Origin of the sequence: Streptomyces sp. UW30, from assembly GCF_008042075.1 — a bacterium.
Classification (GTDB): Bacteria; Actinomycetota; Actinomycetes; order Streptomycetales; family Streptomycetaceae; genus Streptomyces.
The window spans coordinates 1133768-1189227 of the sequence record NZ_RDBN01000005.1 but is presented as its reverse complement, the minus strand read 5'-3'; the positions used below and the strand labels follow the sequence as shown (position 1 = coordinate 1189227).

The following is a 55460-nucleotide window of genomic DNA, read 5'->3' as shown; positions in this document are numbered from 1 at the left end:
GCACAGGCCCAGGAGCCGCAGCCGCAGCCGCAGGCGCAGCCGCAACCGCAGGCGCAGCCCACCGGCCAGGTCCCCCCGCCGCAGCAGGGCAACCAGGGACTCCCGCCACTGCCCCAGGGCTTCGTTCCCGCGCAGCCGCCTCATGCGGCACCGCAACAGGCAGGGCACCCGGACCCGCAGGCCGCCGCCGCTGCCGCTGCCGCCGGTCAGGCCCCCGGTTACGGCTACCCCCAGCAGGCGCAGCAGCCCGGTCAGCCGCAGCCCCAGCCCCACGCCCAGGCTCAACCCCCGGCCCAGCCGCACCCCGACCAGACCGGTCAGCCCGCTCACCAAGCCCCGGCCCAGGGCGGGTTCGGCCCGGCCCAGCCTCAGCCCGGCTATCCCGCGCAGCCCGGATACCCCGCCCAGGCCGGACAGCCCGCGCCGGTCGACCCGCGTCAGGCGGCACAGCAGCCCGGCCAGCCGCACCCCGGCCAGCCGCAGCCCCCGCACCCGCAGGCCGCCGGATACGGCTACCCCCAGCAGGCGCAGCAGCCCGGTCAGCCCCAGCCCGACGGCTACGGCTACCCGCAACAGCAGCCGCAGCCGCAGCCGCAGGCACAACCCCAGCCTCAGCCGCAGGCACAGCCCCAACCCCAGCCCGGCTACGGCTACCCGCCCCAGCAGGGCGGCTACGGCTACCCCCAGCCCGACCAGCAGCAGCAACCGGTACCGCAGCAACAGCCCCCGGCCCAGCAGCCGCCGCAGCCTCAGCCGCAGCAGCAGGCCCCGCAGCAGCCCCCCGCCCAGCAGAACCCCGCCGCCTACGGCAACCAGGGCTGGACCGCCCCGCCCGGCCCCCAGGCCGGTCCCGGCGCTCCGCAGCAGCAGCAAGCGGCGCCCGGTACCCCGCTCGGCTACAACGCCGCCGTGGAGCTGTCCTCCGACCGGCTGCTGCGCAACCAGCCCAAGGCCCGCAAGAACAACCAGGGCCCGTCGCGCTTCAAGCTCGGCGCCAAGAAGGAGCAGGCTGAGCGGGAGCGGAAGCTCGGTCTGATCCGTACGCCGGTGATGTCCTGCTACCGGATCGCGGTGATCAGCCTCAAGGGCGGCGTCGGCAAGACCACGACGACCATGTCGCTGGGCGCCACGCTCGCCACCGAGCGGCAGGACAAGATCCTGGCGATCGACGCCAACCCGGACGCCGGCACGCTCGGCCGACGGGTGCGGCGTGAGACGGGCGCGACGATCCGTGACCTGGTGCAGGCGATCCCGCAGCTCAACAGCTACATGGACATCCGCCGCTTCACCTCGCAGGCGCCCTCGGGTCTCGAGATCATCGCCAACGACGTGGACCCTGCGGTCTCCACCACGTTCAACGACCAGGACTACCGCAGCGCGCTCGACGTGCTGGGCCGCCAGTACCCGATCATCCTCACGGACTCCGGTACCGGTCTGCTCTACAGCGCGATGCGCGGCGTGCTGGACCTCGCCGACCAGCTCATCATCATCTCCACCCCGTCGGTGGACGGTGCGAGCAGCGCCTCGACGACGCTCGACTGGCTGTCGGCGAACGGCTTCGCCGATCTCGTCCAGCGGTCGGTCACCGTGATCTCCGGTGTCCGCGAGACGGGCAAGATGATCAAGGTCGAGGACATCGTCGCGCACTTCGAGACCCGTTGCCGCGGTGTCGTCGTGATCCCCTTCGACGAGCACCTCTCGGCGGGCGCCGAGGTGGACCTCGACATGATGCGTCCCAAGACCCGCGAGGCCTACTTCGACCTCGCGGCCCTCATCGCCGAGGACATCGCCCGTACGCAACAGGGCTTCGGCAACCCGAACATGCAGTACCAGCAGCAACAACAGCCGCAGCAGCAGGGGTACGCCGCTCCGCAGCAGCAGCCCCAGCAGCCCTACGCCCAGCCCGGCGGCGCCCCGCAGCCGGGTCAGGGCTGGGGTCAGGCGCCGCAGCAGCCCGCACCGGGCCAGGGCTGGCAGCAGCAACAGCCGCCGCAGGCCCCCGCGCAGGATCCGCAGCAGGGCCAGCAGCAGGGCTCCGTACCGCCCGGCTGGACTCAGCAGTAGCACGACAAGGCGAGAGGGCCGGCACCAGGAAGGTGCCGGCCCTCTCGCCTGTGTACGAAAGCGTCGCCCGGTTCAGGCGCTAGGCGATCCCGCCGCCCTCGACCCCGGGTGCCTCGGCGGCCTCGATCAGTTCCCGGCACCGCTGCACGTCCTGCGCCATCGCCTTCAGCAGTGCGTCCAGCGACTCGAACTTCTCCTGCCCGCGCACATAGGCGAGGAAGTCCACCGCCACATGCAGCCCGTACAGATCGAGCCCGACCCGGTCGATGGCGTACGCCTCGACCGTGCGCTCCGTGCCGTCGAACTGCGGGTTCGTGCCGACCGAGATCGCGGCCGGCATCACCTCGCCCTGGGCGTGCAGCCAGCCGGCGTAGACGCCGTCGGCGGGGATGGCGGTGTGCGGCAGCGTCTCGACGTTGGCGGTCGGGAAGCCGAGCTCGCGGCCCCGCTGCGCCCCGCGTACGACGACGCCCTCCACGCGGTGCGGGCGGCCCAGGATCTCGGCGGCGCCCTCGACGTCGCCCTCGGCGACCAGGCGCCTGGTCAGCGTGGAGGAGAACGGCTCCCCGCCGCCCGCCTCGCCGGTGACGTACAGATCGACGACCTCGACCTCGAAGTCGTATGTCTTGCCCTGCTCGGCGAGGAATTCCACATTCCCCGCGGCCTTGTGCCCGAAGCGGAAGTTCGGGCCCTCGACGACCGCCCTGGCGTGCAGCTTGTCGACGAGGACCTTGACGACGAAGTCGGCCGGCGACAGCTTCGAGAACTCGGTCGTGAAGGGCAGGATCAGCACCGCGTCCACGCCGAGCTCGGCCATGAGGTCGGCGCGGCGGTGGTGCGGGGCGAGCAGGGGCGGGTGGCTGCCGGGCCGGACGACCTCGCTGGGGTGCGGGTCGAAGGTGACGGCGACGGCGGGGACGCCCAGCTCACGGGCCCGGTCCACGGCATGCCGGAGGATCAGCTGGTGCCCGCGGTGGACTCCGTCGTAGGAGCCGATGGTGACGACGCTGCGCCCCCAGTCCTGGGGGATGTCCTCCAAGCCACGCCAGCGCTGCACTGTGCCTGCTCCTTGTCGCAAACTCGTCGAACCCGTGTCCGTCTTTGCTCATACGGTCTTACGCAGGTCTAAGGGTGCCATGCCGGGCGCTTCCCGCCCTCATCGGCATGGGCGCTGTGACCGGGTGCACGCGACGACGCGGTCGTCAGGCGGGGACCCGCACACCGGCCAGGTTCTCGATCATCCGCCGGGTGCTCGGGCCCACCACGGCCGACCAGTCCTGCGGGGTGTCGGTCAGCCAGCCGGCGACCCGCACGGCGAAGCCGGGCACGTGACGGCCCAGGTCGACCAGGCCGCGGTCGAACCGGGCCGCGCCGTCCGGGGTGCGCACCAGCAGCAGGCCGGTGTGGTGGACCAGGCCGCGCAGGTCGTCGTCGGCCCGGTCGCCGCCCTCCTGGACGGTGGCGTGCAGGAAGGCGTCCAGCACGCCGGGGGCGCGTTCGTGGGCGAGGAGGAACTCGCGCAGTTCGCGGCGCAGCGGGCGGGATCCGGGAGTGCCGGGAGTGGCGAGTACGGCGGCGAGGGCGGCCCGCACCTGTTCCGGGCCGCCGTCCAGCAGGCCGGTGACCAGCGGGAGGAGCACGGCTCGGGCGCTCGGGCCCTGGTCCAGGCGCCGGTCGACGTACACCGCCATGTCGGCCGCCGTCTCCGGCCGCAGCTCCACCACCTCCTGGACGAGGGCGGCGACCCGGCGGGCGAGGGCGGGCATGGTGACGTCGGCGAGGGTGCGCAGCGCGTCCTTGGCGCCCGGCCGGTGCAGCCGGACCCGGAAGGCTTCGAGGACCGGCTCGGTATGCGTGACCAGGGCGGCGACCAGGGATCTGGCCGGGAACTGCGGGTCGGCGGCCGTGAAGTGCGCCAGCGCCTGCGGGAGATGACGGTCACGGGTGCGGGGATCGCGGACGAGGAGGGCGAGCGCGGCGCCGTGCAGGGTGCAGTCGGAGGGGCGGGCGAGCAGGGCGAGGGCGGCGTAGCGCAGGAGTTCGCGGTCGGCCTCGGTACGGACGTGGGGCGCGGCGCGCAGTCCGTACGCCGCCGCGGCGACGCGCCGCCCGGGCCGTTCGTCGTGGGCCCACCGGTCGACGGCCCGGCAGACGGCGGACGTCTCCTCGTCGGACAGGACCGCGAGGAGTTCGTCGGCCTTGCGGTGCGCGCTGTCGACGAGCGTCTCGGTGAGCGCGTCCAGGGCGCGGTGGCGGTGCGTGTGCAGCAGGGCCTGGGCGGCTCGGGCGACGGTCGCGTGGGGGGTCGCGGGCAGCGGCCGGTCGTCGTCGAACCAGCGGGTGAGATGGCGTTGTACGACGGTGGGTTCGGCGGCGAGCAGCCGGGCGACGGCGTCCAGATACCGGGGGTGCCCCGAGTCGTCGGCGTCGTCGGTATCGGTCGGCGGGCCGTCGGCGAGGACGAGGCGGCGGAGCAGATCGAAGCGCTCGCTGTCCGGGAGCGGCAGCGCGGTCCAGAAGTGCGGGCCGAACTCGCGGGAGATGGAGCGCCGGTGCCGGCGCCAGGCCACGATCCGGTCGGTGAGCAGATGCAGCACGTCCAAGTACGGCGTCGCGTCGGGGACGCGCAGCAGGGTCTCGGTGAGCAGCCGGGCGGCCCACCAGGAGTGCCGGTCGGCGTCCAGGGCGTGCGTCAACTCCTCCAGTTGGATGGCGAGTTGACGGGGCCCGTGGTGCCGTGGCAGCAACAGGAGGGCCTGGACGACGGGGCCGACGCGATGATGGGGCACGGGGAGGGGGTGCGCGGCGTCGGGGTGGGTGCGGCGGCGGTGGACGAGGGCGTGCAGGGCCTCGTCGAGGTCGAGGTGCATGCCCTGGATCCAGTCGGCGAGCTCCTCGTGGGCGAAGCGGTAGCCGTTGCCGGCCGGGACGAGGAGCCCCTCGGTGAGGACGGCGGACGCCCAGCCGGTGCCGCCGCCGAGCGCCGCGGGAGCCGGCCCCCAGGGGAACACGGCCTCGAAGGACGCGCGGTCCAGCTCCCCCTGGCCCGGTCCGAGGCTGCGGCGGGCGGCCTCGTGGACCTGCCCGGAGACCTTCGCGGCGAGCCGGCGTACGGCGGTGCCGCGCAGGCCGTTCTCGGCGGCGAGGCGGACCGCGATGCGCAGGCACATGAGGTCGAGGTGGGCGGAGAGGACGTCGTGCCGGTCGACCCCGTGCGGGGTGGGCGTGTCGGGGAGGGCGGCGCGCACCTCGGAGAGCAGACGCAGGGTGAGCGGGTGACCGGCGTCGGGGCCGGCGAGGACGCCTTCCGGGATGCCGTAACGGACGCGGGCCAGGCGGGCCTCGTCCGGGGTGAGGTCGTCGAGCGGTACGCACGGGGGGAACCGCCGCGTTGTCCCGCCCCCATCGGCCTGAACGCCCCCGCCCTCGAACTCCCCCGGCGCGGGCACCCCCGGAGCACCGGCCGGTGCGACAGCCCCGCTCCCCTCGTACAGCATCTCCTCCGGAAACTCGGCCCCCGCCCCCTCCCAGTACTCCGCCCGGCACGCCACCACCAGCCGCGCCCCCGTCTCCCGCAGCCACTGCGCCGTGCCGTCCGTCCAGTCCGTGAGGCGGTGCGCCAGCACAGGCGGCATCTCCTCCGGGCCGTCCAGGAGGAGCAGGAGCGGGCGGCCGGCGCCGAGGGCGAGGTGGGCCAGGCGCTCCGGGGTCGTGTCGCCGAGGGCGGCGCGGTCGGACGGGGCGGCGACGATGCGGGCAGCCCGCGCCAGCGCCCGGCGCGCGGCGTCGGCCACCGAGGCGTCCTCGTCCTTCAGGTCGGCGCCGCGCAGCCACAGCGTGGGAGCCGACTGCGGGCCACGGCCCCGGCGGGCGGCGAGGGCCGCGAGCTCCGTCGTACGGCCGCTGCCCGGCGGCCCGACCAGGGCGAGCACCGAGGCCCGGCTCTCGGCGAAGGCGTCGAACTCCCTTGCCGTGGAGGCCCGTTCGACCGGGTTCAGGGCCTGCGCTCCCCCACCGTCCGCCCGGCCCACGTAGCCCGCCAGCGTTCCCGGCGGACCGTCCTGCCCGACCGAGGTGGCCGTCAGTTCCAGGACGCCCGCGAGGTTCAGGTCGGTGCCGTACGCGGGCACGGTCGCCGCGTTCTCCGCGATCAGGTCGGCCAGCGGCCCGTCCGGTGGCGGGCACAGCGGTACGGCGAATCCGGCGTCGCGCGGACCGGCTTGCAGGGCCGTACCGAGGACGCCCACGACCGCGCCGGTCGCGGCGTCGAGCACCGGCCCTCCGGCCGCGCCTCCGCCGAGCCGCAGCGCGTCCCGGCCGGCCGTGCCGATCGCGAGCTCCAGGGCGTCGTCGAGGAGATGGACCCGTTCCGTCGCCGTGTACGTCACGGACGTCGCACCCAGCACCCTGGCCTCGCGCCAGCCACCGGCCGCGATCCGCACATAGGAGCCGGTCCCGATCCGCTCCCGCACGGTCACCGGCAAGGGGTCCACGCCCAGCCCCTCGGTGCGCACAAGGGCGAGATCCAGTCCGGGCAGCGAGGTCACCGCGGTCGCCGGCACCACACAGCTGCGGTCGCCGCCGGCGGCGAGCAGGACCAGCCGGGGCAGGCCGTCGACGACCTCGTGGCTGGTGACGACGGTGCCGTGGTGGTCGGCCACGAAGCCGAGGCCCCGGGGCCGGCCGGCCAGGTCGTGGATGCGGACCAGGGCGTCGTCGCGGTGGTCGCAGCGGCGCGCGTCCTGCGTACCGGCGTCCTTCTCGTCCCCGCAGTCCTGCTGTCGCGTGCCTTCCGGCGTCCGGCGGGCACCGCCCGCCCGCGGGCCCCGTCCCGCCATCGTCGAACCTCCCCGCACCGCGCCCGTTCGCCCATTCGTCCGTGCCGCTTTTTTCCGACGGTAGGCGGGTTGTGATCAGCGGGACAGATCACGTGGCGAACGCGCCCCCTTCCGCTCCCTCGGTTCACTCCGAGCGCCTGCCCGGACGGGTGAACAGGCGGGGGTCGTTGGATACACCCTAGAGGTGGGGGAACCGAGGGGGGACCGTGGAGCGGCGGGCAGAGGACAACCCCGTGACCGCCGCTCCACGGGCAGGCACCCCGACAAGCTCCTCGGGCAGGCGGCCTCAGCCGAACACGGCCAGGCTCTTCGCCTTGCCCTTCTGCGGCTCCACGAGGGCCAGCAAGCGTCCCTCGGGGTCGAAGACGGCGACGGAGCCAGAGCCCTCGTACTCGTCGGGCATGTCGAGGCGGACACCGTTGGTGAGGAGCCGTGCGCGCCTGGCGTCGACGTCCCAGCGCGGGAAGGCTGCGGCGGCGGCCTCGGCGATCGGCATCACCGTCAGCTCCTGCTGAAGCTGGTCCAGCGTCTTCGCGGAGTCCAGCTTGTACGGCCCGACGCGGGTGCGGCGCAGCGCGGTGAGGTGGCCGCCGACGCCCAGGTCGGCACCGAGGTCACGAGCCAGGGCCCGGATGTAGGTGCCGGAGGAGCAGGTCACCGACACGACCAGGTCGAGGACGGCGGTGCCGTCGTCGGCGACGGCGTCCCGGACGTCGTACACCGAGAAGGACGAGACGGTGACCGGCCGCGCCGGGATCTCGAACTCCTCGCCCTCCCGTGCCCGCTTGTAGGAGCGCACACCGTCGATCTTGATGGCGCTGACCTTGGACGGCACCTGCATGATGTCGCCGGTCAGCTTGGCGATCCCGGCGTCGACGGCCTCGCGGGTGACCTTGGAGGCGTCGGCGGACGCCGTGATGTCGCCCTCGGCGTCATCGGTGAGCGTGTTCTGGCCCAGGCGGATGGTGCCCAGGTACTCCTTCTCGGTCAGGGCCAGGTGACCGAGGAGCTTCGTCGCCTTCTCGACGCCCAGGACGAGGACGCCCGTGGCCATGGGGTCGAGGGTGCCGGCGTGCCCGACGCGGCGGGTGCGCGCGATGCCGCGCATCTTGGCGACCACGTCGTGCGAAGTGAAGCCCGACGGCTTGTCGACGATGACAAGGCCGTCGGGCGTGGTGTGCTTCTGCGTCATTCCGCGGTGTCGCCGTCCGTCTCGTCCTCGTCGCCCGGCTTGCGGTACGGGTCCGCCTCGCCGGCGTACTTCGCGCCCGCGGACACCTCGCGCACCTTCTCGTCGGACTGCCGCGCCTTGTCGAGGAGGTCCTCGATGGTCCGGGCGGTGTCCGGGAGGGCGTCGGCGACGAAGGTGAGGGTCGGCGTGAACTTCACGCCCGCGGCCGCCCCGACGGCCGAGCGGAGGACGCCCTTGGCGCTCTCCAGTCCGGCGGCCGCGGCCGTCCGCTCCTCGTCGTCCCCGTACACCGTGTAGAAGACGGTCGCCTCCCGCAGGTCACCCGTGACGCGGGTGTCCGTGATGGTGACGTGCGAGCCGAGCCGCGGGTCCTTGATCCCGCGCTGCAGCTTCTGGGCCACCACCTCTCGGATGAGGTCCGCCAGCCTTTTCGCCCGCGCGTTGTCGGCCACTGGTCCGTCTCCCGTTCTTTCTTCTTCTACGTTCTTGGCTTGTGGTCGTCAGTCGTCGTGGTCACCGTGGAAACGCCGTCGTACCGACAGCAGTTCCACCTCCGGACGGCCGGCGACCAGCCGTTCGCACCGGTCCAGTACGTCGGTCAGGTGTCCGGCGTCGCCGGACACCATGGCGATGCCGATTCCGGCCCGCCGGTGGAGGTCCATGTGGTCCACCTCGGCCGCGCTCACCGCGTACTTGCGCTGAAGCTCGGCGACGATCGGGCGGACGACGGAGCGCTTCTCCTTCAGCGACCGTACGTCGCCGAGGAGGAGGTCGAAGGACAGCGTCCCCACGAACATGTGTGTAACCGGTTCACCCGCCGGTACGGGATCGATGGTCCTGCCCTCCGTGGGGCAGGGACATCACAAACCGTACAACGAAGGGACCGGGACGATCGACGGATATTACGCTCCGTAGACCGTCGCCGCCCGTCTTCGGTGCCGGGCGGCAAACGCCGTGCTGGCCGACGGGACCGAAGTCCCGCCGGCCAGCACGAACCGTTGGCTGTTACGCCCGCGGCTTCTCCCGCATCTCGTACGTCGCGATGACGTCGTCGACCTTGATGTCGTTGAAGTTGCCGAGGTTGATACCGCCCTCGAACCCTTCGCGGATCTCGGTGACGTCGTCCTTGAAGCGACGCAGACCCTCGATGTTGAGGCTCTCCGCGACCACCTTGCCGTCGCGGATGAGGCGCGCCTTGGTGTTGCGCTTGACCTCGCCCGAGCGGATGAGGACACCGGCGATGTTGCCCAGCTTGGACGACTTGAAGACCTCGCGGATCTCCGCCGTACCGAGCTCGACCTCCTCGAACTCCGGCTTGAGCATGCCCTTGAGGGCCGCCTCGATCTCCTCGATCGCCTGGTAGATGACCGAGTAGTACCGGACGTCCACACCCTCGCGCTCGGCCATCTGCTGCGCACGCCCGGCGGCGCGCACGTTGAAGCCGATCACGATGGCGTCGGAGCCCATGGCCAGGTCGATGTCGGACTCCGTGACCGCACCGACACCGCGGTGCAGGACGCGGATGTCGACCTCTTCGCCGACGTCCAGCTGGAGCAGCGAGGACTCGAGCGCCTCGACGGAACCAGAAGCGTCACCCTTGATGATCAGGTTCAGCTGCTGGACCTCGCCGGCCTTGAGCACCTTGTCCAGGTCCTCGAGCGACACGCGGCGCGTGCGCTTCGCGAAGGCCGCGTTGCGCTCGCGAGCGGCACGCTTCTCCGCGATCTGGCGGGCCGTACGGTCCTCGTCGACCACGAGGAAGTTGTCGCCCGCACCGGGGACGTTGGTGAGGCCCAGGACCTGCACCGGCGTCGACGGGCCGGCCTCGGCGACGTTGTTGCCGTTGTCGTCGAGCATGGCGCGCACTCGGCCGTAGGCGTCGCCCACGACCATCGTGTCGCCGACCCGCAGCGTGCCTCGCTGGACGAGGACCGTCGCCACGGCACCGCGGCCGCGGTCGAGACGGGACTCGATCGAGATGCCCTGCGCGTCCTGGTGCGGGTTGGCCCGCAGGTCGAGCGAGGCGTCGGCCGTGAGGACCACGGCCTCCAGCAGCGAGTCGATGTGCAGACCCTGCTTGGCGGAGATGTCGACGAACATCGTGTCGCCGCCGTACTCCTCGGCCACCAGCCCGTACTCGGTGAGCTGACCGCGCACCTTGGTCGGGTCGGCGCCCTCGACGTCGATCTTGTTGACCGCGACGACGATCGGGACGTCGGCCGCCTTGGCGTGGTTGAGCGCCTCGACCGTCTGCGGCATGACGCCGTCGTTGGCCGCGACGACCAGGATCGCGATGTCCGTCGACCGGGCACCACGGGCACGCATGGCGGTGAACGCCTCGTGACCCGGGGTGTCGATGAAGGTGATCGCGCGGTCCTCGTCGTTGACCTGCGTCGAGACCTGGTAGGCACCGATGTGCTGGGTGATGCCGCCGGCCTCGCCCGCGATGACGTTCGTCTTGCGGATGGCGTCGAGGAGTCGGGTCTTACCGTGGTCGACGTGACCCATGACGGTGACGACCGGAGGACGGACCACGAGGTCTTCCTCGCCGCCCTCGTCCTCGCCGAACTCGATGTCGAAGGACTCGAGCAGCTCGCGGTCCTCCTCCTCGGGGCTGACGATCTGAACCGTGTAGTTCATCTCGCCGGCGAGGAGCTCGAGCGTCTCGTCGGAGACGGACTGCGTGGCCGTGACCATCTCGCCGAGGTTCATCATGACCGCGACGAGCGACGCCGGGTTGGCGTTGATCTTCTCCGCGAAGTCGGTGAGGGAGGCACCGCGCGACAGGCGAATGGCTTCGCCGTTGCCGCGAGGCAGCATCACGCCGCCGACCGACGGGGCCTGCATGGCCTCGTACTCCTGGCGCCTCTGCCGCTTCGACTTGCGGCCACGACGCGCGGGACCGCCGGGACGACCGAAGGCACCCTGCGTGCCACCACGGCCACCGGGACCGCCGGGACGACCACCGAAGCCGGGACGGCCACCGCCGCCACCGCCACCGGGACCACCCGGACGACCGGCGAAACCGCCGCCACCGCCACCGGGACCACCGGGACGACCGGCGAAGCCGCCGCCACCGCCGCCGCCACCGGGACGACCGGCGAAACCGCCACCGCCACCCGGACGACCGCCGCCACCGCCACCGGGACGACCGCCGCCACCGGGACCACGGCCACCGCCGGGGCCACCACCGGGACGCGGGCCGGCAGCAGGACGCTGCGGCATCATGCCGGGGTTGGGACGGGGACCGCCGGGGCCACCGCCGGGACGCGGGCCGCCGCCCTGCGGACGCGGCATGCCGCCCGGGCTGGGACGCGAGCCGCCCGGAGCCTGCGGACGAGGACCGCCCGCCGCGCCCTGGGGACGGGGACCGCCCTGGCCCTGCGGACGCGGAGCGCCGCCGGGAGCGCCGGGGCCACCGGGGCCGCCCGGACGCGGGGCGCCGCCCGGACGGGGCGCCTGCGGGCGCGCCATGCCGGTGGAGCCACCAGAGGTGAACGGGTTGTTACCCGGACGGGGACCGGCCGGACGGGCACCGGGACGCTGAGCGCCGCCACCCGGACGACCGGCGCCGGGACGGTCACCGCGGTCACCGCGGTCACCACGGCCCTGGCCGCCCTGACCGGGACCACCCGGACGGGGGGCGCCGGGACGCGGAGCCTGGCCGGCCGGACGCGGAGCACCCGGACGCGGGCCGGAGCCCTGAGCCGGAGCTGCGGGAGCCGCCGGGGGTGCCGGGGGTGCCGTGAACTCGGGCGCGGTCGGAGCCGGGGACGCCGGGGCGGGCCGCGGCGCGGGCTTCGGGCCCGGAGTGGGACGGGTGCCGCCGGGAGCAGCCGGCGCGGCCGGGGCCGCGGGCTTCTCGGCTGCCGGCTTGGGGGCCGGCGGGCGCGGCGGAGCCGGACGGGCTGCCTGCGCCGGAGAGGGGGCTGCCGGCTTCGCCGGGGCAGCCTTGCGAGCGGAGGCGGGCTTGCCGCCTCCGTTGCCCTGCTGGAGGGCGTCCGTCAGCTTACGGACGACGGGCGCTTCGATGGTCGAAGACGCCGAACGGACGAATTCACCGAGTTCTTGGAGCTTGGCCATGACGACCTTGCTCTCAACCCCGAACTCCTTGGCGAGTTCGTATACCCGGACCTTAGCCACTTCGCTCCTTTTAGGTCCGGGTTGCGTCCGGACCGTCGCTACTTCATGGGCGTACTCATCGCGTGCTCATCGAGTGCTCATCGCAATCTCGACCTACTTCCAACTCGCGGGGTACCTGGGCCGCGCGGGGGTTCCGCACGACGCTTCTTACGGTGTTGCCTGGTCAGCAACTGTTCTCTGCTCGACGTACTGGCGCAACGCCTTTGTGTCGAGCGCTCCCGGGGCGCGCAACGCCCGCGTGAACGCCCGGCGGCGTACCGCCTGGTCGAGACAGACCAGTGCGGGGTGTACATACGCACCCCGGCCGGGCAGCGTACCGCGAGGATCAGGGACGCACTCGTCCTTGATCGCCACGATCCGCAGCAGATCAGCCTTGGCCGCTCGCTCCCGGCACCCCACACAGGTACGTTCAGGGCAGGCGCGGGTGCGTGTCCGGCCAGACACCTTTAAGTCTACCTCCCCGTAGCGACCTCACCCCTTTGGGGCAGGATTCGAACAGTTGCCGCTCGGTAACCCGACGTGATCCAAGCGTCCTGCGGCTTGATCTATTCCCCGGCCTGCTCGGTGTCCGGGCGGATGTCGATCCGCCAGCCGGTGAGCCGGGCCGCGAGCCGGGCGTTCTGCCCTTCCTTGCCGATCGCCAGGGACAGCTGGTAGTCGGGCACGGTCACGCGCGCGGAGCGAGCGGCCATGTCCACGACCTCCACCTTGGAGACCCGGGCCGGGGACAGCGCGTTCGCCACCATCTCGGCCGGGTCGTCCGACCAGTCGACGATGTCGATCTTCTCGCCGTTCAGCTCGCCCATGACATTGCGCACCCGGCCGCCCATGGGGCCGATGCAGGCTCCCTTGGCGTTCAGACCGCTGCGGGTGGACCGGACGGCGATCTTGGTGCGGTGGCCGGCCTCGCGGGCGATGGCGGCGATCTCCACCGAACCGTCGGCGATCTCCGGCACCTCCAGGGCGAAGAGCTTCTTCACCAGGTTGGGATGCGTGCGCGAGAGGGTGACGGACGGGCCGCGGACGCCCTTCGCCACTCGTACGACGTACGACCGGAGCCGCATCCCGTGCTGATACGCCTCGCCCGGGACCTGCTCCTGCACCGGCAGGATGGCCTCGAGCTTGCCGATGTCCACGAGCACGTTCTTCGGGTCGCGGCCCTGCTGGACCACGCCGGTGACGATGTCGCCCTCGCGGCCGGCGTACTCGCCGAGCGTCGCGTCGTCCTCGGCGTCGCGCAGCCGCTGCAGGATGACCTGCTTGGCGGTGGTGGCGGCGATACGGCCGAAGCCGGACGGGGTGTCGTCGAACTCGCGGGCCTCCTGGCCCTCCTCCAGGTCCTCGGGGTCCTCCTTCGCCCACACGGTCACATGGCCGGTCTCCCGGTTCAGCTCCACGCGCGCGTGGCGGCGGCTTCCCTCGGTGCGGTGGTAGGCGATGAGGAGGGCCGACTCGATCGCCTCGACCAGCAGGGGGAAGGAGATCTCCTTCTCCCGTACCAAGCCCCGCAGGGCACTCATGTCGATGTCCACGGCTACGCCTCCTCTTCCTTCTCGTTCTTGCTGTCCTTGCGGTTGAACTCGACCTGCACGCGCGCCTTGTCGATGTCCGGGAAGCCGAGTCTGCGGCTGGTGGCCTTGCGGCCCTTCACTCCGGGCACTTCGAGGTCGAGGCCTTCGTCGTCGGCCTTCAGGATGCGGGCCACCAGCTCGCCGCCCTCGGCCAGCTGGAACTTCACCAGCCGGTCGACGGCACGCACGTAGTGGCGGTGCTCGGTGAGGGCGCGTTCCGCGCCCGGGGTGCCGACTTCGAGGGTGTACTCGCCCGCGCCCATCGCGTCCGTCTCGTCGAGCTTCGCCGAGAGCTCGCGGCTCACATCGGCGATCGTGTCCAGGTCCGCCCCGGTGTCGGAGTCGACGACGACGCGCAGCACGCGCTTGCGTCCGACGGAGTCCACTGCGATCTCTTCGAGATCGAGGCCCTGAGAGTTGACGAGCGGTTCCAGAAGTTCTCGCAGCCTCTCGCTCTGGGTCGTGCTCATCCGGGTGACTCCTCGGCCGCGTGTGCTGTTGTGGGATGGGTCGCGTGTCTGGTCAAAGGGTATCGGGTCGCGAGGAGTGTTGCCGTCCACCTGCGGGCGAGCGGTGCCGGTGAGTGGTGCGGGGCGCATGCGCGGGTACGGTGATCACGGGCCTGCGGTCCGCCGATTCCGCAGCCGCCTTCGCAACTGCTTTCGTACGAGCTCCCCGAGGACGTCTGCCGTGCCGTTCCCCTCGCCACCGCGCTCCCCCTCGGGGCCGCGCAGAAGAACCCTGCTGGCCTCGGCCGCCGGGGCCGCCCTACTCGTGGGCTGCACCTCCCGGTCCGACGATTCGGACGGCGGCACGAGCGGCAGCCCGTCGCTCGCCGAGCGGGCACGCGCGCGTGCGGCCCGCGACAGCGAGGGTCTGGTCGGCCACTACGACGCCGTGCTCGCCGTCCATCCGGTGCTGACCGAGCTGCTGGGGCCGTTGCGGGCGCAGGCCCTGCGGCATGCGGGGGCGTTCGGCGGGGGTTCCTCCGGACCGTCCACCGGACCGGCCACCGGATCGCCCACGGCGTCCGGGGCGCCGAAGGCCGGGAAGGCGTCGCCGTCGGCCTCCCCTTCGGTGACCGCGCCCGTTCCCGCGCACGAGCGGGACGCCCTGGCCGAGCTCGCCGCCGCCGAACGAGCGCTCGCGGACCGGCGGGCCAAGGCGCTCCTCGACCTGCCCGGTGAACTGGCGCGGCTGCTGGCCTCAGTGGCGGCGGCCGGCGCGGCGCACGCCTATCTGCTGACGGAGGCGGCCAAGTGAGCGAGGCGAAGAAGGCAACGGTCACGGCCCTCCAGGCGGCGCTCGCCGCCGAGCACGCGGCCGTGTACGGATACGGCGTCGTCGGCGGCCGGATCGGCGAGGAGCGACGCACGGAAGCACGCGCGGCGTACGCGGCGCACCGGGCCCGGCGGGACACGCTGGCGCGCGAGGTGCGCGACCGGGGCGCCGAACCGGTCTCCGCGAGCGCCGCGTACGCGCTGCCGTTCCCGGTGCCGGACTCGGCGTCGGCCGTCCGGCTCGCCGCCGAGTTGGAGGACCGGGTGGCCGGGGTGTACTCCGACCTGGTGCGGGCAGCCGAGGGTGAGCTGCGGGGCACGGCCGCCGAGGCGCTGCGGGAAGCCGCGGTGCGGGCGGTGCGCTGGCGGGGCGAGAGCGTAGCCTTCCCTGGTCTCGCCGAGCGGGCGGGCACCACGTCGACGTCGGCGGCGCCCTCCGCGTGACGCGGGCCGCAGCACACGTAGGGGCAGCACGGGAAGGAACGACTCGCGCATGGCTTTCGAACCGCCGCAGCGTCTGGTGAGGGCGCTCGGTGAGACGGCACCACACGGTGACGACTGGTTGGAGAAGCTGCCGGAGGCGGCCGACCAGGCCGTCGCGCTACGCGAGTTGACCGTTGAGCGGGTGCAGATGCCGGGCGGCCGCAGCAGCCTGGTGATGCTGGTGCGGCAGCCGGACGGCACCCCGGCCGTGCTCAAGCTGGCGCCGCCCAGGGCCCGCCCGCAGAGCGAGCGGGCCGCTCTCGCGCACTGGGGCGGCGTGGGCGCCGTACAGCTTGTGGACTCGGCCGTGACCGAGGGGGTGCTCCTGCTGGAGCGGCTGAGTCCGGATCTTTCGGTGCGGTCGCTGCCGGAGGCGAAGGCGTTGCTGGAGGCGGCGGGGACGCTGCGGCGGCTGTGGGTGGAACCCCCGGCCGACCACCGCTTCGAGACGGTGGCCGAGCGTACGGGCCGGCAGGCCGAGGCGATGCGGGCGACCGCGTCGGCGGACGCGGAGGTGGCGACGCTGGTCGACGCCGCGCTCGCCGCCCGCGAGGAATTGCTGGCCGCGCCGCCCGAACGGCGGTTGCTGCACGGGACGTTCCGGCAGAGCAAGGTACTGGCCGGGGAGCGGATGCCGTGGCTGGCGGTGGGGCCGGACCCGGTCGTCGGTGAGTGCGCGTTCGATCTGGCGCGCTTGGTGCGGGATCGGGTGGAGGATCTGATCGCCTCGCCGTCGGGCGCGGGGACGACGCGGCGGCGGGTCAAGCGGCTCGCGGAGTCGCTGGACGTGGATCAGGAACGGCTGCGTGGGTGGACGCTGTTCCGGGCAGTGGAGTCGGGGGTGCGGGCTCGGCGGGTCGGGCGGGCGCAGGACGCGGAGTTGTTGCTGGAATTCGCGGGCTGGCTGTAGCGGCGGCCCGGGGCGGGGACATGACCGGACCACGCCCCCTGCTGTGATCGGGGCAGGGGGCGTGGTGGATCCGGCCGTCTTGCCTCCCGAGCCTGGCGGCCGGAGTCTCGTGTGGCCGCTGGGACAGCCGTCCGCGCGGCTTCAGCGGTCGCCGGGGCGCAGGGGCCGCACCGCCGCCCACGCCTGCGCCGGTGCGCCGAAGAGGGTCTCCTCCATCGCCAACAGCCGGGTGTGCCCGCGGATGTGCGCCGCCTGGTCCGGGGCCGCGCGACCGTCCTTGGTGACCGAGTACGCGTACGGGACGTGCGCGAACAGCGGCAGGTCGGCCGGTGGCAGCGGCCACGACAGTTGCTGTCCGCCGACCTCGATGCGCAGCAGATGGGTGTCGTCAGGTCCGGAAGCGACGTCGGCGACGAGGACGGCACTCGACGGGTGCAGCGCCGCCAACCAGGCGAGCAGATTTGCGCGTTCGCGCAGGGCGCGAGTCAACTCCCGCTCGTAGGAGTCGGCGTGCCGCTGCCAGCGGTCGCGTTCCTGCCGGCAGTCGTCCCTCTCTCGTGCGAGGCGTCGACGCGTGCCTGTTCGCGGCAGGAGGGGTCTGCGGCGCGGCCGTAAGACCCTGCGCAGGACTGCGGCCGTTCGGCCGAGGAGACCCGGGATCCGGGCGTCACCGGACCCGGATTCGTCGGGCGGGGGATCCGACGGGGGCGAGGACATGAGGCACTCCGGTGCGATGAGGCGGGCTTGCGGAGCCGGGGTGAGGCGGGCTTGCGGAGCCGGGGTGAGGCGGGCTTGCGGAGCCGGGGTGAGGCGGGCTTGCGGAGCCGGGGTGAGGAACGGCACAGGCTCAGTCGCCCCCGGCCCCCTGGACGGAGGGCCGGACAACGGCGGGAACCAAGGCGCCGCCGGCATCACAGACGAAGTCGCGCTCAACGGCACAGGCTCAGTCGCCCCCGGCCCCCTGGACGGAGGGCCGGACAACGGCGGGAACCAAGGCGCCGCCGGCATCYCAGACGAAGTCGRGCTCAACGGCACAGGCTCAGGCCCCGCCGGCATCACGGCTGGAGGTGGGGACAGCGGTGCTGACGTCGTGCGCAGCGCCTCGTCGCCGTCGGACGCGGCACCCCGGCCGACGGTCCGCATCGGCGACAACGGCCCCAGATGTGCCGCCACGTTGGCGAGGGAGCATCGCTCGGGGCGGCCGTCCAGGGACATCAGGGGCATGCCGTCGTGGGTTCGCCAGCCCTGGAAGTACCAGACGTCCCCGTGCGCGTCGCGCTGTGGAAACGCCAGGTCGTACGTGGCGCCGCCGAGTCGGAAGGGAAGCGCCTGTGGTCCGGTCACGGCGGACGGGGTCGCCGTCGTGGCGCCGTGGGCCACCACCGTCACCCGGACACCGCCGCGCTCCCCCTCGCCGGTCACCGTGTGGAGGCGGATGCCTGCCTCGACGACCGTGATGCCCAGGTACGCACGCCAACGGGCCCATGCTACGGGGCCGTCGACACGGAGCACGACCCGCACCCGGTCACCGTCCACACGGACGCCGGACGGACCGGCGTGCCCGGCCAGCCTGCGTTCGATGTCGCACGCGAGGGACCGCGCCCGCGCGCACGAGGCGTCCCAGGCCAGGGCCTTGTGCTCCAGGTCGGTGAGCGGGCGCGGACCCCGGTACCAACCGCCGTCCGGCGTCCGGTGCAGTACGACGCCGAAGGAGCGCAGGGGGTCGACCAGGAGACGGGCCGAGTCGAGCGCGTGCGCGACGGCGGTCGCCCGGTCGGGTCCGGCCGACTCCAGTGCAGCGCGGATCACGCCGACGGCGTGCGGGAAGTTGCTGTTCACACGGACACCGCCCCGGCCGGCCGGCGCAGCTTGCGCAGGGCGCGATAGGTCAGCGTCTTGACCGCGCCGACGCTCCGGCCCATCGCCAACGCCGTCTCCTGCGGCGTCAGTTCGTCGAGGAAGCGCAGCTCCACACAGTGTCGTTGCTGGGCGTTGAGCATGTGCAGGGCCGTGCGGACCGCCTCGTGGGCCTCGACTGCCTCCAGTGCGCGCAGGGCGAGCGTCTCGGCGTCCCGGCCGGCCTCCCTGGGGTCGTCGAACTCGGCCACCGGGGTCTCCCGGCGGGTGCGGCCGCGGTCGAGTTCGTCGAGGTGGAGGTTCTTCGCGATGGTGGTCAGCCAGGCGGCGAAGGCCGTGCCCTGCCAGGTGAAGGAATCGATGCGCCGCAGGGCGCGGGTGAACGCCTCCTGGGTCAGGTCCTCCGCCAGATGTCTGTTGCGCGTGCGCACGAGCAGGAAGCCGTACACGAGGCGGTAGTGCTGGTGGTACAGCGCCGCGAACGCCTCCCGGTCGCCCCTGCGGGCCCGGGCGACGAGCTCGGGTTCCGGGTCGTCCGGAGCGGCGGTGACGCTGTTCGGTAAGGACACGATCGGATCTCCCGTCGACATCATCCTGAATCTTCAATATTCATGTAGATGTAGATTCTCTGAAGGCACGGACACAGCTCATACCAGGAGCCGCTGTCCACGCCCGGTGCCATCTACAGTCTTCATGTAGATGCAGATAGTGTCAAGGCGCCCACAGAACGTAAGGAAAGGCGGGCATCCGCAGGAGGGTGGGGGCGCACGTTTTCGTCATCGTCCGCGCAGCGCTCCCGCACGCCCCCGAAGCCTTCGCGACCGATCTGCGATCTACTTGCGCTTGTAGATATTGATGGCGGATCCTCAGATACGTGACGAACCAGCAGAGCCGCTCAGGAGCCCCGGACCCGGGCCAGGATCCCTCGCCCCTGGAAGAGGACCTGGCCACTCTGCTCGAACGTCTGCTGGCGCAGGCGCCGGACCGAACCCAGAAGGACCTGGCGGCGGAGGCCGGCATCTCCTATCCGACGCTGAACGCCTGGGTGAACCGCACCCGCGGCACCTCGCGCATAGACCCGGAGAAGCTGCGGGCCATGGTCGATGTGTTCCGACGCTGGGGCGTGCGGACGACGCCGAGGGAGTTCTTCGAGGCGGTGGGCCGCCCCGTACCCGGACCCAGCGGGGACGAGCGCGAGGCCCGGCTCCTGAAGCTGTACCGGCAATTGCCGGAGGCACGTCAGCGCGCACTGCTGAAGGACGCCGAGGCGATGCTTCAGGTCAGCCGCATCGGGTGAGGTCAGCAGCGCGTTTTCGGCCAACGGGCCCTCTCGCCGCCGCGTGCCGGGTGTGACGGAAGCTTCCGGTGCGGCGGGAGAATATGACGAAACTCCTCACGCACCCGACCGCCGTCGGTACCATCAGTCAGCCGCTGACCTCCCGGAGCGGATCACTCCGTGCTGTAGTGCATCCCTGGGGAGACAGTTGTGTGCGTCCACATTGCCGTGACGGAGAATCTGGCGGGCATCGCGGTCTGGGATCCGGACGAGGTCAGTATCCGCGTCGCCAGAGGTGCCCCGGCAGGTGACGTGCTCCGGGAAGTGGCGGACATCCTGATGATCGACCTGGGCGCCCCCGTCTCACGCGGCGGGCCCCTGCGCTGCTTCTGCGGCATGCGCGTGGAGCTCCCCCACGAACTCCTCCCCCGCGTCCTCGCGGCCGAGGCCGGCTGAGCCGGGCCGAACACGCAGGACCGCTCCCCTCCGTGGTGACACTGACGCTGTGTCACGTCCCACGGTCGGGGAGCAGCCCTGCTGAGGGGTTCCTTACGCCGTCAGCCGGGCGATCGCCTCGTCCACCGTCAGCTCTTCGCGCTCGCCGGTCCTGCGGTCCTTGAGCTCGACGACGCCCTCGGCCGCGCGCCGCCCGGCGACCAGGATCTGCGGTACGCCGATCAGCTCCGAGTCCGTGAACTTCACGCCCGGCGAGACACCGGCGCGGTCGTCGCACAGGACGCGCAGGCCGGCCGTGGCCAGCTTCTCGGAGACGTCGAGGGCGAGTTCGGTCTGGAGCGCCTTGCCCGCGGCGACCACGTGCACGTCGGCCGGGGCCACCTCGGCCGGCCAGCACAGGCCCTTGTCGTCGGCCGTCTGCTCGGCGAGCGCCGCGACGGCGCGGGAGACGCCGATGCCGTAGGAGCCCATGGTCACGCGGACCGGCTTGCCGTTCTGTCCGAGGACGTCGAGCTTCAGCGCATCCGCGTACTTGCGGCCCAGCTGGAAGATGTGGCCGATCTCGATGGCACGGTCCAGCTTGAGGCCGGTGCCGCACTTCGGGCAGGGGTCACCCTCCTGGACGACCACGACGTCGACGTACTCGTCGACCTCGAAGTCACGGCCCGCGACGACGTTCTTCGCGTGCGTGCCCTCCTTGTTGGCGCCCGTGATCCACGAGGTGCCGGGGGCCACGCGCGGGTCGGCGAGGTACTTGACCTTCTCGCCCAGGCCCTGCGGACCGACGTACCCGCGGACCAGGTCCGGGCGCCCGGCGAAGTCCGCCTCGGTGACCATCTCGACGACGGCCGGGGCGAAGTGCGCCTCGACCTTGCCCATGTCGACCTCGCGGTGACCGGGGACACCGACGGCGACGATCTCGCCGTCGACCTTCACGAGGAGGTTCTTGAGCGTCGCGGAGGCCTCGACGCCGAGGTGGGCGGCCAGGGTCTCGATGGTCGGGGTGTCCGGGGTCGGGATCTCCTCGAGCGCGGCCACGCCCGCGGCGTCCACCGGCTTCAGCTCGTACGTGATCGCCTCGGTGTTGGCCGCGAAGTCGCAGTTCGGGCAGTCCGCGAAGGTGTCCTCGCCGGCCTCGGCCGGGGCGAGGAACTCCTCCGACTTCGAGCCGCCCATCGCGCCGGCGGTGGCGGCGCAGATGCGGTAGTCGAGGCCGAGGCGCTCGAAGACGCGCTGGTAGGCCTGACGGTGCAGGGCGTAGGACTGGCCGAGGCCCTCGTCGTCGGTGTCGAAGGAGTACGAGTCCTTCATCAGGAACTCACGGCCGCGCAGGACGCCGGCCCGGGGGCGGGCCTCGTCGCGGTACTTGTTCTGGATCTGGTAGAGGATGACCGGCAGGTCCTTGTAGGAGGACGCCTGGTCCTTCACCAGCAGGGTGAAGATCTCCTCGTGGGTCGGGCCGAGCAGGTAGTCGCCGCCCCTGCGGTCCTTGAGACGGAACAGCTCCTGGCCGTACTCGTCCCAGCGGCCCGTCGCGTCGTACGGCTCACGCGGCAGCAGCGCGGGGAGCAGCACCTCCTGGGCGCCGATCGCGTCCATCTCCTCGCGGACGATGCGCTCCACGTTGGCGAGGACCCGCTTGCCGAGGGGCAGCCAGGACCAGATGCCGGCCGCCGTGCGGCGGACGTAGCCCGCGCGGACCAGCAGCTTGTGACTGAGGACCTCGGCGTCCGCCGGGTCGTCGCGCAGCGTCTTCGCCATCAACTGGGACATGCGCTGGACCGGTGCGTTCGCCATCGTTCTCGTACTCCTGCCGGGTTGGGTTATGGCAGGAGGTTAGCCGGGTGGTACGGGACGGTGGAAATCGGTTAACCGTGGCCCGTGCCTATCGGCGGCGCAGCGGCAGAGGCGCGCCCATCACGGCGTACGGCTTCGGGGCGCTCGGGAACAGGACCTGGCGGGCGAGGTCCCGGTAGCCGAGGGAGTGGTAGAGGCCGCGGGCCGGGCTGTCGACGTCGATCGCCGAGAGGATCGAGCGGGGTTCGGCGGCGCTGTCGGTGATCGTGGTGATCAGGGAGCGGCCGACGCCCCGGTTCTGGTAGCGGGGGTGGACGTGCAGTTCCGTGATGACGAAGGAGTCGTCGAGCCAGGCGTCGTGGCCCTGGGCCCGCAGGTAGGGCTCCACGACGGTGGACCACCAGTGGATGCGGTCGTTCGGCATGCCGTACACGAAGCCGACGAGCATGCCTGCGGTGGTCGCGCCGAGGGCCCTTGCTCCCGGGTAGGTCATGTGGCGCAGGACGATCTGGCGGCGTACGGCCACCTCGTCGGGGCCGAGTCCGAAGGCCACGGCTTGGACGGCGAGGGCCTCGTCGACGTTGGTGGGGAGGTCCAGCGGGCCGATCACGACGTCGTCGGGGTGGCGGCGGTGTGCGTGACCGGGAAGGCGCATGTGGGGAGCGTACAGGGGACTACAGGTTGTCGTTTGGGTGCGGTCTGTCCGTGGTTGGTCGCGCAGTTCCCCGCGCCCCGGGGGATGTTGTCCCGCCGTCCCCCGGAGGGGGCGTGCTCAGAAAAGGACGCTCATGAAGGCGCCGACCTCTTGGAAGCCCACCCTCGTGTACGTCCTTCTCGCCGCCGTGTTGAAGTCGTTGACGTACAGGCTCACCACCGGGGCGACGTCCGCGAGGGCGTAGCGGAGCACCGCTGCCATTCCGGGGGCCGCCAGGCCCTGGCCGCGGTACTCGGGGGCCACCCAGACGCCCTGGATCTGGCAGGCGCGGTCGGTGGCTGCGCCGATCTCGGCCTTGAAGGCGACCTTGCCGTCCTGGTCGAGACGGGCGAAGGAGCGGCCCGAGCCGACGAGTTCGGCGACCCGGGCCTGGTAGAGGAGCCCGCCGTCGCCGGCCATCGGGGAGACGCCGACCTCCTCGGTGAACATGGCCACGCACGCCGGCATGATCGTGTCCATCTCGTCCTTGCGGATGCGGCGGACGTACGGATCCGGAGTGATGCCGGCCGGCATGTGGTCGGTGATCATGAGGGGCTGGTGGGGGCGGATCTCGCGGGCCGGGCCCCAGTTGGGTTCCAGCAGGCGCCACAGCTGGGCGGTGGAATCGGCCGGGCCGACGATGGAGGAGCAGCGGCGGCCCGAGCGCCGGGCGCGGTCGGCGAAGGCGCGTACGGCTCGGGGGGTGGCGCAGATCGGGACGAGGTTGGCGCCCGCGTAGCAGAGGGACGTCAGCATGCCGTCCTCGTACCAGCCCCACATCTCGCCGCCGAGGCGCCAGGGGTCGAGGCCGGCGATCTGGACGCGGGACGTCACGAAGGCGTTCGCGACCGGCTCGCGGTCGAGGACGGCGAGCGCGGCGTCCAGGTCACTCGGTTCGAGCACCCGTGAGGTGGTCTGGGTCAACACGTGCGGGGCCTCACGCTGGGGTTCTGCTGATCCCCGCACTGTACCTGCGGAAGCTGAGCCGTGCCGCCCTGTGTGGCTTGCGGTCCTTTGCGAGGTGACGGCCGGCTGCCGCACCGCCCCTGGGGGCTGCCGCCCCCAGCCCCCCGCTCCGGCCCTGAACGGGCCTTGTCCTCAATCGCCGGACGGGCTGAATGGTGCGGACCGGCAGCAAGGAGTCTGCCGCGAGTCGAGCCCCCAGCGGGCGGGGGGCTCGGGACCGTACGACCTCGACCCCGAACGCCTAACGGAGCCCCTCAACGGGCGGGCGGGGGGCTACGGACGGTGCGAGCTCAAGCGCGGACGCCGGGCAAATCCCGGTGCCCTGAGTGACCCTGCCGGCCCTGCCCCCGAAACCGGGCGCGTCAGCCCGCCACCGACACCGACGGCTCGCCGCTCATCACGCCGTTCGCCTCCATCTGTTCGGCCAGCTTCATGGCCTCCTCGATGAGGGTCTCGACGATCTTGGACTCGGGGACGGTCTTGATGACCTCGCCCTTGACGAAGATCTGGCCCTTGCCGTTGCCGGAGGCGACGCCGAGGTCGGCCTCGCGGGCCTCGCCGGGGCCGTTGACGACGCAGCCCATGACCGCGACGCGGAGGGGGACCTCCATGCCGGTGAGGCCTGCCGTGACCTCCTCGGCCAGCTTGTAGACGTCGACCTGGGCGCGGCCGCAGGACGGGCAGGAGACGATCTCCAGGCCGCGCTGCTTGAGGTTCAGGGACTCCAGGATCTGGATGCCGACCTTGACCTCCTCGGCGGGGGGCGCCGACAGGGAGACACGGATCGTGTCGCCGATGCCCTGGGAGAGCAGGGCGCCGAAGGCGACGGCCGACTTGATCGTGCCCTGGAAGGCGGGGCCGGCCTCCGTGACGCCCAGGTGCAGCGGGTAGTCGGACTGCTCGGCCAGCAGCTGATAGGCCCTGACCATGACGACCGGGTCGTTGTGCTTGACCGAGATCTTGATGTCCCGGAAGTCGTGCTCCTCGAAGAGGGACGCCTCCCACAGGGCCGACTCGACGAGGGCCTCGGGCGTGGCCTTGCCGTACTTCTGCAGCAGGCGCCTGTCGAGGGAGCCCGCGTTGACGCCGATGCGGATCGGGGTGCCGTGGTCCTTGGCGGCCCGCGCGATCTCCTTGACCTTGTCGTCGAACTGCTTGATGTTGCCGGGGTTGACCCGGACCGCGGCGCAGCCGGCCTCGATGGCCGCGAAGACGTACTTCGGCTGGAAGTGGATGTCCGCGATCACCGGGATCTGGGACTTGCGGGCGATGGTCGCGAGCGCGTCGGCGTCGTCCTGCGTGGGGCACGCCACACGCACGATCTGGCAGCCGGACGCCGTCAGCTCGGCGATCTGCTGGAGGGTGGCGCCGATGTCGGACGTACGCGTCGTCGTCATCGACTGGACCGAGACCGGCGCGTCCCCGCCGACCGGCACGGATCCGACCTGGATCTGACGGCTCTTGCGGCGCTCGGCGAGCTTGGTCGGAACGGACGGCATGCCGAGAGAAATCGCAGTCATCTGCTGTGCAACCCCAAGTCGTGGATCAAGATCCGGTCCCGTCAGCAGCGGGCTCCAGGCTTCGAGATTACGGCACCGACGCTCACCCCAGCACGCCCCCACCTCGAACGCACTCGTCGGGGGGACCCCCATCGCCCGTAAACCCACTCAATGGAAGGCGGCCCGGGACATACGATCCCGGGCCGCCGCGAACTCCGTATGACTAGGAGATTCTGACCGGGTTAACCAGGTCCGCCACCAGCACGAGCAGTGTGAAGCAGATGAAGACGCTCGCCACCACGTACGCCACCGGCATCAGCTTCGCCACGTCGAACGGACCGGGGTCCGGGCGGCGCAGCACGCGCGCCAGGTTGCGGCGCAGCGACTCCCACAGGGCGCCCGCGATGTGGCCGCCGTCCAGTGGCAGCAGGGGGAGCATGTTGAAGAGGAAGAGAGAGAGGTTGAAGCCGGCCAGGAGGAAGACGAACGTGGCCAGCTGCTGCGACGCCGGGATGTCGAGCGTCGCGATCTCGCCGCTCACCCTCGCCGCGCCGACGATGCCCATCGGGGAGTCCGGCTCGCGCGGGCCGTCGCCGAAGGCCGCGTCCCACAGGGCGGGGACCTTGGAGGGCAGGGCGATGAGGGAGTCGACGGCCTCGCCGACCCGGTCGGACATCCAGGTCACCGAGTCGCCGAAGTCCTGTTTGACGACGCCGGTGGCGGCGCTGAAGCCGAGGAAGCCGGCCTGGACGTAGTCGTCCTTGACGTAGGCCCCGCTCGCGTCCTTCTTGACGACCCAGTTGGTGGCGATCTTCGCGTGCAGGGTCACTTGCTCGCCCTTGCGGTCGACGACGATCGGCACCTCCTTGCCGGCGCTGTCGCGGATGAGGTCGGAGAGTGAGTTCCACTCCTCGGTCGGTACCCCGCCGAAGGAGACGATCTTGTCGCCGGCCTTCATGCCCGCGGCGGCGGCCGGGGACTTGGGGTCGGAGGCCTTGCACTCGTCGCGGTTCTGGGTCTGGGCGATGACGCACGGGGAGACCGAGCTCACTGTGGTCGTCTGCTGCTGGATGCCGAAGCCCATCAGCACGGTGAGGAACAGGGCCACCGCGAGGATGAGGTTCATGAAGGGGCCCGCGAACATCACGATGACCCGTTTCCACGGCTTGCGTGTGTAGAACAGGCGGGACTCGTCGCCGGGCTTCAGCTCCTCGAAGGCCGCCGAGCGGGCGTCCTCGATCATGCCGCGCCAGGGGGATGTGGAGCGGGCCTCCAGGCGGCCGTCCGGTCCCGGCGGGAACATGCCGATCATGCGGATGTAGCCGCCGAACGGGATCGCCTTGATGCCGTACTCGGTATCGCCCTTGTTCCGCGACCAGATGGTGGGGCCGAAGCCGACCATGTACTGCGGCACGCGGATGCCGAACAGCTTGGCCGTGGACAGATGGCCCAGCTCGTGCCATGCGATCGAGGCGAGCAGCCCGACCGCGAAAAGCACTATGCCGAGGATGAACATCAGGGTCGTCATGCACGGGCCTCCGCCGTGTGTACCGCCAGTTCCCGGGCCCGCCGACGGGCCCAGCTCTCCGCTTCGAGGACGTCCGCGACGGTCAGCGAAGTTCCCGCACGCGGGGTGCCGTGCTCCTCCACCACCCGCGTCACGGTCTCCATGATCCCGTTGAACGGCAGTGCGCCGGCCCGGAAGGCCTCCACGCACTCCTCGTTGGCCGCATTGAACACCGCCGGTGCCGTGCCCGCGAGCTCGCCCACCTGGCGCGCCAGGTTGACCGAGGGGAACGCCTCGTTGTCGAGGGGGAAGAACTCCCAGGTCGACGCCTTGCTCCAGTCGAACGTGGGCGCGGCGTCGGGGATGCGCTCCGGCCAGCCCAGGCCGATGGCGATCGGCCCGCGCATGTCGGGGGGTGTCGCCTGGGCGATCGTGGATCCGTCCGTGAACTCAACCATCGAGTGAACATACGACTGGGGATGCACGACCACCTCAATGCGGTCGAAGGAAATGTCGTAGAGGAGGTGTGCCTCGATGACCTCCAGGCCCTTGTTGACGAGGGTCGCGGAGTTGATCGTGATCACCGGGCCCATGGCCCAGGTGGGGTGGGCGAGGGCGTCCTCGACGGTCACCTGAGCCAGGTCCGCCTTGGTGCGGCCCCGGAACGGCCCGCCGGACGCCGTGACGACCAGCTTCCGTACGTCGGCCCTCGTCCCGGCCGCCAGCGCCTGGAACAGGGCCGCGTGCTCGGAATCGACCGGGATGATCTGCCCGGGCTTGGCGAGGGCCTTGACCAGCGGGCCGCCGACGATCAGGGACTCCTTGTTGGCGAGCGCGAGGGTGCGGCCCGCCTCCAGGGCGGCGAGGGTGGGGGCGAGGCCGATCGAGCCGGTGATGCCGTTCAGGACGGTGTGGCAGTCGGAGGCGGCGACCTGGGTGGCCGCGTCCGGTCCCGCGAGGATCTCGGGGAGCGGCTCCCCCGTGCCGTACTGGGCCTGGAGGGCTTCGCGCAGCGCCGGTACGACGTCCTCGCGGGCGACCGCGACGGTCCGCACCTTCAGCCGGTACGCCTGCTCGGCGAGGAGGGCGACCCGGCCGCCGTTGGCGGAGAGCGCGGTGACGCGGAAGCGGTCCGGGTTGCGCAGCACGAGGTCGATGGCCTGCGTGCCGATCGAGCCGGTGGAGCCGAGGATCACCACGTCCTTGGGGCCGTCGCCCGCCACGGGGTCGTAGACGAGATGCGGGTCGGCGAGGGGGGCTGGACTGTCGCTCATCCCCCCATTGTGGCCGCACGGGCCGACAGGGAGGACAGGGCGTCCCCATCGGGCAGGTAACAGGATGGTGAGGGGTCGCTGCGGGCAGTGACCCGTCAGCGCCCCTCACCGGTCGGTCACCTGATCGGACGGTGCACGTTCTCCCGCTCGCTCGGGCCCGGGGTCGCGTCCGCGATCCACACGCCGCCGTCGTCGGACGGGTCGACGATGCCCGACTCCAGCCACTCGTAGGTGCCTGCCATCACACCCTTGACGACCTTGCCGTCGAGGTCGTCGGTGTTGGACCAGAGCCGGCCGAAGAGCTCCTCGACGCGCAGCCGGGACTGCCGGCAGAAGGCGTCGGCGAGCTGGTAGGCCTCACGGCCGTGGTCGCCCCGGGAGCGCAGGTGCTCGGCGCGGACACAGACCGCGCTCATGGCGAACAGTTCCGCGCCGATGTCGACGATCCGGCCCAGGAAGCCCTGCTTGGTCTCCATCCGGCCCTGCCAGCGGGACATGCCGTAGAAGGTGGAGCGGGCGAGCTTGCGGGCGGTGCGTTCGACGTAGCGCAGGTGCGGGGAGAGGTCGACGCCGCGTTTGAACTCGCCGTACGAATACGGCAGTTGGCCCTGGCCCGCGACCAGTTTCGGCAGCCACTTGGCGTAGAAGACGCCGGCGCTCGCTCCCGCCTTCGCCTTGTCCTGGAGGGACTTGTCGGGGTCGATGAGGTCGCCGGCGACCGAGAGGTGGGCGTCGACGGCCTCGCGGGCGATGAGGAGGTGCATGATCTCCGTCGAGCCCTCGAAGATGCGGTTGATGCGCAGGTCGCGCAGGACCTGCTCGGCGGGGACGCCACGCTCGCCGCGCGCCCTGAGCGACTCGGCCGTCTCGAAGCCGCGGCCGCCCCGGATCTGGATGAGGTCGTCGGCGATGAGCCAGGCCATCTCGGAGGCGTACAGCTTGGCGAGGGCGCCTTCGATGCGGATGTCGTTGCGGTCCTCGTCGGCCATCTGCGAGGCGAGGTCGGTGACGGCCTCCAGGGCGAAGGTGGTGGCCGCGATGAAGGAGATCTTCGAGCCGACGGCCTCGTGGTGGGCGAGCGGCTTGCCCCACTGCTCGCGCGCCGCCGACCACTCACGGGCGATCTTCAGGCACCACTTGCCGGCCGCGACGCAGGAGGCGGGCAGCGAGAGCCGCCCGGTGTTCAGGGTCGTGAGGGCGATCTTCAGGCCCGCGCCCTCGGGGCCGATGCGGTTGGCTGCGGGGACCCTGACCTGGTGGAAGCGGGTGACGCCGTTCTCGATGCCGCGCAGGCCCATGAAGGCGTTGCGGTTCTCGACGGTGATGCCGGGCGAGTTGGTCTCCACGACGAAGGCGGTGATGCCGCCCTTGTGGCCCTCGGACTTCGGCACCCGCGCCATGACGACGAGGAGSTCGGCGACCACGCCGTTGGTCGTCCACAGCTTGACCCCGTCGAGGACGTAGTCGTCCCCGTCGGGTACGGCCGACGTGGCCAGGCGCGCCGGGTCGGAACCGACGTCCGGCTCGGTCAGCAGGAAGGCGCTGATGTCGGTGCGGGCGCAGCGCGGCAGGAACTGTTCCTTCTGCTCGGGGGTGCCGAACAACTTCAGCGGCTGCGGTACGCCGATCGACTGATGGGCGGAGAGCAGCACGCCGATCGCCGGGGAGGCCGAGCCGACGAGGGTGAGGGCCTTGTTGTAGTAGACCTGGGTGAGGCCGAGCCCGCCGTACTTGGTGTCGATCTTCATGCCGAGGGCGCCGAGCTCCTTGAGGCCGTCGATCACCTCGTCGGGGATGCGGGCCTCGCGCTCGATGAGGGCCGCGTCGACCTTCGTCTCGACGAAGTCGCGCAGCTTGGCGAGGAACTCCTCGCCGCGCTGGGACGCCTCGTCGGTGGGCATCGGGTGGGGGTGGATGAGGTCGAGGCGGAAGCGGCCCAGGAACAGTTCCTTGGCGAAGCTGGGCTTGCGCCAGTCCTGCTCTCGGGCGGCCTCCGCCACCTGACGGGCCTCACGCTCACTGACAGTGGGTTTCGTGGGTGCTGCGGACATGAGGCTCACCTCGCCGCGAATCGGGATCATGGGCCGTTTGGTTACCGACGGGTGCTACCCGATCGTATGTACCCGATTACGGGCGCCCCCACCACCCCGCGCGCGTCCGTTCGGCCGATGTTGACGGAGTACGCCTTGGTGTCCAGGCGGCCCGTGCCCCTGAAGACCTCCGCACTTCTTGCTCGACGCGGGGCTGCCCGGACGGCGCCGATATCCTCGTACGCACTCGTCCTGGAAAAACTGTCGAAGCGCTTCGACAACCTATGGACACCCACGCCTGCCGGGGCTACTGTCGAACCACCTTCATACCCGCCCCTGTTCGCATCGCGCACTGTCGAAGCGCTTCACAAAGCTTGGAGAGCGGATGGTCACCCTCGCCGAGGTCGCCCAGCACGCCGGAGTCTCGGCGAGCACGGTGAGCTATGTCCTCAGCGGCAAGCGGTCCATCTCCACGACCACCCGGCAGCGGGTCGAGCAGAGCATCCGCGAGCTCGGCTATCACCCGAACGCGGGTGCCCGTGCCCTGGCCAGCAGCAGGTCGAACATCATCGCGCTGATGATCCCGCTGCGCACCGACATGTATGTGCCGGTGATGATGGAGATCGCCATCGCGGTCGCCACCACGGCCCGCACACACGGTTACGACGTCCTGCTGCTGACCGGCGAGGAGGGTCCCGACGCCGTGCGCCGGGTCACCGGCAGCGGGCTCGCCGACGCGATGATCCTGATGGACGTCGAGCTCGACGACGAGCGGCTGCCGCTGCTGCGCGGCACCGACCAGCCGTCCGTGCTGATCGGGCTGCCCGCCGACACGACCGGCCTGACCTGCGTCGACCTCGACTTCAAGGCGACCGGCGCGCTGTGCGTGGAGCATCTGGCCACGCTGGGGCACCGCGACATCGCTGTCATCGGAGAGGCCCCGGCCGTCTACGAGCGGCACACCGGTTTCGCGGAGCGCACGCTCGACGGACTCCGGCTGCGTTCCCAGGAGTTGGGGATGCGGCTGCTGCACCGGCCGTGCGAGGGCGGGTACGACGCGATGGCCGTCACCCTCGCCCGGATCTTCGACGAGCGCCCGGGCACCACGGGGTTCGTCGTGCAGAACGAGTCGGCCGTGGAGCCGCTGCTCGCCCTGCTGCGCCAGCAGGGCCGTGCCGTGCCGGAGGACGTGTCGGTCGTCGCCGTCTGCCCCGACCAGGTCGCCGTCCAGGCCTCGGTGCGGCTGACGTCGGTCTCCATCCCCGCGCAGGAGATGGGCCGGCACGCCGTGCACCAGCTCGTCGCCAAGCTGGACGGGCGCGGCAGCGACGAAGTCGTCCTGATCGCGCCCGAGCTGACGGTCCGGGCGAGCACGGGCCCGGCGCCGTCGGCCTCCTGACGGCCCTTGCCTCACGTGCCTGTACGCACACCCCTGTCTGCATTCCTCCAGGAGCGCGCCTCGTGTATCAGCCTGCCGCACAGCAGCCGAAGGTCTCTCTCGCGCAGTCGTCCCCCACCGTCGGCACGTTCCGCGAGCGGGACGGCGCGCTGGAGTGGAGCGGCCGCCAGGAGACCGTTCGCGTCGAGCCATGGGGGCCGGACGCGGTCCGGGTGCGTACCCGGCTCGGTGGACCTATCCTCGACGGCCTGCCGAATGCCCTGCTCGACGAGCCTGAGGCCACGGAGAGCTCGGCCAAGATCGGTGCCGAGGAAGCGCAGTTGACCGTGGGCGCACTGACCGTCCACGTCGATGCCGAGGGTCTGATCCGCTTCCTGCGCACCGAGGACGGCACGGTGGTGCTCGCCGAGGAGCGCGCCCACTTCTGGTGGCCGGGCCCGCGCCTCTACACAGCCGTCGGCAACGGCCATCACAGGCTGGAGCAGCGCTTCGCCGCCTACGAGGACGAGAAGCTGTACGGCCTCGGCCAGCACCAGCACGGCCGCTTCGACCAGAAGGGCCTGGTCCTCGACCTGGTCCAGCGCAACGCCGAGGTCGGCATCCCGGTGCTCGCCTCCAGCCGCGGCTACACCCTGCTGTGGAACAACCCGGCGATCGGCCGCGTGGAGCTCGCGCACAACGGCACGCGGTGGGTCGCCGACTCCGCCCGCCAGATCGACTACTGGATCACCGTGGGCACCCCGGCCGACGGCCAGCGCCGCTACAGCGCGGTCACGGGCCGCACGCCGATGCTGCCTCGGTGGGCGGCGGGCTTCTGGCAGTGCAAGCTGCGCTACCGCACCCAGGACGAACTACTCGCCGTGGCACGGGAGTACAAGCGCCGGGGCCTGCCCGTCTCGGCGATCGTCTGCGACTTCTTCCACTGGACGCACCTCGGCGAGTGGAAGTTCGACCCGGCCGAGTGGCCCGACCCGGCGGCGATGGTCCGTGAGCTGGACGAGCTCGGCATCAAGCTGGTGGTGAGCGTGTGGCCGTCGGTGTCGCCGCTGAGTGAGAACCACCCGGTCATGGAGCAGCGCGGCTACTTCATCGGCACCCAGTACGGCCCAATGGCCCACGCCGACTGGCCCGACAAAGAGGTCGCGTCGACCGTCCAGGTGGCTTTCTACGACGCCACCAACCCCGACGCCCGTGCATTCCTGTGGTCGAGGATCAAGCAGAACTACCTCGACCCCTACGGCATCACCGCCTTCTGGCTGGACGCCTGCGAGCCGGAGCTGAAGCCGGGCTTTCAGGAGAACCTGCGCTACTGGGCCGGCCCCGGTCTGGAGGTCGGCAACATCTACCCGGCCGAGAACTCCCGTGCCTTCCACGAAGGCCTGCGCGCGCAGGGCGAGTCGGCGATCGTCACCCTCAACCGCTCGGCGTGGGCGGGCAGTCAGCGCTACGGCGCCGCCCTGTGGTCCGGCGACATCGGCACCGACTTCCCGACCCTGCGCCGCCAGATCGCGGCCGGCCTCAACACCGCGCTCTCCGGCATCCCCTGGTGGAACACCGACATCGGCGGATTCCACGGCGGCGACCCGGACGACCCGGCGTACCGCGAGGTGATGGTCCGCTGGTTCCAGTTCGGCGCCCTGTCCCCGCTGATGCGCCTGCACGGCTACCGCGACCCTGGCATGCCGCTCGGCCCGGAGATGACCGGCGGCCCGAACGAGGTGTGGTCGTACGGCGAGGAGGCCGGCGCGATCCTGGAGAAGTACCTGCGGCTGCGCGAGCGTCTGAAGCCGTACGTCCTGGACGTCATGCGGGAGGCCCACGAGGAGGGCCTGCCGGTGATGCGGCCGCTGTTCCTGGAGTTTCCCGAGGACAAGCTGTCCTGGCAGGTCTGCGACGCGTACATGTTCGGGGCGGACCTGCTGGTGGCTCCCGTCCTGGAACCGGGCGCGACGACCTGGACGACGTACCTCCCGGCCCGTGCGCGGTGGACCGACGCATGGACCGGCGACACGTACGAGGGCGGGCAGGCCGTCACCGTCGACGCCCCGCTGGACCGCATCCCGCTGTTCCTGCGGGACGGGGCCTCCCTGCCGATCGCCGAGTAGCGGCTGCCTCGCAAGGGGCGCGTGCTCGCGGGCGGCCCGGACACCGAGGACGGCTTCGCGCTGCTGCGGACCGCTCGACGCCGACCGCGGAACCCCGCTCGTGGTGACCGGCGAGGCCGGCTGGCGCAGGACCAGCATCCTGTGGAGCCTGGCCGGGAGCCGATCCGGGGAACTGGAAGGCGCCTGATCGAACCGGGAGAATGACGGTGCGCCAAAGACGTCAGACGTGGTTCGACGGAGGGGGACGGTGGTGGCGGGGCTCACGCTGAACGTGGCGATCGGATTACTCACCAGCATGCTCAGCGCGGCATTCGTCTGGTTGTGGCACCACGGCCGGAAGGCACGGGCACTGCATCGGATGGCAGGGTTCTTCGGTATGCGGCCGGGCGAGACGTGCATCGTCGTCATGAACCACAAGTGGGACCGGCCCGGGGTGGCCGCGCACCACGACGTGCAGGCCATGGTCGAGGCCGTCGTGCTGGCCCGGGAACTGGGCTGCGAGGTGTCGATGCGGGTCAGCGGGGAGTTCCGCGACAGCAACGGTCCGTGCGCGGAGTTCTGCATCGGCGGCCCGGAGAACGGCTCCAACGTCCGTACCGCCGGGCATCTGGAGCACAACGTTCCCGGGGTCGAGCTCCGGCCCTTCAGCGACCGGCCGGACTCGATGGCCTTCGTCGTGGGAGGCGAAACCTTCCCCTGGGAGCGCGGGCAGCGCGAATACGCGCTCGTTGCCAAGTTCCGCCCGCCGTCCGCGACGCGGCCGGTGTTCGTCGTGTGCGGCCAGAGTGCCGTCGCCAACCACGCGGCCATGCTCTTCCTGCGCCGCTCCCACCGGGAGCTGTCGGCCCGGCTGGCGAGCACGGAGCGCTTCTGCGTGCTTCTGCGGATCGAGGCGATCCCCACCTACGGCGTCCAGGGCGCCGTTCTCGCGCGGGACGTCTCGGCGTCGGCCTTCGAGCCCCGGCCGGGGCTGCGACCGGCGGCGGCCGGCTGACCCCGGATCAGTCCCCGGCCCCCATCACACACATGCCGGCCCAGTCGTACGGGCCGAGTTCGGGGTACCGGTCGCGCGTTTCCCGCGCGGCGAACCGCAGCGCCGAGCGCGCCGGCCTTCCGTCGGCGATCTGCCGCAAGGCCTCGGCGGCGATGCGGGCGGCGGCCTGCTCGCCGATCCGGCCGACCCCGGCGAGCACCGTCCGCGCGCCTCCGAGCAGGCCTCCGACGGCGAGACTCAGCGGGTCCCGGCCGTAGCGGCTGGCCGCGGTGGCACTCCAGCAGCCCACGAGCAGCAGCAGTTCGGGCAGTGGCAGGGCGGCGAGCGAGTCCAGGGTGACCCCGGAGGGGCCCAGCGCCGCATCGCCCGGGGCGGCTGAGTGACCGCTGACGTAGAGCAGGGCCGGGTGCGGGAGCTCCGCCACGTCGGCCAGGCCGCCGAGCGGCCGGTGCCCGCCGGGCCAGGCGTCCAGCGCGGCCCGCTCCTGCGTGTGCGCGGGCAGCGCGTCGTCCAGGAGGCTGCCCGCCGGCCCCGCGCCTTCTCCCGTCGAACCGGCGGGCCTCGCCCGGTCACGGACCAGGCACAGGGTGCGCAGGCTCGGCGTCAGCACGACCTCCGCCACGTCCAGCAGAGCGGTGTCGCCGCGCAGGAGGGCGCCGTAGGGCACATGCCACAGACGGGGGTCCGGGCAGACAACGACCGAGCGCGGAGCCTCCAGGCTGCCTCTCCAGATCTCCGGGGCGGGCAGCAGGACCTCGCCCAGCGCCCGCCACACGGAGCTGGTCACGCCGCGTGGCGGCAGCAGCTCGCCGGCGGCCAGCCGTCCGATCACCCCGTCCAGCCGCTCGGGCACCGGCTCCACCGTCGCGCGCCAGCGGCCGCCCCGTTCCCGTACGGCCGTCGCCGACCACCAGCCCGCGGTGCCGTGGCCGAGCTGCACCATCACGACGACGTCCGCGAGCGCGTCCAGGGCCTGCGAGGAGGGCAGCCCGCCCGGCAGCGGCAGAACACCGACCTCGTCGTCGCCCCCTCCAGCCAGCACCTGTGCCACGGCGGAGCCCAGCGAGAACAGGTCGTGCAACAGGTGCTCGTCGGCCGGCGGGGGAAGCAGCGGCAGCCCGGTCAGCGGGCCGGCGAGCGAATTCCCGTCCGACAGCACCCGGTTGAGCAGGTCGGCCCGGCCCAGCTCCATGACCTGGGCGACGGCGTCATGATCCGAGGCAGCTGAGTGGAGCCTGATCGCGGCGGTGTACACCTCCTCGCGCTCCGCGTGCACACCCCAGCGCGCGGCCGGGTCGCTCAGCAGGTCGCGTTGCAGCTCCGCACCGGTGAGCGCGCCACGTCCGGCCGCGAACCAGACGGCGGAGGGCAGCACCGACTCGTCGGAGATCGACAGTGCGTCGTGGAGGGCCTGCCAAGTGCGGGCCAGATCCCGGCGGTCCGGGCGGGAGGCGGTCGCGAGGATCACGGCCAGCTGGGCCGCCGCCTCGCGCTGGTCACCGCCGGAGGCGAGCAGGGCGCGCGCCAGGTGCCGCCGTCGGCGCAGTGCTTCGAGGGAGTCGTCGTCCGGCTGGACCCGCCCGGCGCGACGGGCCGTGGCCTCGGCGCCCGCGAAGTCCCCGGCCGCGTACTGGATTTCGGCCCGCTCCAGCAGGACCTGGCCGAGCCGGGACTGCTCACCGGTCCGTTCGCACTCCTCGGCCAGTTCGTCGGCCAGCGCCAGGGCCTCCGCGGTGCGGCCCAGCGCCCCCAGACACTCGATCCGGGAGACCCTCGTGATCGCGAGGTTCTCGGCGCTGACCCCGGTGAACAGGGCCTCGGCGCGCAGGAAGGCCGCGAGCCCCGCCTCCGGGGCGCCGGTCATGACATGAAGTCGCCCCTGGCGCACGGCGATCATCCCGCGGGTCAGGTCGTTCACCTCCCGCTCGTGCGCCTCGGCAAGGGTCCGTGCCTCCGCCATGGTCGCGGTCGCGAGGTCCAGCCGCCCCGACAGCCGTTCTTCAAGACTGCGTTCGAGCAGGGTCTGCACCTGGATCACGGTCATCCCGGACCGGTCCGCGAAAGCGCGGCACACCTCCAGCGACCGCTCGCAGTGAGCGATGCCCTCCTGGTACTCGCCGGTCAGCCCGCGCAGTGTGGCCAATTCCCGCCAGGCGACCGCGTGCGCCCTGGCCGTCGACTCCTCCAGCGGGAGGGCGAGTTGGGCGTGGTCCCACATCTCGGCGACCAGGAAGCCACGGCGCAGCCGGTGCCGCATGGCGAGCAGGCTCGTGACGCCGACGACCTTCGCGTCGTCCCCCGCTCGGACGGCGACCACGCGGGCGGCGAGCAACAACCGCAGGCTCCGCGGATACCGGCCGTCCCGCCAGGCGTCGTCGGCCAGATCGCCGTAGAACGCGGCGAGTTCGCGCCACCGCGCAGCCTGGTGCAGTCCGGCCGCGGACCGGGCCGCACGCTGCCAGATCTCCGGATCCGCCGGCTCGCCGGGCGCGGTACGGAACACGGCGTCCGGTACCAACAGGGTTTCCAGGAGCGGAGTTCCGGGGCTCGACAGCACGTGGTCATGCAATCACGGAGAGCTGGTCGCGAAGGGAGAAACCGTGGGTTCTCTGACATCATCGGGGCATGGCCGAAGCGATGTTCTCTCTGATCGTCCAGGTTGCCGGCGGCGTGTTCGCCGAGACGGCCAGGTCGTTCCTCGCCGACGTCCTCCTCGAGCGCTTCCGGAAGGCGGGAGTTCAGGCCAAGCCGGGACTCGACCTGGGTGACCGTGGCCCGGAGGGAGCGGGCGGACATGCGGTCACCGCCGTCGTGGTCAGCGCGTTCGGCGCGGATGGGGAGGACGGCGAGCGGTCACTGGGCCGTACGTCGCGGGAGATCGTGGGATGGCTGGCGTCGGCGCCGCCCGCGGTCGCAGGATCGGTCCGGGTGGAGCTGGTCAACCGGGAGACGGGCGCGGTGGCCCGGATCGACAGCGCGACGCCCGCCGAGGCCGCCGCACTGCTGGGCCCGGTGCTCGGCGACGAGTGGGCGAGCGCTCCCGTGGTGTGGGACGGGACGGCATGGACCGAGGAGGCGCGGGCCGACCAGCCGGGCGAGGCACCGCCGGCCGGGTTCGCCGCGCGGACGGTCCCGTTGGAACAGGACGCGCCGGAGCCGGACGTGCCCGGTAGGGCACGGGGCGGCGGCTCCACGGGAACGCGGATCCTGGTGGTCGCCGACGAGTGGCTGCCCGCCCAGGGAGGTCTGAGCGCGTTCAGCCGCTATCTGTGCCTGGCTTTCGTCGGCCTGGGTCTGGAGACGTACTGCCTGGTGCCCGAACCCTCTGCCAAGGAGACGGCGGACGCCGACAAGTACGACGTGCGGCTGATCGGCGCGCCCGTGCCCCCGGGACGGCCGCGTACGGAAGCCCTGATGCAGAAGCCGGAGCTGCCCGGCGGTGTGCAGCCGGACATCGTCATCGGGCACAGCTGGGTCACCGGCTACTACGCCAAGGTGATGCAGAGCTACTTCCCGAAGGCGCAGCGGGTGCACTTCATCCACATGTCCGCCGACGACACCCCTTTCCACAAGCGGCGCAACCCCGATGCCGCGGCGAATTCGGCGGCGGTGGCCGAGGAGCGCGCGAGCGCCGAGGAGGGCCTGGCGCGGGGGGCGAAGCTCACGGTCTGCGTCGGGCCGCTGCTGCACGAGTGGTTCGCCCGCCATGTGCACGAGAAGGCGGGCATCGCCTCGCCGGTGCGGCTCGACCCGGGGTTCGACGGACCCGACGGATTCAGCAAAGAGCCCCGGACCCGGCCCCCGTTCGAGCCGAGAATCCTGCAGTTCGGCCGACTCTCCGACGACGGGATCAAGGGCGTCGACCTGGCGGCGCGCGCGGTCGGCGCGGCCATGCGGGGCCAAACTCCGCACCGTGAGGTGCAACTCATGGCGCGAGGGATGCGGCCGGAGGACGACGCCGATGCGGTCAAGGAGCATCTGGAGGATCTGGCCGACTGCCCGGCGGTCAAGGTGCTGCCCCGGAACTTCACCGACGATCTGGAGGCGATCCGCGACGATCTGCGCAGCTCCAGCCTGGTTCTGATGCCCTCACGGGTCGAGGGGTTCGGGCTGGCCGGCCTGGAGGCGATCACCTCGGGCACGCCCGTCCTGATCAGCGGTGCCAGCGGTCTGGGTCTGCTGCTGGAGGAACTCCTGTCCCAGGAGATGCCGGAGATGATCACCCGGCTCGTGGTGCCGGTGCGGAACGGGAAGCGGCACGAGGATGCCAACGTCGACGACTGGAGGATGGCGATCGCGATGGCTCTCGGCAATCTGGACTCTGCGTTCGCCGACGCCGCGACCGTCCGCTCGGTGCTGGCCCAGAAGCGGACCTGGGAGATGGCGGCCACCCAGTTGCTGCAGGACCTCGGACTTTGAAGCCCGAGGGACCCGGGCCGGCACCGCGTGGGCGTACGGCGCCGGCCCGGGATGCGGTCAACTACTGCTGACCGTCAGGTTGTTGGTGACGAAGTCGAGTCCGCCGGACGACGAGGTGATCTCGTAGCCGAACTGGACGTCACCGATGGTTTCGCCGCTGGACATCCAGCCCTTGGTGTTGGCTATCCAGCTGAGGATCGGCTTGATGTCCACGTTGCCGGAGCTGGAGTCGGAGGTCCGCAGGAACGAGAACACCTCGTTCGCTCCGTTGCTGCCCTTGTAGACGGTCCAGGTGTGGCCGCCGAGGGTGACATTGCCCTGCGAGGTGCCGAGCGGGCCGACGGCGCCGTTGTAGTTGACCCAGAGCATGATCTCGTAGTCGTAGTCGGTGTCCCAGATGTCGTACGACGTGTTGTACGCGCCGGACGACGGGACGGTGACGTTGTAGCTGCTGGTGAGCGAGCCGAGGGAGGCGATCGTCTTGTTGATCACCTTCTTGGAGTTCGGGTAGGACTTGATGCCGCCGGTGTTCGGGTGGTTGGCCCAGACGCCCCAGTTGGTGCCGGAGTTGGCCCAGACGCACTGGCTGCCGGCGCCGGATCCCCAGATGTTGTTGTAGAGGGTGTAGCCGTTCAGGCTGGTGTTGCCCCACTGGTCGCAGGAGTTCCAGACGGCGGCCTGTGCCGGGGCGGAGGCGAGGCCGACGGTGGCGCCGAGGGCCATCGCCGGGGCCAGCACGGCCATGGTGATCTTGCGGAGCTTGCTGTGTGCCATGGTGTCCCTTCCATGGGTGGGGGGAGTTGCGGGGGTTACCACGCCCCGAGGCTGAGGACGTGGTCTTCTCCGGCGGTGAGGTCGAGCGGTTGGGCTTTACCGTCGCCGTCGCCGTCGCCGTCGCCGTCGCCGGAGGAAGTCCTGACTTCGATACGGACCGTGCGAGTCGGCTTCACTACCGCCCTCGCCCGGCCGGGCGCCCAGGTCAGTTCGACCTCGGCGCCGAATCGCGTACGTACGCCCGCGAGCCGGCCCGCCGGGAGGAACGGCGGCAGTGCGGGCAGGAGGACCAGTCGGCCGGGGGTCGACTGCACGAGCATCTCGATCAGTACGGCGGGCAGGGTGTGCGCCGCGTCCGCGTTGTAGACGTCGCGGTTCGGGTAGTGGGCGCTCATCAGGGAGGCGTGGAAGAAGTCGCCGCCGAGGACCTGGTCGAGGGCGTGGGCGACCCGGTCGCCGTCCCTGAGGCGGGCCGCGATCAGGGCGTGGTGGAGGTGGCCGTGCGCGGAGTCGTTCTCGGCGCCGCGCAGTTCGAGGGCGCGGTGGGCGGCCGTCGCGAGGTCGGGGGTGTCGTACGGGGTGATCTCGTCGAGCGGCCAGACGCCGTAGAGGTGGCTGAGATGGCGGTGGTCGTAGGTGTCCTCCAGGCCGGGCCAGGCCCATTCGGCGAGGGCGCCGTCGGCGTTGATCCGGTGCGGTGGGAGACGGTCGGCGAGGGTGTGCCAGCGGTCGGCCTCGGGGGTGCCCGGGTGGTAGTGGGCGGCCGTGCGCAGGGCGTGCCGGGCGGCCGAGAGGTCCATGGCCGCGTTGATCGTTCGGCGCCGCGCAGTTCGAGGGCGCGGTGGGCGGCCGTCGCGAGGTCGGGGGTGTCGTACGGGGTGATCTCGTCGAGCGGCCAGACGCCGTAGAGGTGGCTGAGATGGCGGTGGTCGTAGGTGTCCTCCAGGCCGGGCCAGGCCCATTCGGCGAGGGCGCCGTCGGCGTTGATCCGGTGCGGTGGGAGACGGTCGGCGAGGGTGTGCCAGCGGTCGGCCTCGGGGGTGCCCGGGTGGTAGTGGGCGGCCGTGCGCAGGGCGTGCCGGGCGGCCGAGAGGTCCATGGCCGCGTTGATCGTGCCCCAGCTCGCGCCTCCCGGGCGGTTCTCGGGCGAGTAGGAGGGGACGACGACGAGATGGCCCTCGGCGTCGGTGCGGGTGAGGAAGTCCTCGTAGAACTCGGCCACTTGGGCGAGGAGGGCGGCGGTGCGCGGGTCGCGTTCGCCCCGTGTCTCGTCGTGGTCGACGAGGGGCTTGAGGAGCCAGTCGGCGCCCGCGGTCCACAGGTGCAGGGGGTACTCGCGGCTGAAGTGGTAGATGTGCCCGGACTCGCCGTCGGTGTGGGCGGGCGCCACGACGCCACGGGTGCCGAAGATCGCGCGGGCGTTGTCGCGCCAGTGGTCCACCTGGCCGTGGACGAGGGCGGCGTGGGCCTCGGTCACCTCCGGGAGCGCGGCCGCCGCTGCCGAGGCGGTCTGGAGGTTGAGGTTGGCGTCGGTGGTGAACGCGCCCGACCATGCGGTGTTCCAGTCGCCGGTCCACAGGCCGGTGAGGCGGGGCGGCAGCATGCCGGAGGCGGAGAGCAGGTGGTAGCGGCCGGCCGCGAAGAGGCGTTCCAGGAGGGCGGGGCTCTTCGGGCGGCGGAGCAACTCCGTGCCGGGCAGGGTGCGTTCGCGTTCGTCGCCGCCGAGGTCGAGGCCGGCGCGGAGGTAGGCGGGGCGGTGCAGGGCGACATGGCGGGCGAGCAGGGAGGCGTACGGGTCGTCGTCGCCCTCGGGCAGGAGCGCGCGCAGCTCGCGCGCCTCGGCGAGGGCGTCCAGCTCGCCGGTGTGGCGCCGGACGCGGGTGAGGAGGAGCAGGGAGCGGGCGTTCTCGATCCGGATGCCGGGGAGGGAGGTGCCGATACGGCCGTCCGGTCCGCCGGTGACGACGGCGAGGGTGATGCCCGTGTAGGCGCGGTCGCTGCCGGGATGGCGGACGCGGAGAGCGAGGAGCGCACCTTCGGGGGTGAGGACGGCGCTGTGCCCGACGGCCAAGTCGTGTGGTGCGCCCGGCAGTTGGTGGTCCAGGGTCACTTCGGCGGTGAGGCCGGGCTCGGTGACGCGGTGGACGATGACGTCGTCGGCACGGGAGACGAAGACCTCGCTGCGCCGGCCGCCGCACCGGGCGCTGACCACACCGGTCGTGAAGTCGACCTCGCGACGGTAGCCGTCGGGCTGCTCGTCGCTCTGGTTGCGGAGCCGTATCCCGAAGGCGGGATGGAAGGGCTGCACCCACTGGAGGTCCCGCCCGTCGGTGAAGCTCTCGGCGGCGGTGACGTCTCCGGCCAGCAACCGGTCCTGGAGAAGCGGGAGTTCGGTGGCGAGGGCGGGCGGTCGGGCGTGTTCGGCGCCGTTGGGGCGGACCAGGGCGTGATGGCTGACGATGACCCGGTCGGCGTTCGGATCACCGAACACCATGACGCCGTGTCGGCCGTTCCCGCTCAGGAAGGCGTCCTCCCAGCGGGCGGCGGGGGCCGGCTCCCAGGTGCCGTGCGCCGGCCCGCTCATGAGGCGGACTCCAGCACGGCCACCCCGTACCGCCCGAGCTCGACCGCGTCGGTGACGTCGGCCCCGGTCAGCAGGTCGCGATGGCGGCCGGGCACCAGCACGGTGACCCCGTCGCGCCCATGGTTGAGCAGGAAGAGCAGCCCGCCCCGCCGTACCGCCTCCACCACTGCCGGAAGCCCCGCGAGCGTCGGTCGTACGCCCGCCGCGGCGGCGATGTCGGCGAGCAGCGTGCGCAGGGCGTGCGGCTCGGGGAGGGTGGAGAGGTACCAGACGCGTCCCTTGCGCAGGACCGCCGGGAGCCCGTCCAGTTCGCCGCCCTTGTACGGGGTGACGGCGTCGACGTCGTGCGCCGCCTCGATCTCCTCGGACCACAGGGTGCCGTGGAAGCCCTCGACGTCCACCGTCTCGCCCGCGTCGAGCGGCCACCACTCGTGCAGGACGCTGATGCCGAACAGGGCGCGCAGCCGGGCGTCCATGCCGCCCTCGCGGACCCGGTCGTCCTCGTCGGCGATGCCGGTCTGGAAGCCGCAGACGAGGGTGCCGCCCTGGCGGACGTAGGCGACGAGGTTGTCGATCGCCGCGTCCGTCATCAGATACAGCTGCGGCACGACGACCAGCTTGTAGGCGGACAGGTCGTGCTCGGGACGCGCGAAGTCGGCGACGGTGTGCGCCTCCCACAGGGCGCGGTGCCAGGCGCGGACGACCTGCGGGAAGTCGACCTCGCCGGACAGCCGCCCGTCCTGCCGGCTCGCCCACCAGGCGTTGAAGTCCAGGAGTACGGCGACCTCGGCGGCCTCGACCCGGGTGCCCGTCACCTGCCCGCCCAGCAGGGCGAGTTCGGCACCGATCCGCTTGACCTCCTGGAAGGTGCGGCCGTGCTCGCCCGCGTGGCTGACCATCCCGGAGTGGAACTTCTCCGAGCCCTGCCGGGACTGCCGCCACTGGAAGTAGCAGACGGCGTCGGCGCCGCGGGCCACGGCCTGGAGGGACCAGAGGCGGTTGAGGCCGGCCGGCTTGGGGTGGTTGACCCCGCGCCAGTTGACCGGCCCGGCGGCCTGCTCCATCACCATCCAGGGCCCGCCGCGGGCCTGCGAACGCGTCATGTCATGGACGAGGGCGCCGTACTGTCCGCCGAACGGATCCCGCGGATCCGGGTAGACGTCGATCGAGACGACGTCCTCCTGCTCGGCCCAGTGCCAGGCGTCCAGCCCCTGCCACACCGGCATGAAGTTGGTGGTGACCGGGATGTGCGGGCTGTGCCGGGCGACGATGTCCCGTTCGGCGAGGTAGCACTCCAGCAACGCGTCGGACGTGAACCGCTGGAAGTCGAGCACCTGCGTGGGGTTCTTCATGTAGTGCGCGCGGCGCGGCGGCAGAACCTCGTACCAGTCGCCGTAGCCCTGGCTCCAGAAGGCGGTCCCCCAGGCCCGGTTGAGGGCATCGAGCGTGCCGTACCTGGCCTGGAGCCAGCCGCGGAAGGCATCCTCGGCCTCGYCGCCCCAGTCGTAGGTGCAGTACTCGTTGTTGATGTGCCACATCCGCAGGGCGGGGTGGCTGCCGTAGCGGGCGGCGAGGTCCTCGGTGATGGCGGCGGCGTAGCGGCGGTAGGTCGCGCTGGAGTGGGAGAAGTGCTGGCGCGAGCCCCACCACTCGGTGCGGCCGTCCTCGTCGCGTGGGAGTGTCTCGGGGTGGAGGCGGCCCATCCAGGGCGGAGGCGAGGACGTGGGGGTGGCAAGGACGACGCCGATGCCGCTGACGTCCATCAGGTCCATCAGCCGGTCCAGCCAGCCGAACTCGCGTGCTCCCGGCCGGGGTTCGAGCTTCGCCCAGGAGAAGACGCCGAGGGTGACCGAGTTGACGCCGGCCTCCTTCATCAGCCGGACGTCCTCGTGCCAGGTCTCCTCGGGCCACTGTTCGGGGTTGTAGTCGCCGCCGAAGAGGATGCGGCCCCGGGTGGCGTCGCTCATGCCCGGCATCAGACGGGTTCGCCGTACTGGACGCCGCGGCCGTTGGTGGCGACGTAGACACGGCCGTGGATGCGCGGGTCGCCGGTGACGGCCGCGCCGATCCAGCCCCACTGGTGCCCGTCGTCGTTGATCCGCACCCAGGTCGCGGCCTCGTCGTCGGAGCGGTGCACGGCCGTGACGCTCTCGGTGGCGCCGACCATGTAGAGCGCCGGGTAGGAGGCGCCCGGGGCCGCCCTGCCGAAGCCGAGGGTGTACGAGGCCCAGCAGCTGGAGACCTTGCTGAAGGTCGCGCCGCCGTCGGTGGAGCGGTACAGGCCGTTCCACTTGAGGCTCAGCCACAGGTCACCGGACCGGCCCGGCGCCACGGCCAGCTGGAACTCCCTGTCCCCCGAGTTCAGCCCGCCGGCCCGTGCGGCGAACGTCAGACCGCCGTCGGTGCTGGCGTGGAGGGTGCCGGTGGCGGTGTCGAAGGCGTAGAAGGTGCTCGGGTCGACGGGGTCCGCGACCGGGGTGGCGCCCTTCGGGAAGGAGGCGACCTCGGACCAGGTGGCGCCGTTGTCGGCGGAGCGCTGAGTCGGGTAGGGGGTGCCGTCCCAGTGCACGAAGGACCACAGCAGCACGCTGCCGTCGGCGTTGGCGGCGATCGGCCCCGGTGCGTCCTTGGCGATGGCGGGCTGGGTCGCGAAGGGTGCCCAGGTCTGCCCGCCGTCGTTCGAGTGGGCGCCGTTGCCGTGGTCGCCCCAGCCGGCCCGGACGACGTACGACGGCCTGCCTGCGGCCTGCGCCAGTCCGGTGGCGGTCCCGAAGACGGGGTTGGCGGCCATGCCGCGCGCCGGGGACGCTGTGAGCGACTCGTGGTACATCACGCCGATGTCGCCGTTGCCGCTGATCAGATGTGCTTTCCCGGCCGGCGGCGAGAGCAGCTGACGGACGGACGTCTCCTCCAGGCCGCGGATCTGCGGGGCCCAGTGCGTGAGATCCCGGGTGCCGTAGAGGGTCGCACCCGTGCCGTACACGAGGTGCCGGGAGTCGTACGGGTCGATGCCGACCGCCTGGATCCACCAGCCGAACTTGGGCTTGTCCTCACCCCACTTGAGGTAGGGCGTCTCGGAGACGTCGAGGACGGCCGTGTCCTTCAGGGACGTCCAGGTGCGACCGCCGTCGGTGGTCCGGTACAGCGTGTCGATGTCGGCCCAGCGGTTGTTGGTGGAGACGACGACGGTGCCGGGGTGGCGGGCGTCGACGGCGACACCGCCGTAGCCGAAGGTGTCGGTTCCGCCGGGCTTCACCGGCGTGACCTCGGTCCACTTCCCGTCCGTGGTGCGCAGCTTGTGCACGCTGCCGTCGGACTGCCCGTTCGGCCCGGGCGCGTTCGCGTACGTCACATACAGCTCACGGGTGTGGCGGTCGTACGCGGCGCGGATCGGCACCTTGGCGGCGGTGCCGGTCGGCCGGCCGGGGACGGGCTCCCACGTCGTGCCGTCGGAGGTGCGGTACAGGTTGGGCTCGTCGGCCGTGCCGTCGGAGTCGCCCCAGCCGGCGTGGACGGTACGGCCTGCCGCGACGAGGAGCGTGACGCCCTGGCCGGTGGTGCTGGGGGTGGCCGGGAAGCTCACGGCCTGCCAGGTGGCGCCCCGGTCGGTCGACTTGAGCAGCCCGTCGTGCCGGGTGCCGAGCCACAGGGTGTCGCTGTCCCGCGGATCGACGAGCAGCCGCTCCCCCGCACCCCGCCCGTCCTCGTTGGCCCCGAGCTTCACGCCGAGGTCGGTACGGGTCCAGGTGGCACCGCGGTCGTCGGAGCACAGGACGGCTCCGTTGCCGGCCCAGGACTGGGCGTAGGTGCCGAGGGCGAGGTACAGCCGGTCGGGGTGGGCCGGGTCGACGGCCATGGCCTCCACGCCGAGCAGGTTCCAGTCGTCCCAGCCTAGGTGGTCGATCAGCGGGACCCACCGCTCGTGACGGTCGTCCCAGCGGTAGGCGCCCCCGATGTCGGTACGGGCGTAGGCGAGGCCGCGGACGGAGGGGTGGAAGAGAACGCCGGTGACGAATCCGGTGCCGCCGATGACGGCGGTGCGCCAGCGGTATGCCTGGCCGGCGGCCTGCGCGGGGGCGGAAAGCAACGGCACCGTGCCGAGCGCGGCGGCGGCCGCGGTCCCGGCAAGGACGGCTCTCCTGGTCAGGCCGGACGTACGCATGGACTTACCTCGCTCCGAAAGAGGGGGGTGGAACGCGCCCCAAAGGGGCGCGGGGAACTGCGCGACCAGCCACAGACAACCCGCAGCCGCCAATCAGCCCTTGACGGCCCCGGTCAGCATGCCTTTCTTGAAATGCTTCTGGACAAAGGGCGAAAGCACAGCAACAGGCAGCAGCGCCATGACCATCACAGCCATCTGCACGGCCAGCCCCGAAAGCTGCCCGGTCTTGATGGCCTGCCCAAGACCGACCGGCGCCTCCTGCTTCTGCACCAGCTGGATCATGACGTTCTGCAGCGGCATCATGTCCTGGTCGTTCAGATACAGCGACGCGTTGAACCACGCGCTCCAGTACCCGACCGCGTAGAACAGCGTGATCACCGCGATGACGGCCCGCGACAACGGCATGACGATCTGCCAGAGGATCCGCAGATCCCCCGCGCCGTCAATCCGCGCACTGTCGATGAGTTCCGGCGAGATCCCCATGAAGAATCCACGCAGCACAAGGATGTTGAACACACTCACCGCGCTGGGAAGGATCAGCGCCCAATAGGAATCCGTGAGCCCGAGGGTCTGCACCAACAGATACGTCGGAATCAACCCGGCACTGAAGAACATCGTCGCCAGCAGCATCATCAGAATCCACCGGTGCCCCAGCGACCCGGTCCGCGACAACCCGTACGCACACAGCACGGACACGCCCATGGAGAACAACGTGCCGACGAGGGTGACGAGCACGCTGATGACCGCCGCCCGGGTGACCTGCCCCCCGCTCAGGAGCTCCTTGTAAGCGATGAAGGTGATGTCCTTCGGCACCATCACAAGCCCACCGGCCGCGTCGATCGTCTTGCGCGACGACAAGCTCGTCACCACCACGATCCACAGCGGAAAGAGAATCCCGAGGCAGGCCAGCGTCAGGACGAGACCCTTGCCGGCGAGCCCGGCCTTGGAGGGCTCCTCCTCCCAGCCCGGTCGGGGCGGCGCCGAGGCCCACCGGCCGGGCCCCCGCACCGTCTTGTCGATCACGGCGGTCACTTCTTGTACACCCCCTGCTCGCCCATGAGATGGGCCACCTTGTTCGCGGCGAGGACCAGTCCGAGGCTGACCACGCCCTTGACCAGGCCCGCGGCGGCCGCGTAGCCGAAGTCCTGGTTGCGCACGCCGTTCCACCACACGAAGGTGTCGAGGACCTCCGCGGCGCCCGGCCCGACCATGTCCCGTTGCAGCAGGATCTGTTCGAAGCCGACGGTGAGGGCGTCACCGACGCGCAGCACCAGCAGCAGGGCGATGACCGGCCGCAGCGCGGGAAGCGTGACGTGCCACATGCGGCGCCAGCGGCCCGCACCGTCCATCGCGGCGGCCTCGTAGAGGTCGGGCGGCACGGAGGCGAGCGCGGCGAGGAAGACGATGATCCCCCAGCCGGCGTCCTTCCACACGCTCTGCGCGGTGATCAGCAGCGGGAAGGTGTTCGGGTCGGTCATGAAGTCGAGGCCGTCGTAACCGTGTTGCCGCAGCAGCTGGGAGAAGATCCCGGCGCCGCCGAACAGTTGCTGGAACACGGCGATGACCAGCACCCAGGAGAAGAAGTGCGGCAGATACAGGATCGCCTGGGAGAACGCCCGGATCCGGGGCCTGACCACGCTGTTGATGAGCAGCGCGAGCAGGATCGGGATCGGGAAGAACAGCACGAGCTGGAGGAAGAACAGGATCAGGGTGTTCTGGACGGCGTTCCAGAAGGCCGAGTCGTCGAAGATCCGCTGGAAGTTCTCCATGCCCACGAAGGGGCTGTTCAGCATGGAGACGACGCCGTTGTCGCTGATGTAGGGGTCGTAGTCCTGGAAGGCGACGACATTGCCGAGGATCGGTATGTAGTTGAAGAGCAGGACCAGCACGACGGCCGGCAGTGTCATCAGGAGCAGCAGCCGGTCGCGGCGGAACCGGACCTTGAGGCTCAGCCTGCCCGAGGGACGCTTCCCCTCGGGTCCGGTGACGCCGCCGGGCGCCGGCGTAGTGCGCCCACGTGCGGTCTTCCTCTTCGCCTCGGCCCTGCTCCGAGGCACCGTGCTGTGCGACACGGCCTTCTCCTTGCCTAGAGCCCCGGATCAGTTGGCCGCGCTGCCGTTCTCGTCGAGGATCTTCTTGTACCAGTCGCGCAGCTTGTCGCCGCCCTTGCTCTTCCAGTCGGAGACGGCCTGCTGCATGTCGCTGACCTTCTTGCGGCCGCGGGCGATGTCGTCCTCCAACTGCTCGAAGTCGTTGGAGAGGTTGGTGTAGCGGGCGGGCTCGGTGATCTGCATGCCCCAGAACGACGACTTCTTGGTGCGGGCACCCATCCGCTGCTGCCACTCGACCTGCGCCTTGGCGACCGCCGGGTAGTCCGGGTGGGCCAGGGTGGAGGCGGGGCTGGCGACCATGACGTAGGCGTTGAGGACCTCGTTGTTGCCCTGGTCGGTCTTGACCGGGACACCGTCCTTGAGGGTGTAGTGGGTGCCCTCGACGCCGTAGTTGGTGAGCATGTACTCCTTCGTGCCGTACGGCGCCGCCGTCACGTTGGCGACGGCGAGCGCGTCGCGGACGACGGACTCGGCGGCGTTCTTGTTGATGAACGCGAAGATGCCCGCGGGCTGCGCGGCCCACGGGCTCGGACCGCTGCCGCCGGCGCCGAAGATGTCCATGCCCGAAACCTTGAAGTCCGGGTTCTGGGCGGCCTGGGAGGCGGTCAGGCCGTACCAGCTGGAGATGTCGTTGTTGTAGATCAGGAACTCACCGGCCGCGAACTTGGTCTGCGGGTCGGTGGCCTGGCTCTTGCCCAGCTCGAAGTCGGGGTGGACGACCCCTGCGGCGAACAGCTTGCGCGTCCACTCCAGCGCTTCGAGGTACTCCTCGGTCTCGATGCGGTAGACCAGCTTGCCGTCGACGAGGTTCCAGCCGAGTGGCTTCTCCGAACCGGAGAGCACACCGAAGGAGTTGAACGCGGTCCACTTCATGTCACCGCAGGCCCACACCTTGGCCTTGGCGTTGGTGATGTCCTTCGCCAGCGCCAGGAACTCGTCGGTGGAGGTGGGGACTTGATACCCCTCCTTCTCGAAGACGTCCTGGCGGTAGAGGGGCACGATGTTGGTGACGTACGACGCCGGCATCGGCAGGCCGCGCAGCGCACCGCCGAATATCGAGCGCTGCCAGGCATCCGTCGGAATCGCCGCGAGGTTGGGGTACTCCTTGACCTTGTCCCCGGAGAGGTAGGGGCCGAGGTCGGCGAACTTGCTGATGATGGCGCTGGGTATCTTGCCGCCCATGTTCCAGCCGGGGACCACGACGACATCGGGGACGTCGCTGGAGGCGAGGACCGCGCCGAGCTTCTGGTCGTAGGTGTTGCCGTCCTGGTTCTGCCACTGGACGTCGACGCCGGTCAGGTCGTTCATCGCCGTGTAGTAGGGGTTGCTGCCCTTGGGCGGTGAGCCCCAGAACGGCGACATGATGGTGACCTTGCCGCCCTTGCCGAGCTTCTTCGGGACCGACGCCTTCAGGTCCGCCAGATCCAGCTTGCTGGTGAAGCCGAGCGAGGAGCCGTTCTTCGACGGGATGTCCGGCGTCACCACATTGCTGGCCACGTACGCCGGCAGGATCTTCTTCGCGTCCTTGCCCGACGTGGTCCCCTCGCGCGAACCGCTGTCCGCACCGCCGCACGCGGCGAGCAGCGGCATCCCACCGGCCACCGCTGCGGTGGCGACCGCCGTGGAGGCGAGGAAACTTCTCCGGCTCGGTCCGGAGGAGGCGGAGGAGGCGGCTTTCGGCGTCATTGCGTCAACCCCACTGTCGAAGCGCTTCGATGTTGCAGCGAGGTTAAGTGAACGCCCATGGGTGCACAAGAGTCGCTTCCAAGATTCCTTCTAGGCATCTTGACACCCACCCCCGAGTCGAATGAGCATCGAAGCGCTTCGAAAGCATCAAGCCGATCCATCGCAAGGGGATCCCCAAGTGACCGCACACACGCCGCACACGCAGCCTTTCCGCGATGCACAACTCCCGTTCGCGAAGCGCATCGACGACCTGCTGTCGCGGCTCACTCTCGACGAGAAGATCGGATTCCTGCACCAGTTCACGCCGGCGGTCGAGCGCCTGGGCATCGCGGCCTTCCGCACCGGCCAGGAGGCGCTGCACGGAGTGGCGTGGATGGGTGCGGCCACGGTCTTCCCGCAGGCGGTCGGCCTCGGCGCGACCTGGAACACCGATCTCGTACGACGCGTCGGCGAGGCGGTCTCCAAGGAGGCCCGCGCGATGCGCGCCCGCGACGACCGCGTCGGCCTCAACGTCTGGTCCCCCACGGTCAACCTCCTGCGCCACCCCCTGTGGGGCCGCAACGAAGAGGGTTACTCCGAGGACCCGAAGCTCACCTCGGCCATCGCCACCGCCTACACCCGGGGCCTGCGCGGCGACCACCCGACGTACTGGCGCACCGCGCCCGTCCTCAAGCACTGGCTGGCGCACAACAGCGAGACGGGCCGCGACGTCACGTCCTCCTCGGTGCGCCCGCGCGTCCTCCACGAGTACGACCTGCGCGCCTTCCGCGAGACGGTAGAGGCGGGCGCGACGGCGGGGGTGATGCCGGCGTACAACCTGGTCAACGGCCGCCCCAACCATGTCTCGCCGTATCTGCGCGAGCACCTGCGCACCTGGACCGACGACGACCTCCTGGTCTGCTCGGACGCGGGCGCGCCCTCCAACCTGGTCGACTCCGAGCACTACTTCGACACCCACGAGGAAGCCACGGCCGCCGCGCTGCTGGCCGGCGTCGACAGCTTCACCGACCACGGCACCGACAGCTCGCAGATCACCGCGCGTGTCCGCGGCGCCCTGGACCGGGGCCTGCTGACCGAGTCGGACCTCGACGCGGCGGTGCGCCGCCAGCTCTCGGTCCGTTTCCGCCTCGGCGAGTTCGACCCGCAGTACGACCCGCACGCGCTCACCAGGGACTTCGACACCCCGGCCCACCGCGCCCTCGCCCAGGAGGCCGCCGAGCAGTCCGTCGTCCTGCTCAGGAACAGCGGGGGGCTGCTGCCGCTCGCGCCCGACACCCGGCTCGCGGTGGTCGGCCTGCTCGCCGACGAGTGCAAGCTCGACTGGTACAGCGGCACGCTCATCCACCGCTCGACCCCGCTGGAGGGCCTGTACGAGCGGTTCGGCGCCGAGCGGGTGGAGTTCGCGGAGGGCGTGGACCGCGTCCGCCTGAAGACCTCGACCGGCGCCTTCCTGCACGTCCCCGAGGCGCAGGCCCTCGACGATGTGCGCGGCGCCGAGGGCGCCCTCGACCCGGCGCTGCTGTCCGGCCGCACGGACCTGCCCCCGCTGACGTGCGACCAGGCCGGCACCGAACTCGCCCTCGTCGACTGGGGCGAGGGCGTGCTGACCCTGCGCGCGCCCGACGGCCGCTACCTCTCGGTCGCCGAGGACGGCCGAGTCCGCGCCGGCGCCGACCAGCCCGGAGGCTGGGTCGTCCAGGAGACGTTCCGCCTGGAACCGCACGGGAACGGACACCTCCTGAGGCACATCGGTACGGGTCGCCACCTCTCAGTCGCCGCCGACGGCGTCAGGGTTGCCGAAGCGGACCCGGAGATCTTCGAGCTGATCGTCGTCGAACGCGGCGAGGACGCGGTGACCCGGGTCGCCTCGCAGGCGGACGTGGTCCTGGTGGTCGCGGGCAACGACCCGCACATCAACGGCCGCGAGACCGAGGACCGTACGACGCTCGCCCTCCCCGCCCACCAGGAGCGTCTGTTGCGCGCGGCGCGCGCCGCCAACCCGGACACCGTGCTCGCACTGGTGTCGGCCTACCCCTACGCGGTCGACCCGGCCGCCTTCCCGGCGGTGCTCTGGACCTCCCACGGCGGCCAGGCGGCCGGCACCGCCCTCGCCCGGGTCCTGGCCGGTGACGTCTCCCCCGCCGGCCGCCTCCCGCAGACCTGGTACGCCGATGACGCCGACCTGCCCGACCTCCTCGACTACGACGTGATCGGCGGCCGCCAGACCTATCTGTACTTCGAGGGCACCCCGCTGTTCCCGTTCGGCCACGGTCTGTCGTACGCGACCTTCTCCTACGCCGACCTCGCCACCCGTACGACGGACGGCTCGCTGCACGTCTCCTTCACGGTCACGAACACCGGCGACATGGCGGCCGACGAGGTGGCCCAGCTCTACTCCCGTGCCGTGGACCCGGCGGTGCCGCGCCCGCGCCGCGAACTGCTGGCGCACAGCCGGGTGCGGCTGGAGCCCGGCGAGCGCCGGGAGCTGACCTTCGAAGTCCCCCTGTCCGCCTTCGACTTCTGGGACGTGACACGGGGCGGATGGCGCCGCGAGCCCGGCCCGCACGAAGTGCTGGCCGGCGCCTCCAGCGAGGACGTCCGTCTGCGTACGACCGTACTCCTCGACGGCGAGCCCGCGACGCCGCGTCCCGTCCTCCGGCACGGCCTGGCGGCGGCCGACTTCGACGACCAGAGCGGCGTCGCGATCGTCGACCGGACGAAGACGTCGGGCGATGCGGTGACGGCGGCACAGGGCAGGACGGGCGAACTGGTCTACCGGGACTGCGACTTCGCGGACGGCGTCACGCAGGTGACGGCGACGGTGTCCGGTGACGGTGTGGTCGAGGTGTCGCTGGACGGGGGCCCTGTGCTGGCCGCCCTCACGTTCCGGGCGCCCGAGGACGCGGACCGGTACGCCTACGCGACGCTGACCGCCGAGATCATCGCCGAGGGCGTGCGCGACGTCCACATCGGGCTGCGCGGCCCACTGCGGCTCGCGCACGTCGGCTTCTCCGGTTGAGGGTCCGGACCAGGCCGACGCAAGGAAGGGGCCCGGCACCGGAAGGCATCGGTGCCGGGCCCCTTTTTCATCCCGGGATACGCAACCACTCTACCTGAAAACGATTGTCACAAGCCAGAGTGGATCCTGAACCCGCTCAGAGATCGATGCCGGTGAGGACCATCACGCGCTCGTAGGTGTAGTCGTCCATCGCGAACTTCACACCCTCACGGCCGACGCCGGACTGCTTGACGCCGCCGTACGGCATCTGGTCGGCGCGGTAGGACGGGACGTCGCCGACGACGACACCGCCGACCTCCAGAGCCCGGTGGGCGCGGAAGGCGGTCTGCAGGTCGTGGGTGAACACACCTGCCTGCAGGCCGTACTTGGAGTCGTTGACGGCGGCGAAGGCGGCGGCCTCCCCGTCGACCTTGTGCACCGTGAGGACGGGTCCGAAGACCTCCTCGCAGGCGATCGTGACGTCGGCCGGCACGTCGGCGAGGACGGTCGGCGCGTAGGAGGCACCGTCGCGCTTGCCGCCGGCGAGGAGGGCGGCGCCGGCGGCGACCGCCTCGTCCACCCACGTCTCGACGCGCTTGGCGGCGTCCTCGCTGACCAGCGGTCCGACCTCCGTGGCGTCATCGCTCGGGTCGCCGGTGACCTGGGCCTCGACGGCGGCGACGATGCGCGGCAGCAGCCGGTCGTACACGGAGGCGTCCGCGATCACCCGCTGCACGGAGATGCAGGACTGGCCGCCCTGGTAGTTGGAGAAGGTGGCGATGCGGGTCGCGGCCCAGTCGAGGTCCGCGTCGGAGGCGAAGTCGGCGAGCACGACCGCGGCGCCGTTGCCGCCGAGCTCCAGGGTGCAGTGCTTGCGCGGCACCGAGTCCATGATCGCGTAGCCGACCTTCTCGGAGCCGGTGAAGGAGATGACCGGCAGGCGCTCGTCCTGGACCAGGGCGGGCATGCGGTCGTTCGGAACCGGGAGGATGCTCCAGGCGCCGGCCGGAAGCTCGGTCTCGGCGAGCAGGTCACCGATGATCAGCCCGGACAGCGGGGTGGCCGGGGCGGGCTTCAGGATGATCGGCGCACCGGCGGCGATGGCCGGGGCGATCTTGTGGGCGCACAGGTTCAGCGGGAAGTTGAACGGCGCGATGCCGAGGACGACGCCCTTGGGGAAGCGGCGGGTGAAGGCGAGCCGCCCCTGACCGCCGAGGTCGGTGTCGAGCCGCTGGGCCTCGCCGCCGTTGAACCGCCGGGCCTCCTCGGCCGCGAACCGGAACACGGACACGGCACGGCCGACCTCGCCCCGGGCCCACTTCATGGGCTTGCCGTTCTCGGCGGAGATCAGCCGGGCGATCTCCTCGGTGCGCTCGACGAGCCGCCGGCTGACGTGGTCGAGGGCGGCGGCGCGCACATGGGCCGGGGTCGCGGCGAACTCGTCCCGGACGGCGTACGCGGCGGCCACGGCCTCCTCGATCTGCGCGTCGGTCGGCACGCTGACCTTGCCGACGACCCGCCCGTCCCACGGCGAGGTCACATCAAAGCTGTCCTCGCCGCTGACCTGGCGGCCGGCGAGCCAGAAGGCGTGGATGGCCGCCACATTGTCCTGGGGCATATCGATTTCCCGGCCCTTCCGCGTTGGGGGTGTCCTGTGTGTCGAGGTCCAAGGTAGGGGCGTGAAGGGGGACCGGCGTTTGTCCGGGGTGTAGTGGTCGCGGGTCAGGGTTCGACGGATTGGCGCAGCAGGGGGAGCCGCTGGGCGCCGGTCCGCGCATTTCAGCCGGCGAAAATCGGCCGTCCGCGCCCGCCCGGCCCGCCCCGCCTACTCCGTCGACGTCGCCTTCAGCGCCAGCCAGAGCTCCATCCGCACATCCGCGTCATCCAGCGACCGCCCGAGGATCTCCTCCACCCGCCGCATCCGGTAACGCAACGTATGCCGGTGCACCCCGAGATCCGCGGCCGCCGCGTCCCACTGGCCGTGCCGGGACAGCCACGCCCGCAGCGAGGCCACCAGGTCCCCGCGCCCCGTCGCGTCGTGCTCGTGCAGCGCCCGCAGCAGCCCGTCGGCGAACGCCTTCACCGCGTCGTCCGCGAGCAACGGCAGCACGGACCCCGCGGCCAGCTGCTCGTGCTCCACGAAGACCCGCCCGCGCCGCCGGGCCACCGACAGCGCCTGCTCGGCCTGCTTGTACGCCGATGCGGCGGCGATGGGCCCGGCCGGCGCCGACAGCCCGACGACCAGCTCGTCCTCGTCGACTCCCACCGGCTGCTCCGGTACGTCCCCCGCGCGCGCCGCCTCCAGCGCCGCCGCGTACTGCGCGCACGCCGCGACCGCCGCACCCCCGTCCCCCGCCAGCACCACCAGTCGCGCCGGGGAGGCGGTGCTGG

At 71.5% G+C, this 55460-nt stretch carries 39 protein-coding genes and 2 pseudogenes; 11 read left to right on the top strand and 30 right to left on the bottom strand.

The annotated features are described in order from the left end of the window. Window positions 1–2064, top strand: a 2064-nt coding sequence (locus EAO75_RS07120) for a MinD/ParA family protein (RefSeq protein WP_147994329.1), incomplete at its 5' end; no start/stop codon positions are given. A 79-nt stretch (window positions 2065–2143) separates the two neighbouring features. Here EAO75_RS07120 and EAO75_RS07115 read toward each other — a convergent pair. The 9 genes from EAO75_RS07115 to rimP form a co-directional block, all read right to left on the bottom strand. Further along, window positions 2144–3121 carry a bifunctional riboflavin kinase/FAD synthetase gene (locus tag EAO75_RS07115; protein WP_147994096.1) on the bottom strand — a complete coding sequence of 326 codons (978 nt, stop codon included), beginning with the start codon at window positions 3119–3121 and terminating at the stop codon, window positions 2144–2146. A gap of 145 nt (window positions 3122–3266) precedes the next feature. Further along, window positions 3267–6902 (bottom strand): trypsin-like peptidase domain-containing protein, encoded by a 3636-nt coding sequence (locus EAO75_RS07110; RefSeq protein WP_261989166.1) that lies wholly within the window; start codon window positions 6900–6902, stop codon window positions 3267–3269. Between the two features lie 286 nt (window positions 6903–7188). After that, window positions 7189–8094: a tRNA pseudouridine(55) synthase TruB gene (truB, locus tag EAO75_RS07105; protein ID WP_147994095.1), complete on the bottom strand. Its 906-nt coding sequence runs from the start codon at window positions 8092–8094 to the stop codon at window positions 7189–7191. Beyond that, window positions 8091–8546, bottom strand: a complete 456-nt coding sequence (rbfA, locus tag EAO75_RS07100; RefSeq protein ID WP_147994094.1) for a 30S ribosome-binding factor RbfA — start codon at window positions 8544–8546, stop codon at window positions 8091–8093. Before rbfA ends, truB begins: the two co-directional genes overlap by 4 nt. A 48-nt stretch (window positions 8547–8594) precedes the next feature. After that, a complete protein-coding gene (locus EAO75_RS07095; protein ID WP_147994093.1) occupies window positions 8595–8891 on the bottom strand; it encodes a DUF503 domain-containing protein in 297 nt (98 codons plus the stop codon). Window positions 8892–9099: 208 nt separating this feature from the next. Continuing rightward, window positions 9100–12237, bottom strand: a complete 3138-nt coding sequence (gene infB / locus EAO75_RS07090) for a translation initiation factor IF-2 (protein WP_147994092.1) — start codon at window positions 12235–12237, stop codon at window positions 9100–9102. Window positions 12238–12384: 147 nt separating this feature from the next. Then, the gene (locus tag EAO75_RS07085) at window positions 12385–12681 is read right to left on the bottom strand and encodes a YlxR family protein (protein WP_147994091.1); all 297 of its coding nucleotides are present in this window, start codon (window positions 12679–12681) and stop codon (window positions 12385–12387) included. Window positions 12682–12782: 101 nt separating this feature from the next. After that, on the bottom strand, window positions 12783–13769 hold the full coding sequence (gene nusA / locus EAO75_RS07080; protein WP_147994090.1) for a transcription termination factor NusA: 987 nt from the start codon (window positions 13767–13769) through the stop codon (window positions 12783–12785). Window positions 13770–13771: 2 nt separating this feature from the next. Then, a complete protein-coding gene (rimP, locus tag EAO75_RS07075; RefSeq protein WP_147994089.1) occupies window positions 13772–14278 on the bottom strand; it encodes a ribosome maturation factor RimP in 507 nt (168 codons plus the stop codon). A 220-nt stretch (window positions 14279–14498) separates the two neighbouring features. On the opposite strand from rimP, the gene EAO75_RS07070 reads away from it, so the two are divergent. From EAO75_RS07070 to EAO75_RS07060, 3 genes are read left to right on the top strand one after another with little or no spacing between them, the layout of a single operon-like run. After that, window positions 14499–15071, top strand: a complete 573-nt coding sequence (locus EAO75_RS07070; RefSeq protein ID WP_147994088.1) for a hypothetical protein — start codon at window positions 14499–14501, stop codon at window positions 15069–15071. Next, window positions 15068–15532 carry a ferritin-like domain-containing protein gene (locus tag EAO75_RS07065; RefSeq protein WP_147994087.1) on the top strand — a complete coding sequence of 155 codons (465 nt, stop codon included), beginning with the start codon at window positions 15068–15070 and terminating at the stop codon, window positions 15530–15532. Before EAO75_RS07070 ends, EAO75_RS07065 begins: the two co-directional genes overlap by 4 nt. A 49-nt stretch (window positions 15533–15581) precedes the next feature. Then, window positions 15582–16481 (top strand): aminoglycoside phosphotransferase family protein, encoded by a 900-nt coding sequence (locus EAO75_RS07060; RefSeq protein WP_147994086.1) that lies wholly within the window; start codon window positions 15582–15584, stop codon window positions 16479–16481. Window positions 16482–16622: 141 nt separating this feature from the next. On the opposite strand, the gene EAO75_RS47085 is transcribed toward EAO75_RS07060, so the two are convergent. Together EAO75_RS47085 and EAO75_RS07050 are read right to left on the bottom strand one after the other, a co-directional pair. Next, window positions 16623–18320, bottom strand: a complete 1698-nt coding sequence (locus tag EAO75_RS47085) for a BN159_2729 family protein (RefSeq protein WP_187284325.1) — start codon at window positions 18318–18320, stop codon at window positions 16623–16625. Beyond that, complete coding sequence (locus EAO75_RS07050; RefSeq protein ID WP_147994085.1) at window positions 18317–18907, bottom strand: RNA polymerase sigma factor; 591 nt, start codon at window positions 18905–18907, stop codon at window positions 18317–18319. Before EAO75_RS07050 ends, EAO75_RS47085 begins: the two co-directional genes overlap by 4 nt. Window positions 18908–19212: 305 nt before the next feature. Here EAO75_RS07050 and EAO75_RS07045 point away from each other — a divergent pair, with 305 nt between their 5' ends. Together EAO75_RS07045 and EAO75_RS07040 are read left to right on the top strand one after the other, a co-directional pair. Continuing rightward, window positions 19213–19635: a helix-turn-helix domain-containing protein gene (locus EAO75_RS07045; protein WP_147994084.1), complete on the top strand. Its 423-nt coding sequence runs from the start codon at window positions 19213–19215 to the stop codon at window positions 19633–19635. Between the two features lie 207 nt (window positions 19636–19842). Beyond that, entirely contained in the window at window positions 19843–20070 is a 228-nt protein-coding gene (locus EAO75_RS07040; RefSeq protein ID WP_261989165.1) for a hypothetical protein, read from the top strand. 93 nt (window positions 20071–20163) lie between these two features. Here EAO75_RS07040 and EAO75_RS07035 read toward each other — a convergent pair whose 3' ends face one another. The 7 genes from EAO75_RS07035 to EAO75_RS07000 form a co-directional block, all read right to left on the bottom strand. Beyond that, complete coding sequence (locus EAO75_RS07035; RefSeq protein ID WP_147994082.1) at window positions 20164–21867, bottom strand: proline--tRNA ligase; 1704 nt, start codon at window positions 21865–21867, stop codon at window positions 20164–20166. Window positions 21868–21955: 88 nt separating this feature from the next. Further along, window positions 21956–22522 (bottom strand): GNAT family N-acetyltransferase, encoded by a 567-nt coding sequence (locus EAO75_RS07030; protein ID WP_147994081.1) that lies wholly within the window; start codon window positions 22520–22522, stop codon window positions 21956–21958. A gap of 117 nt (window positions 22523–22639) precedes the next feature. After that, on the bottom strand, window positions 22640–23488 hold the full coding sequence (locus tag EAO75_RS07025; RefSeq protein WP_147994080.1) for a GNAT family N-acetyltransferase: 849 nt from the start codon (window positions 23486–23488) through the stop codon (window positions 22640–22642). A gap of 401 nt (window positions 23489–23889) precedes the next feature. Next, the gene (gene ispG, locus EAO75_RS07015) at window positions 23890–25047 is read right to left on the bottom strand and encodes a flavodoxin-dependent (E)-4-hydroxy-3-methylbut-2-enyl-diphosphate synthase (RefSeq protein WP_147994079.1); all 1158 of its coding nucleotides are present in this window, start codon (window positions 25045–25047) and stop codon (window positions 23890–23892) included. A gap of 202 nt (window positions 25048–25249) precedes the next feature. Continuing rightward, window positions 25250–26542 (bottom strand): M50 family metallopeptidase, encoded by a 1293-nt coding sequence (locus EAO75_RS07010; protein ID WP_187284341.1) that lies wholly within the window; start codon window positions 26540–26542, stop codon window positions 25250–25252. An 8-nt stretch (window positions 26543–26550) separates the two neighbouring features. Next, on the bottom strand, window positions 26551–27807 hold the full coding sequence (dxr, locus tag EAO75_RS07005) for a 1-deoxy-D-xylulose-5-phosphate reductoisomerase (RefSeq protein WP_147994077.1): 1257 nt from the start codon (window positions 27805–27807) through the stop codon (window positions 26551–26553). Between the two features lie 116 nt (window positions 27808–27923). Continuing rightward, the gene (locus EAO75_RS07000; RefSeq protein ID WP_147994076.1) at window positions 27924–29858 is read right to left on the bottom strand and encodes an acyl-CoA dehydrogenase family protein; all 1935 of its coding nucleotides are present in this window, start codon (window positions 29856–29858) and stop codon (window positions 27924–27926) included. 364 nt (window positions 29859–30222) lie between these two features. On the opposite strand from EAO75_RS07000, the gene EAO75_RS06995 reads away from it, so the two are divergent. The 3 genes from EAO75_RS06995 (at window position 30223) to EAO75_RS06985 (ending at window position 34335) form a co-directional block, all read left to right on the top strand. Further along, a complete protein-coding gene (locus tag EAO75_RS06995; protein WP_147994075.1) occupies window positions 30223–31236 on the top strand; it encodes a LacI family DNA-binding transcriptional regulator in 1014 nt (337 codons plus the stop codon). A gap of 62 nt (window positions 31237–31298) precedes the next feature. Beyond that, on the top strand, window positions 31299–33341 hold the full coding sequence (locus tag EAO75_RS06990; protein ID WP_147994074.1) for a TIM-barrel domain-containing protein: 2043 nt from the start codon (window positions 31299–31301) through the stop codon (window positions 33339–33341). A gap of 358 nt (window positions 33342–33699) precedes the next feature. Further along, entirely contained in the window at window positions 33700–34335 is a 636-nt protein-coding gene (locus EAO75_RS06985; RefSeq protein WP_261989164.1) for a hypothetical protein, read from the top strand. A 7-nt stretch (window positions 34336–34342) separates the two neighbouring features. On the opposite strand, the gene EAO75_RS06980 is transcribed toward EAO75_RS06985, so the two are convergent. Further along, complete coding sequence (locus EAO75_RS06980; RefSeq protein WP_147994073.1) at window positions 34343–36892, bottom strand: CHAT domain-containing protein; 2550 nt, start codon at window positions 36890–36892, stop codon at window positions 34343–34345. A gap of 68 nt (window positions 36893–36960) precedes the next feature. Between EAO75_RS06980 and EAO75_RS06975 the strand changes: the two genes are divergently transcribed. Further along, window positions 36961–38754: a glycosyltransferase family 4 protein gene (locus EAO75_RS06975; protein WP_147994072.1), complete on the top strand. Its 1794-nt coding sequence runs from the start codon at window positions 36961–36963 to the stop codon at window positions 38752–38754. 57 nt (window positions 38755–38811) lie between these two features. Here EAO75_RS06975 and EAO75_RS06970 read toward each other — a convergent pair whose 3' ends face one another. The 9 genes and pseudogenes from EAO75_RS06970 to EAO75_RS06935 all read right to left on the bottom strand — a co-directional run bounded on the left by EAO75_RS06970 (window position 38812) and on the right by EAO75_RS06935 (window position 50071). Next, window positions 38812–39528 carry a glycoside hydrolase family 12 protein gene (locus EAO75_RS06970; protein WP_147994071.1) on the bottom strand — a complete coding sequence of 239 codons (717 nt, stop codon included), beginning with the start codon at window positions 39526–39528 and terminating at the stop codon, window positions 38812–38814. Between the two features lie 35 nt (window positions 39529–39563). Next, the gene (locus EAO75_RS06965) at window positions 39564–39848 is read right to left on the bottom strand and encodes a glycoside hydrolase family 95-like protein (RefSeq protein ID WP_410092215.1); all 285 of its coding nucleotides are present in this window, start codon (window positions 39846–39848) and stop codon (window positions 39564–39566) included. Next, a pseudogene (locus EAO75_RS48495) lies at window positions 39843–40328 on the bottom strand (glycosyl hydrolase family 95 catalytic domain-containing protein); the annotation flags it as partial. The pseudogene EAO75_RS48495 and the gene EAO75_RS06965, both read right to left, overlap by 6 nt. Window positions 40329–40333: 5 nt before the next feature. After that, window positions 40334–42112 (bottom strand): annotated as a pseudogene (locus tag EAO75_RS06960) (glycosyl hydrolase family 95 catalytic domain-containing protein); the annotation flags it as partial. Next, entirely contained in the window at window positions 42109–44088 is a 1980-nt protein-coding gene (locus tag EAO75_RS06955) for a beta-galactosidase (protein WP_147994069.1), read from the bottom strand. The gene EAO75_RS06955 and the pseudogene EAO75_RS06960, both read right to left, overlap by 4 nt. Beyond that, window positions 44088–46274 carry a sialidase family protein gene (locus EAO75_RS06950; RefSeq protein WP_147994068.1) on the bottom strand — a complete coding sequence of 729 codons (2187 nt, stop codon included), beginning with the start codon at window positions 46272–46274 and terminating at the stop codon, window positions 44088–44090. The genes EAO75_RS06955 and EAO75_RS06950 overlap by 1 nt, the downstream gene beginning before the upstream one ends. 93 nt (window positions 46275–46367) lie before the next feature. After that, complete coding sequence (locus tag EAO75_RS06945) at window positions 46368–47306, bottom strand: carbohydrate ABC transporter permease (RefSeq protein WP_147994067.1); 939 nt, start codon at window positions 47304–47306, stop codon at window positions 46368–46370. Beyond that, window positions 47303–48346, bottom strand: coding sequence for an ABC transporter permease (locus EAO75_RS06940; RefSeq protein ID WP_147994066.1), 1044 nt, complete (start codon window positions 48344–48346; stop codon window positions 47303–47305). Before EAO75_RS06940 ends, EAO75_RS06945 begins: the two co-directional genes overlap by 4 nt. A 27-nt stretch (window positions 48347–48373) precedes the next feature. Further along, entirely contained in the window at window positions 48374–50071 is a 1698-nt protein-coding gene (locus EAO75_RS06935; protein WP_147994065.1) for an extracellular solute-binding protein, read from the bottom strand. 178 nt (window positions 50072–50249) lie between these two features. On the opposite strand from EAO75_RS06935, the gene EAO75_RS06925 reads away from it, so the two are divergent. Next, window positions 50250–53090 (top strand): glycoside hydrolase family 3 C-terminal domain-containing protein, encoded by a 2841-nt coding sequence (locus EAO75_RS06925; RefSeq protein ID WP_147994064.1) that lies wholly within the window; start codon window positions 50250–50252, stop codon window positions 53088–53090. 136 nt (window positions 53091–53226) lie between these two features. On the opposite strand, the gene EAO75_RS06920 is transcribed toward EAO75_RS06925, so the two are convergent. Further along, window positions 53227–54687, bottom strand: a complete 1461-nt coding sequence (locus EAO75_RS06920; protein ID WP_410092206.1) for an aldehyde dehydrogenase family protein — start codon at window positions 54685–54687, stop codon at window positions 53227–53229. A gap of 207 nt (window positions 54688–54894) precedes the next feature. Further along, the coding region (locus tag EAO75_RS06915; protein WP_147994324.1) for a PucR family transcriptional regulator at window positions 54895–55460 on the bottom strand (566 nt) is incomplete at its 5' end.

Coding starts and splice junctions, on each gene's coding strand:
- dxr (WP_147994077.1), bottom strand. CDS start 27,807: ATGAGCGACAGTCCAGCCCCCCTCGCCGACCCGCATCTCGTCTACGAC.
- EAO75_RS07060 (WP_147994086.1), top strand. CDS start 15,582: ATGGCTTTCGAACCGCCGCAGCGTCTGGTGAGGGCGCTCGGTGAGACG.
- EAO75_RS07010 (WP_187284341.1), bottom strand. CDS start 26,542: ATGTTCATCCTCGGCATAGTGCTTTTCGCGGTCGGGCTGCTCGCCTCG.
- EAO75_RS06950 (WP_147994068.1), bottom strand. CDS start 46,274: ATGCGTACGTCCGGCCTGACCAGGAGAGCCGTCCTTGCCGGGACCGCG.
- EAO75_RS06965 (WP_410092215.1), bottom strand. CDS start 39,848: ATGCTCGTGCAGTCGACCCCCGGCCGACTGGTCCTCCTGCCCGCACTG.
- EAO75_RS06935 (WP_147994065.1), bottom strand. CDS start 50,071: ATGACGCCGAAAGCCGCCTCCTCCGCCTCCTCCGGACCGAGCCGGAGA.
- EAO75_RS06975 (WP_147994072.1), top strand. CDS start 36,961: ATGGCCGAAGCGATGTTCTCTCTGATCGTCCAGGTTGCCGGCGGCGTG.
- rimP (WP_147994089.1), bottom strand. CDS start 14,278: ATGAGCACGACCCAGAGCGAGAGGCTGCGAGAACTTCTGGAACCGCTC.
- EAO75_RS07095 (WP_147994093.1), bottom strand. CDS start 8,891: ATGTTCGTGGGGACGCTGTCCTTCGACCTCCTCCTCGGCGACGTACGG.
- EAO75_RS06920 (WP_410092206.1), bottom strand. CDS start 54,687: ATGCCCCAGGACAATGTGGCGGCCATCCACGCCTTCTGGCTCGCCGGC.
- EAO75_RS06985 (WP_261989164.1), top strand. CDS start 33,700: ATGGCAGGGTTCTTCGGTATGCGGCCGGGCGAGACGTGCATCGTCGTC.
- EAO75_RS06970 (WP_147994071.1), bottom strand. CDS start 39,528: ATGGCACACAGCAAGCTCCGCAAGATCACCATGGCCGTGCTGGCCCCG.
- truB (WP_147994095.1), bottom strand. CDS start 8,094: ATGACGCAGAAGCACACCACGCCCGACGGCCTTGTCATCGTCGACAAG.
- EAO75_RS07110 (WP_261989166.1), bottom strand. CDS start 6,902: ATGGCGGGACGGGGCCCGCGGGCGGGCGGTGCCCGCCGGACGCCGGAA.
- ispG (WP_147994079.1), bottom strand. CDS start 25,047: ATGACTGCGATTTCTCTCGGCATGCCGTCCGTTCCGACCAAGCTCGCC.
- EAO75_RS06995 (WP_147994075.1), top strand. CDS start 30,223: ATGGTCACCCTCGCCGAGGTCGCCCAGCACGCCGGAGTCTCGGCGAGC.
- EAO75_RS07035 (WP_147994082.1), bottom strand. CDS start 21,867: ATGGCGAACGCACCGGTCCAGCGCATGTCCCAGTTGATGGCGAAGACG.
- EAO75_RS07030 (WP_147994081.1), bottom strand. CDS start 22,522: ATGCGCCTTCCCGGTCACGCACACCGCCGCCACCCCGACGACGTCGTG.